This is a genomic window from Brevibacterium sp. UMB1308A, assembly GCF_030230605.1.
Taxonomy (GTDB): Bacteria; Actinomycetota; Actinomycetes; order Actinomycetales; family Brevibacteriaceae; genus Brevibacterium.
The window spans coordinates 1-57671 of record NZ_JASPDO010000010.1 but is presented as its reverse complement, the minus strand read 5'-3'; the positions used below and the strand labels follow the sequence as shown (position 1 = coordinate 57671).

Annotated in this window: 48 protein-coding genes; 24 read left to right on the top strand and 24 right to left on the bottom strand. The window is 58.7% G+C overall.

Annotation, left to right across the window (positions count from 1 at the left end; genetic code table 11):
* The first annotated feature begins 167 nt into the window (after positions 1-167).
* A complete protein-coding gene (locus QP868_RS06170) occupies positions 168-1928 on the top strand; it encodes a glycosyltransferase family protein (protein WP_284925729.1) in 1761 nt (586 codons plus the stop codon).
* Between the two features lie 28 nt (positions 1929-1956).
* The gene (wecC, locus tag QP868_RS06165) at positions 1957-3222 is read left to right on the top strand and encodes a UDP-N-acetyl-D-mannosamine dehydrogenase (RefSeq protein WP_284925728.1); all 1266 of its coding nucleotides are present in this window, start codon (positions 1957-1959) and stop codon (positions 3220-3222) included.
* A 60-nt stretch (positions 3223-3282) separates the two neighbouring features.
* Here wecC and QP868_RS06160 read toward each other — a convergent pair whose 3' ends face one another.
* On the bottom strand, positions 3283-4341 hold the full coding sequence (locus tag QP868_RS06160; protein WP_284925727.1) for an LCP family protein: 1059 nt from the start codon (positions 4339-4341) through the stop codon (positions 3283-3285).
* A 113-nt stretch (positions 4342-4454) separates the two neighbouring features.
* Between QP868_RS06160 and QP868_RS06155 the strand changes: the two genes are divergently transcribed.
* The 4 genes from QP868_RS06155 (at position 4455) to QP868_RS06140 (ending at position 8124) form a co-directional block, all read left to right on the top strand.
* Positions 4455-5690: an acetyl-CoA C-acetyltransferase gene (locus tag QP868_RS06155; RefSeq protein ID WP_284925726.1), complete on the top strand. Its 1236-nt coding sequence runs from the start codon at positions 4455-4457 to the stop codon at positions 5688-5690.
* 130 nt (positions 5691-5820) lie between these two features.
* The gene (locus tag QP868_RS06150) at positions 5821-6615 is read left to right on the top strand and encodes an electron transfer flavoprotein subunit beta/FixA family protein (RefSeq protein WP_284925744.1); all 795 of its coding nucleotides are present in this window, start codon (positions 5821-5823) and stop codon (positions 6613-6615) included.
* Between the two features lie 35 nt (positions 6616-6650).
* The gene (locus tag QP868_RS06145; RefSeq protein ID WP_284925725.1) at positions 6651-7601 is read left to right on the top strand and encodes an electron transfer flavoprotein subunit alpha/FixB family protein; all 951 of its coding nucleotides are present in this window, start codon (positions 6651-6653) and stop codon (positions 7599-7601) included.
* Positions 7602-7743: 142 nt separating this feature from the next.
* Entirely contained in the window at positions 7744-8124 is a 381-nt protein-coding gene (locus QP868_RS06140) for a hypothetical protein (RefSeq protein WP_284925724.1), read from the top strand.
* A gap of 49 nt (positions 8125-8173) precedes the next feature.
* Here the strand turns inward: QP868_RS06140 and QP868_RS06135 are convergent, their stop codons facing one another.
* The 3 genes from QP868_RS06135 to QP868_RS06125 form a co-directional block, all read right to left on the bottom strand.
* Complete coding sequence (locus QP868_RS06135) at positions 8174-8980, bottom strand: phospholipase D-like domain-containing protein (protein WP_284925723.1); 807 nt, start codon at positions 8978-8980, stop codon at positions 8174-8176.
* 109 nt (positions 8981-9089) lie between these two features.
* Positions 9090-10580, bottom strand: coding sequence for a cardiolipin synthase (cls, locus tag QP868_RS06130; protein ID WP_350309982.1), 1491 nt, complete (start codon positions 10578-10580; stop codon positions 9090-9092).
* Positions 10581-10642: 62 nt separating this feature from the next.
* On the bottom strand, positions 10643-11107 hold the full coding sequence (locus tag QP868_RS06125) for a MaoC family dehydratase (protein ID WP_284925722.1): 465 nt from the start codon (positions 11105-11107) through the stop codon (positions 10643-10645).
* Positions 11108-11235: 128 nt separating this feature from the next.
* On the opposite strand from QP868_RS06125, the gene QP868_RS06120 reads away from it, so the two are divergent.
* Positions 11236-11895 carry an NUDIX hydrolase gene (locus QP868_RS06120; protein ID WP_284925721.1) on the top strand — a complete coding sequence of 220 codons (660 nt, stop codon included), beginning with the start codon at positions 11236-11238 and terminating at the stop codon, positions 11893-11895.
* 42 nt (positions 11896-11937) lie between these two features.
* On the opposite strand, the gene QP868_RS06115 is transcribed toward QP868_RS06120, so the two are convergent.
* Positions 11938-13278: a molybdopterin molybdotransferase MoeA gene (locus tag QP868_RS06115; RefSeq protein ID WP_284925720.1), complete on the bottom strand. Its 1341-nt coding sequence runs from the start codon at positions 13276-13278 to the stop codon at positions 11938-11940.
* Positions 13279-13311: 33 nt separating this feature from the next.
* Between QP868_RS06115 and QP868_RS06110 the strand changes: the two genes are divergently transcribed.
* The 3 genes from QP868_RS06110 (at position 13312) to QP868_RS06100 (ending at position 18096) form a co-directional block, all read left to right on the top strand.
* The gene (locus QP868_RS06110; protein WP_284925719.1) at positions 13312-14241 is read left to right on the top strand and encodes a formate dehydrogenase accessory sulfurtransferase FdhD; all 930 of its coding nucleotides are present in this window, start codon (positions 13312-13314) and stop codon (positions 14239-14241) included.
* Between the two features lie 300 nt (positions 14242-14541).
* Complete coding sequence (locus QP868_RS06105) at positions 14542-15531, top strand: AAA family ATPase (RefSeq protein ID WP_284925718.1); 990 nt, start codon at positions 14542-14544, stop codon at positions 15529-15531.
* Between the two features lie 9 nt (positions 15532-15540).
* Positions 15541-18096 carry a S8 family peptidase gene (locus QP868_RS06100; protein WP_284925717.1) on the top strand — a complete coding sequence of 852 codons (2556 nt, stop codon included), beginning with the start codon at positions 15541-15543 and terminating at the stop codon, positions 18094-18096.
* 73 nt (positions 18097-18169) lie between these two features.
* Here the strand turns inward: QP868_RS06100 and QP868_RS06095 are convergent, their stop codons facing one another.
* The 6 genes from QP868_RS06095 to QP868_RS06070 form a co-directional block, all read right to left on the bottom strand.
* Positions 18170-18973 carry a crotonase/enoyl-CoA hydratase family protein gene (locus QP868_RS06095; protein ID WP_284925716.1) on the bottom strand — a complete coding sequence of 268 codons (804 nt, stop codon included), beginning with the start codon at positions 18971-18973 and terminating at the stop codon, positions 18170-18172.
* A gap of 66 nt (positions 18974-19039) precedes the next feature.
* Positions 19040-20269, bottom strand: coding sequence for an alpha-hydroxy acid oxidase (locus QP868_RS06090; protein ID WP_284925715.1), 1230 nt, complete (start codon positions 20267-20269; stop codon positions 19040-19042).
* Positions 20256-21104, bottom strand: a complete 849-nt coding sequence (locus QP868_RS06085) for a ribonuclease FAU-1 family protein (RefSeq protein WP_284925714.1) — start codon at positions 21102-21104, stop codon at positions 20256-20258. Before QP868_RS06085 ends, QP868_RS06090 begins: the two co-directional genes overlap by 14 nt.
* Positions 21088-22002: a DUF4097 family beta strand repeat-containing protein gene (locus QP868_RS06080; protein WP_284925713.1), complete on the bottom strand. Its 915-nt coding sequence runs from the start codon at positions 22000-22002 to the stop codon at positions 21088-21090. The genes QP868_RS06085 and QP868_RS06080 overlap by 17 nt, the downstream gene beginning before the upstream one ends.
* 1 nt (position 22003) lies before the next feature.
* Complete coding sequence (locus tag QP868_RS06075) at positions 22004-22648, bottom strand: response regulator transcription factor (protein WP_005883494.1); 645 nt, start codon at positions 22646-22648, stop codon at positions 22004-22006.
* Positions 22639-23880: a sensor histidine kinase gene (locus tag QP868_RS06070; RefSeq protein ID WP_284925712.1), complete on the bottom strand. Its 1242-nt coding sequence runs from the start codon at positions 23878-23880 to the stop codon at positions 22639-22641. The genes QP868_RS06075 and QP868_RS06070 overlap by 10 nt, the downstream gene beginning before the upstream one ends.
* Positions 23881-24033: 153 nt before the next feature.
* Here QP868_RS06070 and QP868_RS06065 point away from each other — a divergent pair, with 153 nt between their 5' ends.
* Complete coding sequence (locus QP868_RS06065; RefSeq protein ID WP_284925711.1) at positions 24034-24639, top strand: hypothetical protein; 606 nt, start codon at positions 24034-24036, stop codon at positions 24637-24639.
* A gap of 190 nt (positions 24640-24829) precedes the next feature.
* Here QP868_RS06065 and QP868_RS06060 read toward each other — a convergent pair whose 3' ends face one another.
* Positions 24830-25591, bottom strand: coding sequence for an SDR family NAD(P)-dependent oxidoreductase (locus tag QP868_RS06060; RefSeq protein ID WP_284925710.1), 762 nt, complete (start codon positions 25589-25591; stop codon positions 24830-24832).
* Between the two features lie 191 nt (positions 25592-25782).
* On the opposite strand from QP868_RS06060, the gene QP868_RS06055 reads away from it, so the two are divergent.
* The 4 genes from QP868_RS06055 to pgm all read left to right on the top strand — a co-directional run bounded on the left by QP868_RS06055 (position 25783) and on the right by pgm (position 30121).
* Positions 25783-26490, top strand: a complete 708-nt coding sequence (locus QP868_RS06055) for a TetR/AcrR family transcriptional regulator (RefSeq protein ID WP_284925709.1) — start codon at positions 25783-25785, stop codon at positions 26488-26490.
* A 22-nt stretch (positions 26491-26512) separates the two neighbouring features.
* On the top strand, positions 26513-28021 hold the full coding sequence (locus QP868_RS06050) for an acetyl-CoA hydrolase/transferase family protein (protein WP_284925708.1): 1509 nt from the start codon (positions 26513-26515) through the stop codon (positions 28019-28021).
* A 42-nt stretch (positions 28022-28063) separates the two neighbouring features.
* Positions 28064-28390 carry a rhodanese-like domain-containing protein gene (locus QP868_RS06045; protein ID WP_005883506.1) on the top strand — a complete coding sequence of 109 codons (327 nt, stop codon included), beginning with the start codon at positions 28064-28066 and terminating at the stop codon, positions 28388-28390.
* A 90-nt stretch (positions 28391-28480) separates the two neighbouring features.
* The gene (pgm, locus tag QP868_RS06040) at positions 28481-30121 is read left to right on the top strand and encodes a phosphoglucomutase (alpha-D-glucose-1,6-bisphosphate-dependent) (RefSeq protein ID WP_284925707.1); all 1641 of its coding nucleotides are present in this window, start codon (positions 28481-28483) and stop codon (positions 30119-30121) included.
* 70 nt (positions 30122-30191) lie between these two features.
* Here pgm and QP868_RS06035 read toward each other — a convergent pair whose 3' ends face one another.
* Complete coding sequence (locus QP868_RS06035; protein WP_284925706.1) at positions 30192-32933, bottom strand: cation-translocating P-type ATPase; 2742 nt, start codon at positions 32931-32933, stop codon at positions 30192-30194.
* 160 nt (positions 32934-33093) lie between these two features.
* Between QP868_RS06035 and QP868_RS06030 the strand changes: the two genes are divergently transcribed.
* Positions 33094-34314, top strand: a complete 1221-nt coding sequence (locus QP868_RS06030) for an MFS transporter (protein WP_284925705.1) — start codon at positions 33094-33096, stop codon at positions 34312-34314.
* Positions 34315-34884: 570 nt separating this feature from the next.
* Positions 34885-35529: a copper resistance CopC family protein gene (locus QP868_RS06025; RefSeq protein WP_284925704.1), complete on the top strand. Its 645-nt coding sequence runs from the start codon at positions 34885-34887 to the stop codon at positions 35527-35529.
* Here the strand turns inward: QP868_RS06025 and QP868_RS06020 are convergent.
* Positions 35486-36625 (bottom strand): glycerate kinase, encoded by a 1140-nt coding sequence (locus QP868_RS06020; RefSeq protein ID WP_284925703.1) that lies wholly within the window; start codon positions 36623-36625, stop codon positions 35486-35488. The two genes, QP868_RS06025 and QP868_RS06020, sit on opposite strands and share 44 nt — an antisense overlap.
* Before the next feature lie 43 nt (positions 36626-36668).
* Here QP868_RS06020 and QP868_RS06015 point away from each other — a divergent pair, with 43 nt between their 5' ends.
* From QP868_RS06015 to QP868_RS06005, 3 genes are all read left to right on the top strand, one after another.
* Entirely contained in the window at positions 36669-38621 is a 1953-nt protein-coding gene (locus tag QP868_RS06015) for a M13 family metallopeptidase (RefSeq protein ID WP_284925702.1), read from the top strand.
* Positions 38622-38628: 7 nt separating this feature from the next.
* A complete protein-coding gene (locus QP868_RS06010; protein ID WP_284925701.1) occupies positions 38629-39324 on the top strand; it encodes a class I SAM-dependent methyltransferase in 696 nt (231 codons plus the stop codon).
* Positions 39325-39427: 103 nt separating this feature from the next.
* Positions 39428-40054 carry a PepSY domain-containing protein gene (locus QP868_RS06005; protein WP_284925700.1) on the top strand — a complete coding sequence of 209 codons (627 nt, stop codon included), beginning with the start codon at positions 39428-39430 and terminating at the stop codon, positions 40052-40054.
* A 21-nt stretch (positions 40055-40075) separates the two neighbouring features.
* Here the strand turns inward: QP868_RS06005 and QP868_RS06000 are convergent, their stop codons facing one another.
* A complete protein-coding gene (locus QP868_RS06000; protein WP_284925699.1) occupies positions 40076-41626 on the bottom strand; it encodes a DUF1684 domain-containing protein in 1551 nt (516 codons plus the stop codon).
* Between the two features lie 65 nt (positions 41627-41691).
* The gene (locus QP868_RS05995) at positions 41692-42939 is read right to left on the bottom strand and encodes an MFS transporter (protein ID WP_284925698.1); all 1248 of its coding nucleotides are present in this window, start codon (positions 42937-42939) and stop codon (positions 41692-41694) included.
* 19 nt (positions 42940-42958) lie between these two features.
* On the opposite strand from QP868_RS05995, the gene QP868_RS05990 reads away from it, so the two are divergent.
* Complete coding sequence (locus tag QP868_RS05990) at positions 42959-44284, top strand: M18 family aminopeptidase (protein ID WP_284925697.1); 1326 nt, start codon at positions 42959-42961, stop codon at positions 44282-44284.
* Here the strand turns inward: QP868_RS05990 and QP868_RS05985 are convergent.
* Positions 44281-46416: a thioredoxin domain-containing protein gene (locus tag QP868_RS05985; protein ID WP_284925696.1), complete on the bottom strand. Its 2136-nt coding sequence runs from the start codon at positions 46414-46416 to the stop codon at positions 44281-44283. The two genes, QP868_RS05990 and QP868_RS05985, sit on opposite strands and share 4 nt — an antisense overlap.
* 46 nt (positions 46417-46462) lie before the next feature.
* Positions 46463-47815, bottom strand: coding sequence for an MFS transporter (locus QP868_RS05980; protein WP_284925695.1), 1353 nt, complete (start codon positions 47813-47815; stop codon positions 46463-46465).
* 75 nt (positions 47816-47890) lie between these two features.
* On the opposite strand from QP868_RS05980, the gene QP868_RS05975 reads away from it, so the two are divergent.
* The 3 genes from QP868_RS05975 (at position 47891) to QP868_RS05965 (ending at position 52528) form a co-directional block, all read left to right on the top strand.
* Positions 47891-48478 carry a dienelactone hydrolase family protein gene (locus tag QP868_RS05975; protein WP_284925694.1) on the top strand — a complete coding sequence of 196 codons (588 nt, stop codon included), beginning with the start codon at positions 47891-47893 and terminating at the stop codon, positions 48476-48478.
* A 110-nt stretch (positions 48479-48588) separates the two neighbouring features.
* Positions 48589-49704 (top strand): 3-oxoacyl-ACP synthase III, encoded by a 1116-nt coding sequence (locus tag QP868_RS05970; RefSeq protein WP_284925693.1) that lies wholly within the window; start codon positions 48589-48591, stop codon positions 49702-49704.
* Positions 49705-49741: 37 nt separating this feature from the next.
* Complete coding sequence (locus QP868_RS05965) at positions 49742-52528, top strand: alpha/beta fold hydrolase (protein WP_284925692.1); 2787 nt, start codon at positions 49742-49744, stop codon at positions 52526-52528.
* 3 nt (positions 52529-52531) lie between these two features.
* Here the strand turns inward: QP868_RS05965 and QP868_RS05960 are convergent, their stop codons facing one another.
* From QP868_RS05960 to QP868_RS05935, 6 genes are all read right to left on the bottom strand, one after another.
* Positions 52532-53335 carry a 3-oxoacyl-ACP reductase gene (locus tag QP868_RS05960; protein ID WP_284925691.1) on the bottom strand — a complete coding sequence of 268 codons (804 nt, stop codon included), beginning with the start codon at positions 53333-53335 and terminating at the stop codon, positions 52532-52534.
* 30 nt (positions 53336-53365) lie between these two features.
* On the bottom strand, positions 53366-53929 hold the full coding sequence (locus QP868_RS05955; protein WP_284925690.1) for a hypothetical protein: 564 nt from the start codon (positions 53927-53929) through the stop codon (positions 53366-53368).
* Positions 53926-54777 carry an MbnB/TglH/ChrH family RiPP precursor modification enzyme gene (locus QP868_RS05950; protein ID WP_284925689.1) on the bottom strand — a complete coding sequence of 284 codons (852 nt, stop codon included), beginning with the start codon at positions 54775-54777 and terminating at the stop codon, positions 53926-53928. The genes QP868_RS05955 and QP868_RS05950 overlap by 4 nt, the downstream gene beginning before the upstream one ends.
* Positions 54774-55439, bottom strand: a complete 666-nt coding sequence (locus QP868_RS05945) for a DUF2207 domain-containing protein (RefSeq protein ID WP_284925688.1) — start codon at positions 55437-55439, stop codon at positions 54774-54776. Before QP868_RS05945 ends, QP868_RS05950 begins: the two co-directional genes overlap by 4 nt.
* Positions 55440-55493: 54 nt before the next feature.
* Positions 55494-56366 carry a TIGR04222 domain-containing membrane protein gene (locus QP868_RS05940; RefSeq protein WP_284925687.1) on the bottom strand — a complete coding sequence of 291 codons (873 nt, stop codon included), beginning with the start codon at positions 56364-56366 and terminating at the stop codon, positions 55494-55496.
* Between the two features lie 233 nt (positions 56367-56599).
* Complete coding sequence (locus QP868_RS05935) at positions 56600-57529, bottom strand: Abi family protein (RefSeq protein ID WP_284925742.1); 930 nt, start codon at positions 57527-57529, stop codon at positions 56600-56602.
* Positions 57530-57671: the final 142 nt, after the last annotated feature.

Below are 57671 nucleotides of genomic sequence, written 5' to 3'. Positions count from 1 at the left end.
ACACAATAGCCGCTTATGGCACATCAATGTGTGAAGATAGGGGGAGCTAGGCCATTAGGGGGGAAATCGTGTCCAAAATCCACATGCTCCGAAAAGCACTGTGGCACCTTCGTCAGGGCGGGGTAAGCCAACTACAAGAATGGTCTAGACGGTCTAAGACTGAGAAGTTGAATCGGGTTGGACTCCGTAACAGAGATAGATTTGAGTATTACCCAGCTGAACCGCTTGAGCGACCAAAACGGTTCCCTGACCTCAACGTGGGCGTCATCCTTGACGACTTTTCGTTCCAAGCCTTCGCGCCAGAGTGGAACCAGTTTGAGCTTACGCGAAACTGGAACAGCCAGTTAGACAGCCTCGACCTCGTTTTTATCGAATCTGCGTGGAACGGCAACCATGGGAAGTGGCAATACCAACTCACGGGTGAAAGTGGTGTCAAGGACGACTTCAAGAATCTGCTCGCAGATTGCCGAAACCGCGGTATCCCTACCGTTTTCTGGAACAAAGAAGACCCCCCACACTTTGAGGACTTCATCGAAGCTGCCTCACTATTCGACTACGTATTTACGAGTGACTCCCGCCTTATTCCCGAGTACACGAAACGCCTGGGCCATGAGCGAGTCGGCACTCTCATGTTTGCGGCCCAACCCTCCATCCACAACCCTGTTCGCCCTGCCGGGGAACGGATAGCAGACGGTGTAGCGTTTGCAGGAATGTACTTTGCGCATAAATTTCCTGAGCGACGCAAACAGATGGAATGGCTCCTTCCTGCAGCAAAAAGAGCCGCGGAAAAAACGCGTGAGCGATTCGCAATCTTCTCGCGCCAACTGGGCAAAGACCCCAAGTACCAGTTTCCTTCCCCCATAGATGCTTCGGTAGTGGGTTCACTGCCCTATGACGAAATGCTCACAGCGTATAAAGACTTTAAGGTGTTCCTTAACGTTAACTCTGTTGTGGATTCGCCCAGCATGTGTGCAAGACGAATCTTTGAACTCACCGCTTGTGGAACTTCTGTAGTCACCGCTTCGAGCGAAGCGACAAGACAGACGTTCCCCCCGAACGAGATCTTCCAACCTGCTCATGAAGAAGAGGCTTTTCACACGACTCGGGCTCTTTTGCGATCCCACGAGCTACGTGACCGCTCCGTCCACCTTGCTCAGCGACGCGTGTGGGAGAACCACACATACGCTCGCCGGGCCACAGACATCGTGCGTGCAGCAGGAGTTTCGACATCCGACACACTGCAACACAAGGTATCCGTACTAGCGTCAACGAATCGCCCTGGGCAGCTGTCACATCTTTTCTCACAGGTCGGAAAGCAAACCGTCAACCCCGAGTTGGTCCTGATTACACACGGCTTTACGCCTTCGCCCGAACAAATCGACGAGTTAGCACAGTCCAATGGGATCGCCGAGGTCGTACACAGGGTTGCGGACACAGACCTTACGTTGGGCGAATGCTTGAACGCGGCAATTGACCTGGCCACCGGCACCGTTCTCGCAAAAATGGATGACGACGATCTGTACGGCGAACACTACCTAGAGGATGCCCTTCACGCACTTATGTACTCCGGTGCAGACATAGTTGGAAAATACGCTCACTACCTTCATTTAAGAAAAGAAAAAGTCACTATCCTTCAATCCGCCGAGAAAGAGCACAAATTCACCAATCTTGTAATGGGGGCTACTATGGTTGGCTCACGCGACACTTTTGATACTCTTCGTTTTGCGAAACGTGCGTCCGGCGAAGACACTGACTTCCAGACTCGACTTCTAGCTAAAGGGGGCAAAATTTATTCGGCGGATAGGTTCAACTTCGTTCAAATGCGAAACGAATCTCACGCTCACACTTGGAGCGTATCCTCAGCTGAGCTCCTAGGAAGCGGAGTCGTTCATAGCTACGGTTTACCTAGCGACCATTATTTTTTCTAGAACCAATCACCAGTAGTGAGGAAAAACCATGACAGAAGGCGCGGAAACGTCACAGCCAACCGTAGCCGTTATTGGCCTAGGCTATATTGGCCTACCAACCGCCGCTGCACTTGCCAACGGTGGCGCCAAAGTAACCGGCGTTGATGTCAAACAATCCACCGTTGACGCAGTGAATCGTGCTGAACTTCCGTTTGTAGAAAAAGGCATGCAGGAAGTTTTGACGAAGGCAGTTACGAGCGGCAACCTCACAGCTAGCCTGGAGACACCAGCAGCGCAGAACTACATCGTGGCCGTACCCACCCCATTTAAGGGTGACCACGAACCTAACCTCGCCTACATTGAGGACGCTGCGTCGAAAATTGCTCCTCAGCTCAAGGGCGATGAGCTAGTCATCCTCGAATCCACGTCTCCTCCCGGTGCCACTGAGCGCATGGCTCAAGTCATCCTGGACGCCCGCCCTGACCTGACCATGGAACCTGGCCAGGACAACTCTGTCTACTTCGCGCACTGCCCAGAACGTGTCCTTCCCGGCCGAATCGTAGAAGAACTTCGCACGAACGACCGCATTGTCGGATCTCTCAACGGCGACGCTGGTGAACGCGCCCGCGACCTCTACACACTTTTCTGCGAGGGCGAGTTCCTCATGACTGACGCCAAAACTGCAGAATTGTCCAAACTCGTGGAAAACTCATACCGCGACGTCAACATTGCGTTTGCCAACGAATTGTCGGTCATCGCCTCAGACCTCGGAATCGACGTCTGGGAACTCATTGAGCTGGCAAACCACCACCCCCGCGTCAACATTCTGCAGCCCGGCCCAGGTGTTGGTGGCCACTGTATTGCTGTTGACCCCTGGTTCATCGTGTCGTCTGCGCCAGAAACGGCCCGCATTGTTCGTGCCGCTCGAGAAATCAACGACGCTAAACCAGAGTTCGTTCTCAACCAGGTCATTCCGCAGGCAGAAAAATTCACCGCCCCCAAGGTCGCTGTTCTGGGTCTTGCATTTAAGCCCAACATTGACGACCTGCGCGAAAGCCCGGCAATGCTTATTACTGAGCAGCTTGCCCAGCGCCTGCCACAGGCTCAGATTCTGGCAGTCGAACCGAACATCAAAGAACTGCCCGCCAAGCTTGCAGACTTCGAAAACGTGCAGCTGACCGAGCTCAACGATGCTATCCGTGACGCCGACATTGTGCTTTTGCTTGTTGACCACAATGAGATCAAGGCAGTAGACCCATCAACGGTCAACGCCGGTTTCATCTACGACACCCGCGGGGCGTGGCGCACCAAGTAACCTCTTCAAACAAAATGCCGGGGCTAGTCCAAAGTGAACTAGCCCCGGCTTTTTGCCTAACTACCAGGAACCGTTTTTGGCGGTTTCAGCAAACTGTGCGACCTCACCGTTGGCGTACGCCTCTTGCATGCGCTTCTGTTCTTGTTCATCCACCACAATGATCGAAGCTTTTCCGGCACGCCCCGGCCCCTTGTTAGGTGCTGTAAAGAAGTGCATGTCACTAGCTTTAAGCCTACGCATTCCAAGACCCATCTTCACCATCTTGTCGGATGAAAGACCGTCGTCAACCGTCACGTACGGCGAAAACTCTTTCACAATGTTGGAGATCTTCCCCGGGTCTGAAAGCGTATTGCCTGACAGGGTTTTGCGCATGACACCTTTCAAGAATTCCTGCTGGTGACGCATACGTGTGTAGTCACCGTCGGCGAAGTTCTTACGCGCACGCACAAAGTCAAGTGCCCGCTTTCCTTCAACAGTGTTCATGCCGGCCTCAAAGTCTGACCCGTTTGACGAAAATGCTTCTTCGGATTTCACTTCAACACCGCCCAGCGCTGTGCTCAGACCCTGAAAACCTTCAAAGTCGATGATGGCAACGTGGTGGATTGGCGCGCCGATGAAGTCACTGAACGTTTTTGTTGCCAGCGGCAACCCACCGTATGACATCGCAGCGTTGATCTTTGCCTTTCCGTGGCCCTCAATGTCCACCCACGAGTCACGTGGAACCGACATCACGTAGATACCGGAATTATCAGCGGGGATGTGCGCAATCAGAATCGTGTCAGACCGGAACCCACGAGCACTCGTGTAATCCACATCTGACTTTCTAGCGTCAGATCCCAGAAGCAAAATGTTGGTGCCTTTTCCCTCTTTTTTAGAGTCCGGGGGCGGGGAGTTTCCGAACACCTTGCTCGCCTCGATCTTCTGTGACCCCTTGTCCCACAGCGACCTAACGTACAAGAAGTAGCCACCAATCGCAGCAATTCCAAGAAGAACTAGAACGACAAGGCCAGAAATAACCCACTTTCCAGCGGTCATTTTCTTCTTTTTTGCCCGAGGCCGTCGTTCTTGAGACGCCTCATTAATTTCGGGACTGTCATCGAAAATATCTGAGTGTGACACTGAAGCTCCGCACTGTCGTAAAAAGACCTAACGCATATTGTACGAGGTTCATACGTTCAAACCCGAACGCGAATGCACAGTCTAGGAATCACCCATGTAATTAGACTGGCTCTATGACTAACGACGTTGTTATTTGCTCTCCTCTACGTACACCCGTGGGCGGATTCGGCGGCCAATTCGCTTCACTCACGGCACCACAGTTAGGAACCCAACTACTCGAAGGACTGATTTCTACGAGTGACATCGACCCTGAACGCATTGACGACGTGATTCTTGGGCACGGCTATCCCACCATGGAGGCCCCAGCTATTGGACGCGTTGTTGCACTCGACGCTGGTTTGCCGATTCGCGCAGCCGGAAGACAAGTCGACCGACGATGCGCCTCAGGGCTACAGGCAATCTTGGACGCTGCCGGGCAGATTGCGACAGGAGGCGCTTCGCTGGTGGTTGCTGGTGGCGTCGAGTCGATGTCTGGCGCCGGGTTTTTTGTTGACGGCATTCGGTGGGGCTCGGTCAACGGCACCGTCGAGATGAAAGACTCACTTCAACGCGGCAGGGTAACGGCAGGTGGTAAGAACCATGTCATTCCCGGCGGAATGATTGAAACCGCTGAGAACCTACGCCGAAAGTACGCCATTTCACGTGAAGAACAGGATCTACTTGCGGTCGAGTCACACAATCGTGCCACCCGAGCACAACAGGCAGGCCACTTCAACGACGAAATTGTTCCCGTAACTGTGCCTGGAACCCGCAAAACTCCAGAACACCGCGTGCACACTGATGAGCACATCCGCCCTGACTCCACACTTGAAAAACTCGCCAAGCTCTCCCCCATCCTGCAGCGAACTGATGCGGATGCAACCGTGACGGCGGGCAACGCTTCTGGACAAAGCGACGGCGCTGCCATGTGCATTGTGACAACCATGCGAGAAGCTGAACGCAACGGCCTCACGCCTCTTGTGCGACTGGTGAGCTGGGGCGTCAGTGGGGTCGCACCAGAAACGATGGGAACTGGGCCAGTTCCGGCCACCGAGCTTGCGCTCAATCGCGCGGAGCTCTCACTGTCTGACATGGATCTCATCGAACTCAACGAAGCATTCGCAGCTCAAGTCTTGGCTGTCACACGCGAGTGGGGATTTCCCGCGTTTTCAGAAGCGACCTCGGCGTTTGACCGCCTCAACGTCAACGGTTCCGGGATTTCCTTAGGACACCCCATAGGAGCGACAGGGGCGCGCATCCTGACAACCCTCACCTACGAAATGCACCGAAGGGAAGCCCGCTACGGCTTAGAAACAATGTGCGTAGGCGGAGGACAAGGACTCGCAGCAATCGTCGAGCGCATCGCATAACGTCCGCTCACGTCGCCCATAGTCTGACAGTTCACTCAATAAAACATTCAGTTAGCACTGACTAACTGAACTGTTGTTACAGTGAATGTACGACCACTCGGCCATTGGGCCAGGAAGGATGACTGCTGATATGCGGATTGTCACTTTTGTTAAGTACGTCCCGGACGCAGCTGGCGACCGGACTTTCAACGATGACAACACAGTAGATCGCGAAAGCGACGGAATTCTTTCCGAGCTTGACGAATACGCGGTAGAAGAAGCTCTCAAGATCAAAGAAGCTGTAGGCGATGCTGAAGTTATCGCACTCACAGTTGGACCCGAAGACGCAGAAGACGCTGTGCGCAAAGCACTCCAGATGGGTGCCGATGCAGGCGTTCACGTTGACGACGAAGACATCGAAGGCACATGTGCAGTAGGAACCGCGAAGGTTCTGGCTGCAGCGATCAAGGCATACGAAGAGGAAGAAGAGGAACAGGTTGACCTCATCCTCACTGGCCTTTCCTCCACCGACGGTGGCATGAGCGTTATGCCAACCATGGTTGCTGAACTGCTGGGACGCCCAGCAGCAACTCAGGCCTCGGAAGTCACTGTTGAAGGAAGCACCGTTCGCATTCGTCGCGACGGTGACACATCCAGCCAGTTCATTGAAGTGAGCCTGCCTGCCGTTGTGAGCGTGACCGACCAGATCAACGAACCTCGCTACCCATCCTTCAAGGGCATCATGGCGGCTAAGAAGAAGCCAATTGACTACTACGACCTTGAAGACATTGAACTCGACGAAGCTGAAGTTGGGTTCGACGGTGCGACCACCCAGGTGGTCAACATTGCCGAACGTCCTCCACGCACCGCTGGTGAAATTGTCACCGATGAGGGCGAAGGTGGAAACCAGCTCGTTGAGTGGCTCGCTTCCAAGAAGCTCGTTTAATCAATCCGTCCAACTAACACAAAGGGAATCGAAACATGTCTGAAGTTCTCGTTCTTGTAGACCACGTGGACGGCAACGTACAAAAGTCCACATTTGAACTCCTCGCAATTGCCCAGCAGTCTGGCGAACCTGTAGCTGTGTTCGTTGGGTCTGACGACCAGGCGCAGAACGCTGCAACATCCTTGGGCCAGTACGGTGCAACGAAGGTTCTTGTTGCTAGCGACCCTGCACTTAACGAATACCTTGTTGCTCCTAAGGCTGAACTGCTCGCACAACTCATTTCTGAGCGCCAGCCTGCAGGTGTCCTGGTTTCCTCGACCGCAGAAGGCAAGGAAATTGCTGGCCGCACCGCAATCAAGTCTGGATCCGGTGTCATCACTGACGCTGTAGAAGTTGAAGCTGACTTCACCGCTACCCAGTCGGTATTCGCTGGCGCCTACACCATCACCGGTAAGGTCACCAAGGGCACCCCGATTGTTGCCGTGAAGCCAAACTCGGTATCACCGGTTGAAGCTGGCGCACAGGCAGCTGTTGAAGCTGTTAACTTCACCGCAAGCGACGCGGCAAAGACTGCACGCATTGTCTCGGTTGAAGAAAAGCCGTCTTCAGGTCGCCCAAACCTCACGGAAGCACCGATTGTTGTTTCCGGTGGACGCGGTACCGGTGGAGACTTTGGCCCAGTCGAAGCTCTTGCGGACTCGCTCGGCGCTGCCGTCGGTGCGTCACGTGCCGCAGTTGACGCTGGCTGGTACCCACACTCAAGCCAGGTTGGTCAGACCGGTAAGGTCGTTTCGCCTCAGCTGTATGTTGCTGCTGGTATTTCCGGCGCGATCCAGCACCGTGCTGGCATGCAGACCTCGAAGAACATTGTTGCTGTCAACAAGGATGCAGAAGCTCCTATCTTTGAGCTCGCAGACTACGGTGTTGTTGGCGACTTGTTCAACGTCCTGCCGCAGGCAACTGAAGCGATTAACGCACGTAAGTAACGCCTGAACACTGAAGAGGGGTGTGGTCGCCAACTGGTGGCCACACCCCTCCTTTTATGAGAAGTTCACGCGAAATGTTCACTTACACTCGCCACCTGACATAATGAAACTGGTCGCCAAAGCTAAAATTTAGGAGCTTCACATGAAGAAACGACTTGTCCTTCTTGCCGGAATTGGTATCGGATTTGTCCTGGGTTCGCGCGCCGGACGCCAGAGCTACGAAAACCTCAAGCGCCAGGCAACAAACCTGTGGAACGACCCTAAGGTCCAGGACGGTATCGACACTGCACGCGAGCAGATCGAAGAAAAGGCTCCTGTTGTTGCACAGGCAGTCAAAGACAAAGCACCAGTTGTTGTAGACAAGGTGAAGGAAGCCGCAGACACTGGTGTTGCTAAGGCGAAGGAAGCCACCAACGATGTGAAGGCGAAGGTCGAAAACGACCCCAAGGCCGACGTTCCTGACGACGTCGTTTCCGACCCGGCTACTCCTATGGACGAAGAAGGTCCAGCACCTACGAAGTAAGTGCTTAGTGAAAGGGGCGGGTGATCCACGATCCCCCGCCCTTTCGCCTTCACAACAACGACGACGTTAAGCGACACACGTTCTCTAGATACTTCTGCTTCAGCGAACGCTTACGCCACTGCTCGATGTTGAGCTCTTTCACCACCGGCACGTACGCTTCTTCTTCCAAGTCATACAGCGACGACGTCACACCTTCATCAACAATGAGCAGGCTGATCTCCATATTCATGGCAAACGACCGTTCGTCCATGTTCGATGACCCAATCACCGTGACGTTGTCATCGATCAGGATGAATTCTTCTTCCTGCCTGTTTTTGCGGATGATGGGCTCATGATGAGCGCATCTGTTACGTAAGTGGTAAGCCACATCAACCTCATCTTTAAAGTCGGACAAGGAAGGAACGGAAATACTCGACCGCGAACTCTGTGTGCCAGCGGTGGGCGTGGCTATTAGAGTTTTACGAACTAACGGCCAGATTGTCGATGAATAATTGCTGGTAAAAAGGTACGCCCAGAAATCAAAACTCAATTCCGCAATAACCTGCCCCGAGGATGGCATCTTGTCTTTAGTCGCCCCTACGCGCTTTAGTGCCTTCGCAACAGCGCGCTTAGCCTCCCGGGTAAAAGGGATCGCTGAATTGTTGTACCAATGCTCTCCATATCGTGGAGAAACAGCTTTATCAACGCAGTTACGCAAAAGTACTTCAACGTGTTGGATGTCTTCCAAGAAACACTTGGTTACACGTGTGTTCCACACATAGAGAGCTTCAGGATCTGGGTGGAAGTTGTACGCACTCATCCGCTCTGATGAGAACCATGTTTCAAGGTTACTTGCGCCAGTTGAATCGGGCATCATACGTACTAGTGTTACACTAATTGTGAAAGCCCCGGAGCGATCCCTGCGTTTTAGACGTACATCACCGGGGTTACTGATTTCCCGCGATGTACCTCCCAACCTGCGCCTCTTACAACAACGACGACGTTAAGCGGCACACATTCTCTAGATACTTCTGCTTCAGCGAACGCTTACGCCACTGCTCGATATTGAGCTCTTTCACCACCGGCACGTACGCTTCTTCTTCCAAGTCATACAGCGACGACGTCACACCTTCATCAACAATGAGCAGGCTGATCTCCATGTTCATGGCAAACGACCGCTCGTCCATGTTCGATGACCCAATCACCGTGACGTTGTCATCGATCAGGATGAACTTCGAGTGCAGGATCGTGGGCTTGGGGTAAAGGAAGATCTTCACCCCGTTCTCCATCAGCTCTTCATAAAACGACTCTTGCGCATACTGCAAAACAGCGTGGTTTCCCTGCTCAGACACGTAAATCCGAACATCAACCCCAGAATGCGCTTCCGTCGTCAACGCCTGCTTCAGCGACTCATTCGGCACAAAATACGGAGTCACAATCACAACGCGCCTGTTCGCGTTATACACCAAGTGATTAAACAGCCTCAGGTTGTTTTCTAACGGAAAACCCGGCCCTGAGGGCACCGCTTGCGCCATGATTCCACCCTCGTTCGGGACCTCCATGGTCAGTTGCAACTCGTCAGAAATGATGTCACCGGTTTCTGAGTACCAGTCAGTCGCGAACACGGCGTCTAGCTCGTTAACCACCGGGCCCGTGCACCTAATGGCCAAGTCTTTCCACTCAAAGCCTTTCTTCACATTCGCACGCTTGTTGTACGTCTTATCAATCGCATTGAGCGAACCAGTGAACCCAACCTCACCGTCGATCACCACAATTTTGCGGTGATTCCGCAAATCAGGACGCTGATACTCTAACCGCCACGGCCGCACCGGCAGACTCCGCCGCCAGTCAATAGGTGAGTTATCCATGAGCTTCACGAGCTCTTTGTAGCCTGGGTATCCCACGCAACCAATGTGGTCCACCAGCACACGCACGTGCACCCCACGCTCCGCGGCTTCCTTCAAAGCGTCAAAGAACGGGGCGGTAGTCGAGTCGTAGGCGGCGATATAAAACTCCACGTGCACGAACTTCTTAGCCTGCTCAACCTCTTTAGCCATCAAACGGATAGCTTCGTGGTTATCCGGCAACAAGCTAAAAGAGTTCCCGTGCGTCATGGGAAGTGCACCCAAAGAGTAATTCAATTGCGCCGAGGTGCGAAGTGGTTCCGATAGGTGTTCGGATTTGCCCAAAATGGCTTGGGCGCCAGTCTGAGCTTTGATTAAGTCGTTAATTGTTTGCTGGTCTTTTCGGCGTTTTGCCGGCAACTTTGAACTACCAAAGATCAAAAACGCAATAATCCCCACATACGGGATGAAGAAAATGGCTAACAACCATCCCAGCCCCACAGCTGGTTTGCGCCTGTACGGAACCCACCCCAGGGCAATGAGCCGAATCAGAATATCTGGGATGATCAGCAGCGTGACTAGCCATGCTGGCCAGTCGAGTTCAAACAGTTGAGTTGCCCACAAATCCACCATTCCAATTTAGCGCACGTGCGAAAACTCAAGTCCCCGCACGTGCGCCTGTGAGGAATAGCTGGTTAAGCCTCAACCATGAGTGTGACGGTCTGTGCGATGCAGGCTGGCTTGTCAGAACCTTCGATTTCGACAGTGTGGTTCATGACTACCTGCACGCCGGATGACTTGCGGTTCACCTCGGCCACTTCCACAACGTCACGCACGCGCGAACCCACGGGAACAGGTTGCGGGAAACGCACCTTGTTGAGTCCGTAGTTGATCATCATCTTCATTCCGGTGATGGTGAAAATCTCAGGGCTCAGACCAGCAATCAGGCTCAGGGTCAGATAGCCGTGCGCAATGGTGGAACCGAACGGCCCTTCCTTGGCTCGTTCTTCATCGATGTGAATCCACTGGTGGTCGTTGGTTGCGTCTGCGAACTGAGAAACACGTTCCTGAGTAATTTCAAACCATTCACCGGTCCCTACTTGCTGACCGACCAAAGCTTCGAGTTCTTCAACACCATTGATTACGCGGGGCTCTGCCATTGCTTCTCCTTCGAAACGACTGTTTAACCAAAAATATGGGGTGTGACCACCAAACTTATCGTACGTTCAAGTGCTTCAGATCACAATCACCAGGTACAGTAAGGGGCAGTGCGTCAGAGAGGAGCATCATGGCTGATCACACACCCGCAAACCCGCCAAGCGACTTCGACCCACTACAGGTGCCCATCCGCAAAGCCGTGAGTGTCCTCATGGTCCGCAACAACCCGCACCTCGAACTCTTCATCCAACACCGTGTGACCACCATCGACTTTGCCGCCGGCATGGTCGTCTACCCCGGCGGCCGCGTAGACGAGGCCGACTACCACTCCCCCATCACCGCCTCGGCCTCTCACGCCCAAAAATGGGCCCGCACCTGGGCCACAGACACACCCACCATCAACGCGCTCCTCACCGCCGCCGTACGCGAAACCCGCGAAGAAACCGGCGCCACCCTCGACCCCTCAGCACTGCACCCCTGGGCCAACTGGACCACCCCACCGGGCCCCAAACGCCGCTTCGACACGTACTTCTATGTCGCCGATGCCCACAACCTCGCCGCCCAACACCAAACCACAGAAGCCACCAACTCCGAATGGGCACCCGCCCACACACTGCTAGCCGACTACAACGCCCACCGCCTCGACATGATGCGCCCCACCCTGCACCTGCTCAACGAAATCATCGAACTGGGTACCGTCGACGCGATCCTCGACGCGGCCGCCCAACGCAACATCGACCCCGTACGACCCACCACCGCCGACGCAAAAGACCTAGGCAAGGCCAGGTAGTCGTGGCGCCTTATCAGGGCGTGGCTTAACGGTCAGGGCGCCTCACACGGGCAACGGCAAGCACACCAACGCGTCCCCGGCTCCCGCGCCTTCCGGTGGGATGACCACCAACCCGCGCGCCTGCGCCAGTCCGCGCAACATGTTTGAACCCCGCTTGTCACACAGCTCCCAGCGGTTCGTGTTCGCTCCCGTGCCCGAGGTGTCCCGCGGTTGTGTGCTTTGCTGCCTACCTTCTCCCGCCGAGGTTTCTACCGGCTTGGCGGGCATCACTCGCCACGCGGATCCCGCACCAGAGCGGCCCTGGCCGGGGTCGAAATCGTGGGCCAGAATCACAGTTCCGGGCTGTTCGACGCTACGGCCCAAGGCACCTCGGATTACGTGGGTAAGCACGAGCCGCAACGCCACCATCGCTGCCAATGGGTTACCCGGCAGGCCCACATGCACCACCCCCGAATGTTCCATGAGAAACGTGGGGTGACCGGGGCGCATGTTGAGTTCAGGGAACAGGACGTAGCCATCCCCACCTTCAACCCGCCTCAGCGCAGCACGCCTGACCTCATCGACCCGCGAATGCCCAGTTCCACCCGTGGACACCACAACGTCACACTGGCCCACCAACTGATCCAAGGCCGCTACAGTTTCCGCCTCACCGTCGCCGATCCGCACACTGGCAACAACCTCGGCACCCAACATGCGCACATACGCAGGCAACTGCGGGCCAAACGCATCACGCACGAACCCGGGCTGGGGCAGGCCGGAGGCGACGACCTCGGTGCCGGTCAACAACAACCCCACCCGTGGCCGAGCACGCACCGGCAACGCGTCATGCCCCGCCACCGCTGCGAACGCCACCTGAGCAGGCGTGAGCACTTCCCCGGCACGGGCGACCAAGTCTCCTGCGAGGGCTTCGCGACCGGCTCGGCGGATGTTTCGGCCAGGTTCCAGATCGCGTTGTGGCATCCCTGGCGCTAAGGAAATCCGCTCAGCGCCAGCCCCGCCACCAGCCTCACTAGCCCCACCGACACCAGCATCAACCTGCACCCACTCTTGCCGCACCACCGAGGTGGCTTCCGAAGGTACCAGCGACCCCGTCGCCACCGGCCACGCATTCTCCCCCACGATCCACGGCCCCGGGCCGCGCACCGCAAACCCATCCATGGCCGAGGAATCATAATGCGGCACATCCCTCACCACGTACACGTCCTGGGCAAGCACCTGACCGACGCACTCGGCCAACGGGCGCGTGACCTGCGGGGCGGGCAGGCGAGCGCCACTTTCGTACGCGATCCGCATGGCGTCCAGTGGATTCGGCGCCTGGGCGGGGTCTGCTCCCGGCCCCGAGGCTCCCACCTGCCCGCTTTGTGATGTACCGTTTTCGACCATAGGGCCAGCGTATCCTCCAGCCGAAAGGTCACCATGCGTCGTTCCGTCCGCACCCGCGTCCACGTGTTTGGGCCCAACGGCTGTATCCGCACTAAAACCGACAAAGTCGCAGGCGAAGAACCCCTAGAAATCCGGTTAGGCGACCAGGAGTTCACCGTCATGATGCGCACCCCCGGCATGGACACAGAGCTGGTGCTGGGCCTGCTTCTGGGCGAAGGGATCATCCGCACTGCAAGTGATGTGGTGGAGATCGATTTCTCCACCGGCTTGGACCCTGACGGCACCCGCAACTACAACGTGGCTAGGGTGCGTCTTTCGCCCGAGGTGTCAGCTGCCCTGGCGCAGAACGGCGGGCTTCCAGCGGGGCAGGAACGGAACATCTACACCAGTTCGGCGTGCGGGGTCTGTGGCACGGCTGCGCTGGAAGCAGTGACGAAGGTGTCGAGCTATCCTCTGCCGCCACCTGAACCATTCTTTGACCCTGCAGTTATTTGCGAGCTGCCGAACATCATGCGCGACCAACAACCCCTGTTTGCCACAACCGGCGGGATTCACGCGGCCGGACTGTTTGAGTTCGGGGCGGGGGCTGGGACGACCTGGGGTACTTCTTCAAGCGCGAGGGCTGGAACCGGCGCTGGCTCAGGCTCTCCAGCCACCTCCCCATCCTTACTCACCGTCGCCGAGGACGTGGGCCGTCACAACGCCGTAGACAAGGTCCTGGGGTGGGCGATGCGCGAAGATCTCCTCCCGCTGTGTTCTTGCGTGCTTCAGGTGTCCTCGCGCGCGTCGTTTGAACTGGTGCAGAAGGCGGCGATGGCGGGGGTGCCGGTGCTTTCGGCGGTGAGCGCACCCAGCTCCGCAGCCGTGGAGTTGGGGAACAGCCTGGGTGTGACGGTGATCGGGTTCAACCGAAAGGGGACGTTTAATGTGTATTCGGCCCCGGAGCGGCTATTCGGAAACTGACCAGTCAGGTTCTAGTTCGGACACGTTTTCTCTACACAAGAGAACGGATTTGGATTTGCTGTGGTGAGTAACTCGCCGATTTTGGGCCGAAAACGTGAACAAAACGAACAAAAAGAGCGTTTACTCTACACACTGCTTCGAGGAGTGTAGAGTAAACAGCCGGAATCAGACCCGCACCAGCCCAGCCGTAGCTACACTACTCCCCGCAACCTTTGAAGGTTAAACTGAAGTGAACTATATGAACGACGTGTGTTGAGGCCAGGTTCAACAGACAGAATAAATCGAAAGGAGGGGCGGCCCGTGGCAACAAGCGATCAGCTTAAGGCTTTGGTGCAAAGTCACGCCGACGGCGATGACGCGCAGTTTTACGCTGTTGCCATGCAAGTTGCGGCTAGGGCAGCGAGGTCCGGGCACACTAACCTTGCAAAAGATCTACGCGATCTCGTTGATGATCTCCGTGAGAACAGGACTGCACCTTCTGTAGCACCTGTAATTCCAGTCATCCAGCCCAGGGGCGAGCTCGCTTCCCTGCTCTCTGTCACCTACCCAAATGCTCATTTAGGCGACCTAGTCCTTTCCGAGAAGCTATCTGCAAGTATTGTCCGTGTTCTCACTGAACAGCGGCAACGAGACACGCTTGTCCGCCACGGGCTGCGTCCTGCTCAGCGTTTACTTTTGACTGGCCCACCGGGAACCGGCAAAACAACAACCGCGCAGGTGATCGCCGCGGAACTCAATTTGCCTCTATTCACGGTTCGTCTCGACTCAATGATCACTAAGTACATGGGCGCTACAGCAGCAAAGTTAAGGCTGATATTCGATTCGATCGCTGAAACCCGTGGGGTGTATTTTTTTGACGAAGTGGATGCCCTGGCCGGTGATCGTGCGGCTGAGAATGATGTAGGAGAGATCAGACGCGTTCTCAACTCGTTCCTGCAGTTTCTGGAAGAGGACATTTCTGACAGCCTCATCATCACTGCGACAAACCACCCGCAGTTACTCGATAAAGCCCTGTTTCGCCGGGTCGACACTACCCTCGAGTTCGACCTTCCCGACGATGAGGGAATCAAGTCCGTCATCAAAAACCGGCTCGCCACATTTCAAATAGGCAACCTCGGCTGGAGACGAGTAATCCTAGCGGCTAGAGGGTTAAGCCACGCCGAGATCGCAGTTGCTGCCGAAAATTCGGCGAAGAGCTCAGTTCTCAGTGGGACAACACGAATACTCACAGACGACCTTGTCGCTGCACTGGAAGACCGCCCGCGCGTGAACACTTCAGTTGAGCGATAGTGACAATCGATGAGTAAGCGAAATCGCGAACACATATTCGTGCCGTCCTCACCACAGCACGAGCCATACACACCGTCAAGCAGTGGGCGCAACAAGACCAGTAGAGCCGCTATCAGCAACCGGAGAGCGCACGGAACAAAACTTCTTGAGGAGTACACAGAAGCAAGCGCGCCTCCCCAAGAAGAGTCGGCAAGAAAAGGAACGCACATCTCTTTCTTGTCATTTGCAGGTTTCGAACTCGCATTGCAAAGTCTCGACGTACAACGACAAGGTGAGCAGCCAGAACTGGTTTCAGTAACTACACGAGAAACACCAGACGGCAACGTTCAGATCGCCACCGTGTATATCCCGGACGGCAAAAAACAGTACTTCCTTGAAAGACTTGAGGACTACATCAAGACTTGCGAACAGGAAAAAGCTAAACACGAGAACCTCATTGAAGGTATCCAGGAGATCCGCAGAGCTACCATTAAAGAACTATGGACCGACCCTGTTGGTTTGTTTCCCACTGACGTGACGGAAGTTCGCTGGTGGGAAGTTTGGCTTCGTAAAAGAGATGACCACGAACTGGCCCGATTTACCGCTTATGCCAGCGAACACGGGCTACGCGTGAGTGATCATTTCCTCGGATTCAGTGGTCGCACAGTGATTCTTGTGAAAGCCTCTGCTGAAAAGCTTGCTGAGACCATGAGTTCACTCGACGACATTGCCGAGCTGAGGCACCCACATGATGTTTCTAGCGTCCTTGTGGAAAGTTCAGCATCCGAACAAACTGAATGGGTAGAAGACCTACGCAAGAGACTTAGTGAAGCTCCTGACGACGCTCCAGCGGTCTGTATTCTTGACACAGGGGTACAAAACTCGCATCCCCTTCTTTCTGGCTCACTTCATGGCTCTGACATACACGTGGCCGATGCACGGTGGAAACCTGCGCCTGTGCATCCACACGGAACTGAAATGGCAGGTCTAGCGCTTTATGGCAACTTGGAATCCGCCGTACTGTCTTCACGTCCAGTTCGTCTTTACCATCGACTGGAATCAGTGAAATTCCTGCCCGATGTTGGGCACAACGCCCCTGCTATTTATGGTGCAATTACTGCTAGTTCAGTTGCTCGACCAGAAGTTCAAGCCCCAATGCGTTCACGGGTTTTTATGATGGCAGTCACTGCGTCCGACCCGGGCGAAGATACGGAAGCTAGCACTGACGGGTCTTCCACTAAAGCTGGGCAGCCTACGTCCTGGTCTGCGACTATCGACGCACTAAGTTTCGGGCGATCCGTCGTCAACGTTGGTTCTAGAATCACGTATCTGGATCCTAGTGAAGAACCTCATCCACGGCTCTTTTTAATTTCCGCTGGCAATATTCGGGGTATCGATGCAAGGGACAACCATTTAGACCGGAGTGACTTAGAACCAGTCGAGGACCCTGCGCAAGCGTGGAATGCACTGACGGTTGGGGCCTATTCGGAGCGGGACGATATGTCTGGGGCGCCTCACTTGTTTGCGGGTTACACCCCAATCGCTTCGCGAGGAGAGTTGTCGCCTGTAAGCAGGACATCAGTGATGTTCGAACCTAAAAAATGGCCCTTCAAACCAGATGTTGTGGCTGATGGAGGAAACTTCGCTGCGATCCCGGGCAATGCTTCAGCGGATACGCCAGAAAACTTGTCTTTACTCACCACCAGACTTCAGAAGCTCGGACAAGGTTTTTTCACAACAACTAGGGATACCTCGGCAGCGACTGCGCAAGTTGCTGCGCTAGCAGCAGATATCTATGCGACGTATCCGACGCTTCACCCAGAAACAGTCAGAGCTCTCGTAGTGCACTCTGCTCAGTGGACAAACACTATGCGGTCACATTTCACGGCTGCGAAGAACAAAAGCGAAAGGGTCTCCCTGTTGCGCCGTTACGGCATGGGAGTACCGGATGCCGAACGCGCGTTGCGAAGTGCTTCAGATGCTCTCACCTTAATTGCAGAGGCCACGATTCGTCCCTTTGAACGGAGGGATGACAGCAACGACGGAAAACTTCGTGAAATGAATCTGCACCGGTTACCGTGGCCAGAAGAGGAGTTGGAAAATCTAGGAGATACCCCCGTCGAGCTGCGAGTGACTCTCTCCTATTTCGTGGAGCCTAACCCTTCACGTCGCGGATGGACAGGACGGTACGTCTACCCGTCTCACGGCCTTAGATTCGCTACACGAAGACCAGAAGAAAGCGTTGATTCCTTCCGCCACCGAATCAACAAACATGCACGCCCCGAGGGGAAACGCCCTCCAACTCTAAACACTGAGACAGGATGGCTATTTGGAAGTAACCAGCAACAGTCTCCAGGGTCTTTGCACACGGATATTTGGAAAGGAACTGCGGCCGAACTTGCACAAAAAGGGGTCATTGCTGTTTACCCTGTCAGCGGATGGTGGAAGAACCGTGGCAACAATGATCAAAGTGACAAGGGCGTCAAATACTCACTAGTGGTAAGCATTGAGGCACCCGGAGTTGACATTGACCTTTGGGCAGCAGTCGCCCAACAGGTTCGCACACCAGTTGAGGTAAGTAACTGATTATCACCAGACCCCGGCGACCCTCACCAGCCCGGCGTCCGCTCCAGGCCACCACCCCAGAGCCAACCCAGCCTTAACCTTTCCCCAGTTCCTGCATCCGCTTGCGGACCGCCTCGGCCTGCTCTTCGCCACCAATAAGGCTGCGGATCGCACGCTGCTCAGCCGCGAACGCATCACTCAACGACGCGCGGCCACTCAAATCCACCAGCATCTTCGCCTGCGTCAACGCCGACCGAGACTTCCCCGCCAACTCACGCCCCAACTCCAAGGCACGTGCGTTCGCGTCCTGGGCCAGCTCCTCAACCAAGCCCATCTCGTAGGCCCGCTGCCCAGTGACCACCTCACCGGTGAAAATCATGCGCTTGGCGTTCCCGGCCCCCACCACACGTGGCAGAAGCTGGGTACCGCACATATCTGGCACGATCCCCCAGTTGATCTCCATCATCGACAGCTTGGTATCCGGCTGAGCAATCCGCAGATCCGCACCCAACGCAATCTGCAAACCACCGCCAAACGCCACCTTCTGCACCGCAGCAATCACCGGCGCTTCCACCTGCTGCCACACAAAAACAGCCTGCTGCGCCAACGCCTTCGCCGGGCCCACACCCTCACGAGCCTCCGGCAACTCCGCCTGCCCACCAGCCATTTTCTTGAACTCGCTCATGTCCAGGCCAGAGCAGAACCCAGCACCCTTACCGGTCAACACCACGGCGGCCACGTCGTCACGCGCCTCCACGAACCGCCCCGCATCCACCAAATCCGCAAACATCTCATGCGTCAGCGAATTCAAGGTCTCCGGCCGATTGAACTCCACATGCGCCAACCGGTCCTCAATCGTCAGCGTGACCGTTCCGTATTCGGCTTCGAAAGCGTCCATGGTTCCCTCCGTTGTGGTTGCCCCGGCAACAGCCCGAGGTGTCACTTACCTATGTTGTTCTGTCACCTATGACTTCAAGTTACGCGAGTACGTGCGCACCATGTCCGGGTTGAGGTCGGCAATTGACCCAGCGCCCATGAGTTGCATGGTGACGGTCATTTCGTTTTCCAGAATCTCAAACACCTTGCGCACCCCAGCTTCACCGGCAGCCATCAGACCGTACAAGTAAGCCCGGCCAATCAACGTGAAATCAGCACCCAACGCCAGCGCACCAATAATGTCCTGACCACGCATGATGCCCGAATCCAAGATGATCGGCACATCCTCACCCACCGCTTCACGGACCACCGGAAGCGCCTCCAAGGTAATAGGCGCGCGGTCAAGCTGACGACCACCGTGGTTGGACACCACCAACCCGTCAGCCCCGGCGTCCAAAGACTTCGACGCATCCACCTCGGTCAGAACACCCTTCACAAACAACTTGCCGGGCCACACCGACCGAATCCACTTCAAATCCTCAAAACTCAACGTGGGGTCAAACATGGATGAGGTGAGGCTCGCCAGATCCGACACCTCGTTCGACAGCGACGCGTACGTCAGCGGATCAGTAGTCAAGAAGTTAAACCACCACTCTGGCCTGTACGACGCATCCAACACCGTTCCGGCAGAAAGCTTAGGCGGGATGGTGAGCCCGTGGCGCACATCGCGCAAGCGACGCCCCGCAACCGTAGTGTCTACAGTGACTAACAGAGTTTCAAAGCCGTTCTTCCACGCCCGTTCCAACAGATCCCGGGACGCGTCACGATCACGCCACAAGTACAGCTGGAACCACTTGGTTGCGTTGGGCGCACACGCCGCCACGTCCTCAATGCTGCGTGTACCCATGGTGGACAGGGTGAACGGCACCCCAAAACGGTCAGCCGTACGCACACCAGCCACTTCGCCTTCTGTGTGCATCATGCGGGTGAACCCAGTAGGAGCAATCCCCACCGGCAAACGCGATTCCACGCCTGCGATCGTAATGGACAAATCCACATCGGCCGAGCCCGCCAAAATCGCCGGGTCAAACTCTAAGTTCCTAAACGCTTCACGGTTACCACGGTACGTGTACTCGTCCTGCGCGCCACCGTCCACGTAGTTGAACGGCCCCGCAGGTGTGCGTCGCTTAGCGATCCTGCGCAAGTCATCAATGTCACCCACACGCGCCAACCGGGACTTTCGACCCCCAAGGTTGAGGTCAAACTGCATGAGCGGCAAAAAGTTCTTGAGCTGCGGAACGCGTCTAATGGTCACCATGATGCCACTCTACCGAGCCGTGCGGGTCCACACATTCCCGCCCCGGGGTTTCCCAACTTCTGGGCGCCTGCCAGCCCGACCAGTCCTCGGTAAACGCCCACGCACCTTGCTCCCACTGGTCTAACGCCACAGAGGCATTGGCGCGAATTGCAGCCGCGACGGCAGCGTCCCACTGGCCGTACTTCACGGCCGCGGCAAGTTCGTCTTCGTCTTTGAGCTGTGGCACCTGGCCCGGGCGAATCACCAGATCAAGCACATGGTCCGAGGTGTATAACTCTCCCACCGCGTGCCGGTCCCTTGCGGGTCCCAACCGGTGATGTCCCTCTAGGTTGACGTAGTGCGCGTTCACTGTGCCTGACGCTTCACGGAACACCCACACCGAAAAGGGCATGCCCACCGGAATCAGCCGTAGCACCCCGCTCCCGTACCACTGGCCACCCACTGCCACACGATCCACCATGCGTGGGTTAAACCGCACATGATCAGGCACGTTGTGAGGGTTCACACTCTCAAACCCCGCCAACCGGGCGTGCACCACCGGCGTACCCCCGGCCAGCCACACCACTAGTCCGCGCTCGTCATGACGCACCACCCTCACCGGTTGCACAACGTCCACACCGTGTGCCGCATAGTCGTGCCGGCGAAACCGCCACCGCACCACATCACCCGGTTGCAGCCGTGTGGCCTGGGCGAGCGGAACGGAGCTGGCCGGGGCTGGCGACGGGAACGGCTCCGTTCCGTACAGGGCAGGTGCCGTTTCGCACTGACCAGAACCGCTCTGGTCCGGCTCCTGCACAGAACCGCCCTGCACAGAATCGTCAGTTGGTGTAGTCAATCGAGATTGCTCCAGTTTTGGTCGACGCTGTGACCGGGATCGCGTAGGGGTCGGAATCTGTTGAGTCTACATTGACGGTCTTCGAACCAGTCTGGGTTTGAGCTTCCACTGCGTACGGGCGACCGTCCGGCACGTTTTTTGGATCCTGAACCTCGATGTCTACCGCGCCAGTCTTGGCCTCTGCCCGAATGCTTGAAGGCTGCGTGTCTTCGTGCATTTCGTACGTCACCGCCCCGCTTGTCGCTTCTAAAGCAACCGCGCCGGTGACCTTCAGTTCATCCACCGTGACACTTCCCGTGCGAGCGCGCCCCATGAAGTTCTTCACCTCCCCAGAGGCCGAGACCATACCTGACTTGGTACTCAACTCCACATTCTTTGCTTTCGCATCGAAGTGAACCACACCCCGATCGCTCGTCACTTTCACGTCCTGGTAGGTGCCTTCGTCGATGCTCACATCACCGGATTTCCACTCAGCCTGGATGTTGCGTGCCTTACCTTCAGGCACACCGATCGTAACCGTGGTATTTCTGGTTGCCGTCCAGTTGCCTGGCTCGTGCGTCACGTTGACCTGGTCGGCAGAGTCAGATGTTCGTGTTTCCACCTTTGGCGGCTCCCCCGACCCAACGGCCTTGTACTTAATGAAGCCTTCACCTTTAGTGGTCACGACGTGAAGTCGAGTATTCTCTCCGGTCAGCTCCAAGGTATCTGCCGCCGGGTTGAACGACATGTTCTTTTCTACCACCTCGACCTTCAGAAGCTGCACGGCCGCCGCCGCGCCAAAACTGGCAGGCACGGCAATCGCCAGGCACACCACCGCGGCCACGGCAACGCGCCACAGGATTCGGCCCGTTGAACTTAGCGGTGGGGCAGGTTTCGTGTATTTCTTTGGCATCGTCATGTCAGACTCCTAGAAACTTCAGAACAGCGAGGACGCGGCGGTTTTCGTCGCTATCGGCCAGCAGCCCAAGCTTGGTAAACATCGAACTAATGTGCTTTTCAACAGCACCGCTACTTAAGAACAGCGTGCTCGCAATCGCTGAGTTGGACTTCCCTTCCGCCATCAACTGCAACACTTGGCGTTCACGTTCACTCAGAACCGCCAGCCCGTCCTTCTTCCGGGAACGGACCATGATCTGGGCAACCACCTCGGGATCCAAAACCGTGCCCCCACCCGCCACGTCTTCAACCGCGGCCAGGAAGTCATCCACATCAGCCACACGGTCCTTGAGCAGATACCCAAAGTTGCCCGTGTTCTCAGCGATCAGATCAGACGCGTACCGTTCCTCCACGTACTGGCTGAGCACCAGCACGCTCACCTCCGGGTTCTGGCTGCGGATCAACACCGCGGCACGAATACCCTCATCCGTAAATGTGGGAGGCATCCGCACGTCCACAATCACCAAATCAGGGTTGAGGTCAGTCACCGACGACAGCAGATCAGTAGCGTCAGACAGGGTGGCGACCACCTCGTGCCCCGCATCCGTAAGCAGACGGACAAGACCTTCACGCAACAAAACCGAATCTTCAGCAATCACTATTCGCATGGCAACTCCACCGTGATAACCGTGGGACCACCCACGGGAGAATGAACATTGAACGTACCCCTGGCCGCCGTCACGCGCTGGGCCAACCCAGCCAACCCGGTAGTTGAGCCGACGGTCGAAAGCTGGGCACCACCTCGGCCGTTGTCACGCACCTCAATCCGTATGCGACCACCCATGTACGTGATACTCACGTGGCCTTCCGTGGCTTGAGCGTGCTTGCCCATGTTGGAAAGCGCCTCGGCGACCACGAAGTACGCGACCGACTCGATGTTTGGCGCCACCCGCGGCACATCGACGTTGACCGTCACAGGCACGGCCGAACGGGCCGCCAAAGCCGAAACCGCCGCATCCAAACCGCGGTCGGTAAGCACCGCCGGGTGGATTCCCCGGACCAGTTCGCGTAGCTGAGTGATTGCGGCCTTCGAATCACTGTGCGCTTCCTCCAACAGGGCGTGCGCGCCCTCCGGGTCACGAGCCACCTTCGCCTTAGCCATGCCCACCTTCATGGACAGGGCCACCAGGGTGGGTTGGACGCCGTCGTGCAGGTCGCGTTCGATACGTAGGCGCTCCGTGGTGGCCGCATCTACCGCGCCCATGCGAGCGCGGTCAACCTCGGTGAGTTCCCGCTTCAAGGTTTCTGCCTGGGGCACCGCTAGGAGCCAGCGGTCAAGAGCGCGGTCGGCGATCGCGGCCACCCACAGACTCACAAACCCCACGATGAACGCCAGGCACCCGAACACCACGAACATTCCGCGGGTTGAGCCCCGAGGCTCAGGGGTCGCGAGGATCGCAGGCGCGTCCGGGTTAATGGCGCCGATGAAGAAGACAGCGGTGAACACCGCGCACACGGCGCACAGGATGAGCGTGAAGAGCCCCAGCACCTGCTTGGAGAAGTGCAGGGCGGTTTCGCGCCAGAAGTACGCTTCACCGGCGGCGCGAATGTTGGTTTCTACCCAGCCTCTGAAGCCTGTGCTGTTGGCTCGGCGTCGAGGCGGGAACGAGAATTCAGTGTTGTAGATCGCTTCAGAGCGGCGACGCTCCAGGACATTGATACCGCGCTGCACAAAAACCCAAAAGAACAGGACGATGAGCCCTAACCCAGCGGCCAACGCGGTGCTGATACCAGTTGTGATGACGACGAGCTGAACCCACAGCAACACGGTCGCGATGATCCCCGAAAATAAGACATTGAGCATGCCCCACGGGTTCGGGATGAGCAGTTCTTTCTTCATGCTTCCAATCTAGGTTTCGCCTACCGTTCAAGAATATGGTGCTGACCGCCAACCGGGGTAGGGAAAACCCCCGAGGTGGAAGTGGGTGAGCGTGTCACGTTCGTCCGGGGGTTTCTAAGCTTGCACAAAACCTACGCCACTACAGTGAACGCTATGGATGAGTCACACACACCTCTGCGATCCCGCAACCGCACGTTCATCCTGTTTTGGATTTCGGCAATCACAGGCGTAGCCATGTACGTGACCCAACTCATCCTGGTGGAACGCGGCGACTTGCCACGCCCTCTACCCACAGGTGACTCCGTTGGGCTTGTCACCATGGGAGTCGAGATCGCGCTGGGCGTACTCGCACTCGCGCTGCTCCCCGCAGCGATCCGCCACGACCCCATGGAACGCGAAAAATCCTACGTGGGACCACCCGAAGCACTCGTCGCCTCACTGGTCATCCTGTGCCTGTGGTTCGTCACGCTGCTCGCCGCACCAGCTGGAGCAGTTGTGCTCATTTCCTTGTCAGCACGGCTCTCACCCTCATGGACACTTCCCGCAATCGCCGCCTCGATCCTGTCGATTGTCGTACGCGAACTCACCTACAGCCCGCTCGCGCATGACTTCGACTACCGAATTGCGCTCGGCGCCTTCTGCCTCACCATGATCCTGATATGCATGGGCACCGCCCGAGGTGTCGTACTACGCCGCCAACTCGTCCACAGTTTCCGCACCCGCCACGACACAGACGAAACACAGCATGCCCACAAGTAACCACCTCGGCGGGGGTGGTGCAGGGCTCCCACGCCCGAGGTGGTAGCTGGGTTGGCGTTGAAGTGACGGCAACCCAGCTCACAGTGAGCAAAACAAAACCGGCGCGCACCCTAGGAAGGGCACGCGCCGGTTTTACGCAGAGGCGCCAGAAATCACCGACACCGCACAAGCGCTGGAAGAACCAGAAATCTTATTTCGGAGCCATGCGGATAGCGCCGTCCAGGCGGATGGTCTCACCGTTGATGTATTCGTGGGTGACCAGCATGTCAGCCAGCTGCGCGTATTCTTCCGGCGTACCCAGACGTGCAGGGTGCGGAATCGAAGCAGCCAAAGAGTCCTGCGCGGCCTGTGGCAGACCAGCCATCATCGGGGTCTGGAAGATACCGGGCGCAATCGTGTTCACGCGGATCTTGCTTGCAGCCAATTCACGCGCCATCGGCAGAGTCACAGCGTGGACACCACCCTTAGACGCGGAGTACGCGATCTGACCAATCTGACCGTCGAACGCAGCAACCGAAGCGGTGTTGATGATGACACCACGGTCACCGTCGAGCTCTTCGTTCTGCTGCATCGCAACGGTAGCCAAACGGCACACGTTGATGGTTCCGATCAGGTTCACGCCAATAACCAGCTTGAGCTGGTCCAGCGGAAGCGCACCCTTCTTACCAACCAACTTGCCAGGCGTTGCAACACCTGCACAGTTCACAACAACACGCAGGTCACCCAGGCTGGTGGCCTTGTCAACAGCAGCCTGAACCTGCTCTTCGTTCTGCACGTCAGCAGCCACAAAGTGAGCGTTGTCGCCCAGGCTCGCTGCTGCTTCATTTCCGACTTCTTCATTCAAGTCGACCATGACAACTTTCGCGCCGGCTTCCAAGAAGCGCTTGGTCGTTGCAAGTCCAAGACCTGAAGCACCACCGGTCACCAGTGCTACTGCACCGTCGAGTTTCATACCTTTACCTCCGGTTGTTCGGAGCACACCACCCCACATAGGGCGAGCGCCACTTAACACGTAAAACCAAAACCCTGGTTATGTCACCAGGCTAAGGCCCAGTCTAGGACGCACAGTTAACAGGGCATAACTTGCGTCACATTTTTGGCGTTGGTTAGCTATACGAGAAGCTCACGAAAAAGGAGCCCAACATGACAAAGCCCAACGGCAAGGATCAAATCCTTCAAGCCGCGCTGGTGACGTTCGCGCAGAACGGATTCGACGGAGCATCCATTCGCGACATCGCCCAGCGAGCCAACCTCAGCCTTTCCGCGCTGTATTACTACTTCTCGTCAAAGAAGGAAGCACTGTTTGCACTGGTGGAGAAGGCCTACTCCACGTACAACGAACGCACGGCTGAAATCCTCGCGCAAGCCCCAGGTGACGTTAACGCCCAAGTCGCCTACGGCGTTCAGCACCTGGTGAGCTACCGGTGCATCAACGTGATGTACTCCCGGGTCATTCTGCTAGAAACCGGCCGATTGGAGGGTCCGCGCTACGCACAAGCCCACGAAATGCAGCGCGAATCCAGTTCCATATTTGAAAAGATTATTGCCCGAGGTCGTTCCCAGGGGATCTTCCATGTTGACGACCCAGCGTTGATGACCCGATCGGTGAACGCGATGTGCAATGCAATCCCGCAGTGGTTCGTACCCGGCGGCACGTACACTCCTGAGACGCTTGCCTACCAGTACGTGCAGGCAACATTACGTATGCTTGGTTCTGAACAAGCGCGCAACATCGAACTGTATTTCAACGGACGAGTTGACGCCTCGGCCACACGCATCGACCCTGATCCTGAGCAGCCAAACGGGGACGAAAATGTGGCCGTAGACGGAGTCCGGTTACCTCCCCTATGAACCATTTGAAAGAATGAGGACCATGTCCCGCATTTTGAGTCCTGAACTCACCCACAAGGTGATGTCTGCCACCGACGCCGCCACGTTCATCAACCACGGCGACAACGTCGGTATGAGTGGTTTTACTGGCGCCGGTTTCCCTAAAGCAGTCCCCCAAGCACTCGCCAACCGGATTCGTGACGCGCACAGCGCTGGCGACGAATTCTCGATTGGTATGTTTACTGGTGCTTCCACCTCGGCCGAGGTGGATGGCGCCCTGGCTGAAGTCGATGGGGTGCATCTGCGCACGCCTTTCAACACCGACCCGGACATGCGGAAAGCCATTAACGACGGACGCGTCGAATACATGGACCAGCACCTGAGCCACCTGGCACAGCAAATGTGGTTCGGTTTCTACGGCAACCTCGACGTTGCCGTCATTGAAGTCGCGGCCATCCTGCCTAACGGACTTTTGGTGCCGGGCACCTCGGTCGGAAACAACAAAACCTGGCTTGACCTTGCCGACAAAGTCATTCTAGAAGTCAACGAATGGTTGCCCACCCAGTTCGAAGGCATGCACGACGTGTACTACGGAACGCGCATTCCTCCGCACCGCAACCCCATCCAGATCCTTTCGCCAGACCAGCGTATTGGCGACCCATACCTGCGGGTAGACCCGGACAAGATCGTGGCGATCGTGAAAACCGACGCGCCTGACCGCGACAACACGTTCAGCCCGGTTGACGACGCTTCAGAGGCGATGGCCGGATACCTCATCGACTTCTTGCGCCACGAAGTCAAAGCCGGTCGCATGCCAAGGAACCTTCTGCCGTTGCAATCCGGTGTGGGCAATGTGGCTAACGCGGTGCTGGCAGGCCTGGCTGATTCAGAGTTCGAACACATGACTTCCTACACCGAGGTCATCCAAGACAACTTGCTCGCTCTGTTAGACACGGGCAAGCTGGACAGCATTTCCGCTACCTCGTTTAGCCTGTCGCGGGATGTTGCTGAAAAGTTCAACCAGAACATCGACAACTACAAGGGCCGTATCTTGTTGCGGCCACAAGAAATGTCGAACCACCCAGAAATTGTGCGCCGCCTAGGTGTCATTGCGATCAACGGCATGGTCGAAACCGACATTTACGGGCACGTGAACTCCACACACGTCATGGGTTCGAAGATGATCAACGGGATCGGCGGTTCAGGTGACTTCGCCCGCAACGCGTTCCTCAACTTCTTCGTGTCACCGTCAATCGCTAAGGGTGGCAAGATCTCAACAGTGGTGCCCATGGCCAGCCACGTGGACCACACGGAACACGATGTTCACGTCATTGTGACCGAACAGGGAATCGCAGACCTCCGCGGCCTGTCGCCACACAAACGTGCCGAACGCATCATCGACAACTGTGCCCACCCGGACTTCCGTGACGCGCTGCGCGACTACTACGACCGGGCGTGCAAGAGCGCAACCGGACTCCACACGCCGCACATTCTGGAAGAGGCTTTGAGCTGGCACGTTTCACTGCGTGATACCGGCAGCATGCCGAAGTGAAAATTCAGCCCACCTTCATAAAGGCACGGCTACACTGACGATATGAGCGAACCAACAGTTACCGTTCCAGAAATTCCAGACGACGCTGTTTTCTTAGATGTCCGCGAAGACTTCGAGTTCGAAGCCGGACACATTGAAGGTGCGCACCACATTCCACTCAGTGAACTTGAACCACGCTACGGCGACGTGCCCGTCGACGTTGACGTGTACGTGATGTGCCGTTCAGGCGGTCGCGCTTTGCGTGCCGCCGCATGGCTCAACCTCAACGGATTTGACGCCATCGTTGTCGAAGGCGGAATGGGCGCGTGGAACCTTGATCACGGACGTCCAATCGTGTCTGAAAACGGTCAAGAACCCACCGTAGTTTGATCCCAAGTTTGATCCCCGCGACCTGACCCCACCCCCACTGACAGCCCGCGCACCCGCCCACACCTTGTAGCACGACCGGAGTGAGTGAACATGACCAACCGAGCAGGACAACCAGCCCAGGAAACAGACCTCGTCGACATTTCTAAACTGCTCGATGCGTACCACGACACGGTACCCACGCCCAGCGAGCCTACCCAGCGGGTGTCCTTTGGCACCTCGGGACACAGGGGCAGCAGCCTCACCGGGTCATTCAACGAAGCTCACATCGTAGCCATCACCCAGGCCATCATCGAATACCGGGCGAGCCAAAACTACACCGGCCCCATCTATGTAGGGCGCGACACGCACGCCCTGTCAGAACCGGCGTTGCTCACAGTGCTAGAAGTGCTCGCAGGAGCGAACGTGCCTGCCATGATCGACGACCGTGACGGCTACACCCCAACCCCGGTGCTCAGCCACGCGATCATCACTCACAACACGCGTGTGGGCACCGCGCAGGGGCTGGCCGACGGCATCATCATCACCCCGTCCCACAACCCACCCGGAGACGGCGGAATCAAATACAACCCACCCCACGGCGGCCCAGCTGGCGCCGACATCACCGCGTGGATCGAAAACCGGGCCAACGAACTGCTGGACGGTGGCTGGCGAGACATCCCACGCACCCCGTTCCAGCGGGCCTTCCACCTGGAGAACACCACCAACTTCAACTACGTCGACAACTACATTGACGACCTCGGCGCGGTCATTGACATGGAGGCGATCGCCCAGTCCGGTCTGCGCTTGGCCGCTGACCCGCTAGGTGGTGCAAGCGTTGACTTCTGGTCCTCGATCAGCGAAATCCACGACCTCAACCTGGACGTGGTGAACTCGCAGGTGGATCCGGCATGGGCGTTCATGACCCTGGACTGGGACGAAAAGATCCGCATGGACTGTTCCTCGCCGTATGCCATGGCGTCGCTGATTGAGTCGGCCGGGGATTACGACCTGGGCTTTGGGAACGACCCAGATGCTGACCGGCACGGGATCGTTACCCCTGATGGCGGACTCATGAACCCCAATCACTACCTGGCCGTGGCAATTGACTACCTGTTCCAGAACCGTCCCGGTTGGGGCGCCGAGGTGGCAATTGGGAAGACGCTGGTGTCCTCCAGTCTCATTGACCGGGTGGCAGCGCGCTTGGGTCGGAAGCTGGTCGAGGTGCCCGTTGGGTTTAAGTGGTTCGTAGACGGGCTGGCTGACGGTTCCTTGGGATTCGGCGGCGAAGAGTCCGCGGGCGCGTCGTTCTTGCGGATGGACGGCTCTGCGTGGTCCACGGATAAGGACGGGATTCTGCTGTGCCTGCTAGCTGCCGAGATCACGGCGAAGACTGGCGAGACTCCTTCACAGCGTCACGCCAAGCTGGTCGCAGAACTGGGCGCGAGTTCGTATGCCCGCGTGGATGCGCCTGCCACACCTGAGCAGAAGGCTGTTTTGAAGAAACTCAGCGCATCGGATGTCACGGCCACCACGTTGGCGGGTGACCCCATCACGGGCACGTTCACGGAGGCACCCGGAAATGGTGCCGCTATTGGCGGGCTGAAAGTGACCACGGATAACGCGTGGTTTGCCGCGCGGCCGTCTGGCACGGAAGACGTGTACAAGATTTACGCTGAGTCGTTCAAGGGTGACGAGCACCTGGCGCAGGTTCAGGAACAAGCCCGCGAGGTCGTGGGGGCCGTTCTTAAGTAGTGGGCATTGTGGTGGGTAGCCCGGCAGGTGGCCCGCCGAGGTGTGCGACCCCGTCCGAGGTGGGGCTACCTTAACCCCGCCGGACCATCGTCACGACTGCCCGGCGCAGTTCTTCAAGGATGACGAAGACCACCGCGCAACCAATCACCAGCAACCAGTGTTGCCCGTCAAGTGGCACCGTTGAGAATGCTGCGTTGAGAATAGGCACGTAAACGACAAGGACTTGCAGTAGCAGCCCGACTGCGAGCGCCAGCCAGAGCCAGTGGTTGCTAAACACACCAATGAACATCGATCTGTGTGCGTGCCGGACCGACAGTGTGTTCACCAGTTGCAAAATAACGAGCACGGTGAAGGCGACCGTCCGGCCTGTGGCCACGTCGTCGTTGCCTTCGATGAGCCCGCCGGGCAGGCACACGTCAAGTGCAAGGAGCGAAAGCGCTGCCATGACGAATCCCGTACCCAGGATGCGTGCCCATTCGGGACCGTCGAGTGCGCGCTGATCGGGACGGCGTGGGGGTTTTGTCATCACGTGGTCATCAACAGGGTCCACGCCCAGTGCGAGTGCGGGGGCAGAGTCGGTGACAAGGTTCACCCACAAGATCTGGGTGGCCACCAGCGGAAGGATCACCGTACCGTCGGCTTGGATCAGGCCCAGCATGCCTGCGAGCACAACCCCACCGAACACGGTGAGGACTTCACCCATGTTCGATGACAGCAGGTAGCGCAGCACTTTCTTGAGGTTGGAGTAGATGCCGCGCCCCAGTTTGACTGCCTTAATGATCGAGGCGAAGTTGTCATCGGCAAGAATCATTGTCGCCGCATCATGTGAGACTCGTGTGCCGGTGATGCCCATCGCCACACCGATGTCGGCGCGCTTGAGGGCTGGTGCGTCGTTGACGCCGTCGCCGGTCATCGACACGACGTGACCGTGGGCTTGCAAGCTTGTGACGATTCGGAGCTTGTGGCTGGGGTCGACGCGAGCAAAAACAGAGGTCGTTTCGACGGCCTCGGCGAACTGCGCATCATCGAGTTCGTTCAGCTGCGCTCCGGTGAGAATTTTCGGTTCGTTGATGCCCAGGTCGGTGGCGATCTTTTGGGCTGTCAGCGGGTGGTCGCCGGTGATCATGATGACGCGGATCCCGGCCTGTTGCGCTTGAACGATCGCCTCTTTGGCCTCTGGCCTGGGCGGGTCGATCATCGCAACCAGGCCAACGAAAGTCAGTCCCTGTTCCGCTTCCGCGTCCAGGTTAGGTGCGGGGGTGTCGTCCCCGCCTGAGGTGGCAGACACCTCCCGCACAGCTACCGCCAGTGTCCGGTAGGCCTCCCCAGCCAAAGAGGTGACTTCTTCTTGCAGGCGGGAGAGCACCTCGGGAGTGGCCTCAATGTCCCCGTGTGCAGTGTGCACGTGGGTACAGCGGGCGAGCACCACATCTGGGGCGCCTTTCATGACGAGTTGCGCGGTGTCAGGGTCAGCAGTGTTCGTGTCTTTTACGATGAGGACGGACATGCGTTTGCGTTCAGAGGAGAACGGAAGTTCGTCCAATCGGTGTGGTTTGGGGACGGCGAGTCCAGCGTCGGAACACCCGATGAGAAAGGCCACTTCGGTCGGGTCACCGATTGGGCCGTCGGCGGCGAGCCGGGCATTCGAGGCGATCGACCCAAGTGTGAGAGTCTCGGCAGCTTGGGCATCAGTGATGTGGAAGCGGCCGTCTGCGGTGATGACACGGTCGATGGTCATCTGATTCAGGGTGAGCGTTCCGGTTTTATCCGTGCACACAACACCTGCTGACCCAAGGGATTCGACCGCGTCGAGCTTCTTGACGATCGCTTGGTGAGCGGCCATCCGCCGCACACCCATTGCAAGGATCACGGAGACGATCGCGGTGAGGCCTTCTGGCACAGCAGCAACGGCTAAGGACACGCCCAGTAGCAGGATGCTGACCAGTGAAGCCACCGAGTGATCAGCGGTGACGAGGTAGAGAGTGGCCATGACGGCCAGGGCGATCGCGGTGACGACGATCGTGAGTGTCTTACCCACTGCTGCCATCTCTTTTTGCAGGGGCGTGCTGGTGGTTTCAGCCGTCGAGATCATGCCCGCGATCTGGCCGATTTCGCTGGTGGCTCCAGTACCAGTGACAACAGCACGGGCACTGCCCTGAGTGATGGCGGTGCCGGAGTAGACCATCGTGAGCCTGTCTGCCAGAGGTGTATCAGGGGCGACTGCCTCGACGGTCTTGTGGACGGGCACGGACTCTCCGGTCAGCGCACTTTCAGCGACCATGAGGCCGTTGCAAGAAAGGAGGCGAGCGTCTGCCGGCACTGCATCGCCTTCGGCAAGTTGCAGGATGTCGCCGGGAACCAGGTCGGTGGCGTCGATGACCTGGGTGTGGCCGTCACGGGTAACAGTTGCGCTCAGGCTGGTCATTTCTTTGAGGGAAGCGACCGCATCAGCGGCTTTGAGTTCTTGGACCAGCCCGATAACCGTGTTCACAATGATGACTGCAGCGATGACGATCGCGTCGATGGGGGCGCCCTGTCTGCCTTCCGCGACCCAGGCGAAGCTCGAAACGATGATCGCGACGAACAGTAGGTAGGTCAGTGGTTCGTTCAGCAACCGCAGTACTCGACGCCAGAGCGGAGTGGTTTTTGCGTGGGCAAGTTCGTTACGGCCGTGGGACTTCAGACGATCGGCTGCCTGGGTCTCGGTGAGTCCCTTGTGTGCCGAGGTGCCAAGAACGGAGACGACGTCATCCGGCTGCTGTGCGTGTGGGTTGGGGATTGCGAGCGTGTCGGTGGGTGGCGAGGAGCTCATGGTTCGAGTCTAGACCCGTTTGTTTCAAACGCAGCCGGCAGAGAAGATAGCAACCGGCGGAGAAAGTACCTGACCAGGTTTTACTTTTCCTGGCGTGCGGTGGGTGAGATCACCTCCGCGGAATGCTAAGAAACTGGTAACTGAGGCCTAGAATTATCTGGTGCTATCGACCTACCGTGACATTCTGAGCCTGCCTGGGGCCTGGCGTTTTTCATTCGCTGGGCTCATTGCGCGGTTCCCTATGGCCATTTTGGGCTTGGGAATCGTGCTTTTTGTGCAGGGTGTCACGGGGTCGTACGCGTTGGCTGGAGTTTTATCCGCCGTGTACATGGTGGCGGTCGCGATCGCGACCCCATTTCTGGCCAAACTTGTCGACAAACACGGTCAGTCAAGAGTCATGGTGCCGGTGACCTACGTTCACCTTGTGGCCACGGTCGCTCTGATCGTTACTGTGTACGCGGACCTGTGGTGGCTTGTCTACCCGGTCACGGTAATGACCGGGGCCACTGTGGGTAGCGTGGGGTCGCTGGTACGTGCCAGGTGGTCGCACGTCGCTCCTACACCTCGGCAGTTTTCAACGGCACTGTCATGGGAGTCTGTCGCTGACGAGTTCCTGTTCATTGTGGGCCCAGTGTTGGTGACAGTGTTGGCCACTGCGGTGCAGCCGGCGTTGGGGATTATTGGGTCGTCGGTGGCGTTGGCCGTTGGCGCGGCGTTGTACTACAGCCAAAAAGACACCGAACCGCCGGTCGCCAAGCATGACCCAACAGCGCCTAAAGGCAAAGTGATGTCGAACCCCGCAATTTTTGTTGTGGTGCTGTCGCAGCTGTTCGTAGGAATCAACTTTGGTGCGCTGGACGTTGGGGCGGTCGCATTTGCAGAAGAGCAGGGCTTGAAATCCTTTGCCGGTGTTGCTCTTGGCGTGCATGCGATTGGTTCACTGTCGGCTGGGATCGTGTACGGAGCGATCACGTGGAAGAGCAAGGCGCGGATTCGGTTTGCGATTGCACTGAGCGCGTTGGCGCTAGGCGGTTGGGCGCTCCAGCTTGCGACTTCGCAGTTGCTCTTGTGCATCATCATTTTCTTTGTAGGGCTGACCGTTGCACCTTCGATCATTGCGGCGTCGACCATCATTGAGCAGTTTGCTCCCCTGTCCCGGCTCACTGAAGCGTTTGCGTGGATCGGGACACTCATGAGCGTGGGGGTCGCAGCCGGGTCAGTGCTAGCTGGAATTGCTGCTGATTCATACGGCGCAAAGACTGCGCTACTGATCCCAGCGTTGGGCTCATCGGTGGCTGCGCTGGTCGTGATTGTGTGTAACCGGATGCTTGATCCGGGGTATAGGCGTCACCAGCGAGAAGTAGTTGAAACTGGTGAGTAACTTCACGTGACGTTTTGTGACTTTTGGGTTTATATTGGAAGAACCGCGGCGGTCAGGCTGAAAATATGCATGGCTGTCGTGGTTTTTAATTTGCGTGGACTTTAGTTTCTGCCGTGGCTTTGCATGTATTGCCTAGCTGGTAGGCGTCTACCCAAACGCCTGATCAGTAGCGCGCACCAATGGTGCTTTCCTGCCTATCCCTGTGGAACTCCGACTCGTTACTCACCACAATTCGGCTGTTCGTCGATTGCAGTGTTGGGTAACTGGTCGAAATCTGGCCGAAAATGTGAACAAAACGAACAAAAAGGGCGTGTAGTCAACACACTGGATTGAGCTGTGTTGGGTAAACGGTTCTTCGCATCTGCGGGGCGGGCAGTCCGTGTGAGCATTAACCCGCATGTGAAGCGCTCCGGGTTATTAGGCCCCGATCAAACAGCGCAAAGCGAGCGAAACTGCGCAATATAACGCGCCGTCTCGCTCACTTTGCGCCACTCCGCTGGGGTCGTAAGGAGTTTCCCAACTGCATCCCTCATACTGGACATACACTGTCTATCTGATTGGAGACTCGACATGACACACAGGTCAGCACTTTCCCTACTGCTCAGTGCAGTTCTGACCTTGGTGATCGGTTCGTTCGGCCTGATGTCCGCTTCGCCAGCCCTCGCCCACGACCAGCTGATCGGCTCCAACCCTAAGAACGGCGCCAAGCTGGACAAACAACCCGAATGGCTCGAACTCGAGTTTTCCGGAAACATCCAGGACATCGGCACCGAAATCCAGGTCATGCACGAAGGCAAAGACGTATCTGCCGGTGAAATCACAATCGAAGGCCGCAAAGTCACCTCGGCACTCCCCGACGACCTGGGCCCAGGCGACTACAAGGTCGTGTGGCGCGTGGTCAGCTCGGACGGCCACCCCATCAGCGGAGACCTCACATTCACCATCAAAGACAGCAACGCGGCAGGTGGAACCACCTCGGAAAACGAAGGCGACGACGCCACTAACGAACAACCCGCCGAAGGCACCGGCGACAACAACGCAGACAGCGAAAACGCAGCCGACACCTCGGCAGACACCGACGCTTCCGCTACCGCAAACGAAGACAACGGTGGCATCTCACCAATCGCCTACGTGGTAATCGCCCTGGGGGCGGTAGGCGTTGTCGCACTCGTCATTGTGATGTTCCGCCGCAAAAGCCGCGGTCTCGAACAGTAGCCGCTAACGCGTAACCCACTTCTATAAGCACTCGCCCCGGTTCGGCAACACACTGCTGGACCGGGGCGAAGTCTGTGAGTGCGAAAACCTCAGCCACCTCGGCGCCGACAGGCCCAGCCTGCCCCGCGCTCCCAGCACCAGAAAGCCCAGCACCCACGTCACCGGCACGCAACTTCGCCTGCCCGCACACCACAATCACAGGAACCCCCGCAGCCCCGGCGCGCGCAATCACCGTGCCCGGCCCCTTGCCGCCCAGCGTCTGCTCGTCGAACTGGCCCTCACCCGTGACCACAACGCTGGCGCGCGCCAGCTGTTCGTCGAACCCCACCGCTGAGAGCACAAACTCGGCCCCGGACACCCGGTCCGCGCCCAAACCCGCCATGAGCGCGAACCCAAGCCCGCCCGCGGCTCCCGCACCCGGCAGGTCCCGCACGCGCCCGGTGGGGTCCAGCTGGTCTGCCCACCGCGCCAAGCGTTCCTCCAACCTGGCCACGGTCGCTCGGTCGGCGCCCTTTTGGGGCCCAAACACCTCGGCGGCCCCACGCGGTCCGGTCAAAGGATTGTCCACGTCGCACGCCACCGTGAAGGCCACGCCCGAGGTGTCCACCCCGGCCTCTTTCACCGCCCTGAGTGCGCCCCGGCCGCCATCACTCGTGGCCGACCCACCCACGCCAACCACGACCCGCGTACACCCGTTCTCAATCGCGTACGCAATCAGCTCGCCTGTGCCGTACGTGTGCGCGTCCCACGCAGTCTGTGGCGACGGGTCCACCAGGTGCAGGCCGGACGCCTGGGCCATTTCGATGACGGCCGTGCCTCCTTGGGTGCCACTGGCCGCGCTACTTGCCGCGACCTCGGCCGTATCACGCAGCGACGCCCACCGCGCGGTCACCGGCTGGCCCAACGGCCCGGTGACTTCCACCTGGTGCGCCTCGTATCCGCAGGTCACCAACGCGTCCACGGTACCCTCACCCCCGTCGGCAAGAGGCAAAACCGTCACCGGGAAACCGGCCTTTTCGCACGGTCCGCGCAGGCTCTGCGCCACCTCGAGCGAGCCGATCGTCCCCTTAAATGCATCACTAGCAATGAGGATCATGTGTTCATTATGGTGCATGCCTGCAAGGCGCTAACGTAGAATCATGACTGTTCTTCCAACTGATGATTTCTTCCGTCACGTCAACGGCCAGTGGCTCGACACATTTGAAATTCCGCAGGATCGGGCCGGGGACGGTCAGATGCGTCAGTTGCATGACGCCGCCGAGGTCGCAGTCCGTGACATTATTACCGGGCTTGGCACTGGGGCCGGGGATGGGGCTGATGCACAGGCAGGTTCGGCTGGACCAGCGGGTTCGGCGGCACAAATGGTTTCCGACCTCTACGCCAGCTTCATGGACACCCAGACCATTGAAGATCGGGGCCTAGAACCACTCCAGCCTTTGTTTGACCTGGTGAAGAACGCTAAGAACCACCAGGAACTCGCTCGCGTTTCCGGTGAACTGTACCGCCACGGGGTGAGCGGCGTGATCGCCGCGTACGTGTCCCCGGACGCCATGAAGTCTGACACGTACGCCATGTACATGATGCAAGACGGCATCACACTGCCCGATGAGTCGTACTACTCGGACGACCAGTACAGCGAGATCCGCACCAAGTTCGTGGAGCACATCGAGCGTCTGGCCCAGCTCACCGACTTAGAAAAGCACACCGGATTCACCAGCTCTGACCTTGCCACTCACGTGCTCGCACTCGAAACCGACATGGCCTCCCACCACTGGGACCGGGTGGCTGTCCGTGACGCCCAAAAAACCTACAACCCGGTCACGCGTGCTGAACTCGTTGAGCTCACGGAAGGCTTCGACATCAACGCCTGGCTCGACGCCTTGGGAGTTGACGACAGCGTGGACCACTTCATTGTGGGCCAGCCTTCCGCAATCACCGGTGACACTGACGTGTGGGCACAGTCCGATCTGGAAGGGCTCAAGGCCTGGACGATCTACCAAATCCTCAACAGCCGAACAGGGGCGTTGCCCGAAGCCGTTGTGGATGAGAACTTTGACTTCTTCTCCCGCACCCTGTCTGGAACTCCGCAGATCCGGGAACGCTGGAAACGTGGCGTCAGCCTGGTCGAAGGTTACCTGGGTGAGGTCGTAGGCAAGCTCTACGTTGAAAAATACTTCCCACCAGAATCCAAAGACGCGATTCGTGAACTCGTCGACGCTCTCATCGAGGCATACCGCCAGTCGATCACCAACCTCGACTGGATGGGTGAAGAAACCAAACAAAAAGCACTCACCAAACTCAGCCAGTTCACCCCCAAGGTGGGCTACCCCGACGTGTGGCGGGAGTACAACTTCGAGGTGAAGGCAGACGACCTCGCCGGCAACGTTGACCGCGCAACCGTCGCTGAAACCAAACGCCACATCGACCGAATCAACCAGCCTATTGACCCGCACGAATGGCTCATGAACCCGCAGACGGTCAACGCGTACTACCACCCCGTGCTCAACGAAATCGTGTTCCCGGCCGCCATTCTGCAACCCCCGTTCTTCGACGCAGATGGCCTGCCCGCCTCGAACTTCGGAGCGATCGGTGCGGTCATTGGCCACGAAATTGGCCACGGTTTTGACGACCAAGGCTCCCGCTATGACGGCACCGGAAACTTGGTCAACTGGTGGACCGATGAAGACCGCGAGCGCTTCACTGAGCGCGTTCAGGGCCTCATCGACCAGTACGACGTTTTGGTCCCTGAAGGCCTGGAGCCATCCGATACCGTCAACGGGTCCCTCACGGTAGGCGAAAACATTGGCGACCTGGGCGGTCTGGGAATCGCGTGGAAGGCGCTCAACATCGCTTCCGACGGCAAAGTGTCCCAAGACGACGCTCGCGCGTTCTTCACCGCGTGGGCGGTCGCGTGGAAGTCTAAGTTCCGCGCGGAAGAACGCCGTCGCCGGCTCGCAGTTGACCCGCACTCCCCTGAAGAGTTCAGGTGCAACCAGGTGCTGAAGAACATGGACGCGTTCCACGAAACCTTTGGCACCAAACCGGGTGACGGCATGTGGCTGGACCCAGCCGAACGCGTCTCCATCTGGTAGGGCGACCGTGAACGACCTCGGCGGAAACACCCCAGCCACCCCGGACCGCCTGCAGGAAACCCGCGAACACTGGGATGCGCGCTACCGGGAGTCTGACTCAATGTGGTCGGGCAAGGTCAACCACGCACTCGAACAGGCACTCACCCGGGTGGGCATGAACCCCGCCCCGCGCCCCAACCTCCGGGCACTCGACCTGGGGTGCGGCGAAGGCGGCGACGCGTTGTGGCTAGCCAGCCAAGGCTACGCAGTCACCGGCGTTGATATCGCTCCCACGGCCATCGAACGCGCCCAGTCGCACGCACTCAGGCAGGGTGTCACGGCGACTTTTGCCGCCTCGGACGCCGAATCCTGGCTTGCCCACCAGCACGCCACCGGCACCACATTTGACCTGATCACCGTGTCATTCCTCCACACCAACGTGGTGGAAGAACGCGAAGAACTCCTTCGCGCCGCCCGCACCCTGTTACACCCTGGTGGCGTGTTCCTCACCGTGTCCCACGCGCACATGCCACCCTGGGCGCGGAAGAACTTCACGGACGAGCAGTGGGAGGCCCGCACCCGCGCACTGCCAACGCTGGAATCTGAACCGGCCCTGCTTTCCGGTGAGGTTTTGCTGGCCGAGGTGTGGGACCGCACCGTCGAAGACCCCAGTGGGCAGCCGGCAGTGTTGGAAGACCTCGTGGTAGCCGTGCGGCGCCTGTGAGAAGGCTCTACGCGGGTTGCAGGGGAGCAATTACTCCCCGCCCGTAACCGGCATCACAGGGGTCAGACGGGCGTCACTCGCCGTAATTCGTTACGGTTGCAATATGAAGAAAATGAACCTACGCAAAGCGTTCCTGGCCGTTCCCATCGCTACTGCACTGGCTCTTGCCGGTTGCGGTGGTGGCGATGACCAGGGCGCAAAGCAGACCACCGGTGACGAACAGGCTCCAGCCGAACAAGCAACAGAAGAGTCGAACGAATCTGTTGACGACAACGGCGTGACGTCTCTTGACGACGATGACGACGATGACGACAACGAAAAGGGCGGACCGGTTGAGGCAGCCAACGCAGCAATCGACACTGCTGAGGCTGAAGTGAAGGACTCGAAAGCCATTGGCATCGAGCACGAAGATGACGGCACCTGGCAAGTCGACGTGCTGGCCGGTAACAAAAAGGTCGAAGTAAAGGTTTCCGCCGACGGCTCCTCCGTTGAAAAGAAGGACGATGAGGACGACGCCGACTCCGACGACAAGAACGCCGCATCCCAGGTCCGCCAGACCCTCAAGGAAGCGATCGCGTCCGCAACCCGCCACACCCCAGGAACCGTTGACGAAGCAGAGCTTTCATCCGACGGAGAGGTGCACTGGGAAGTAAGCGTTTACCCCAAGGGCAAGACCGAATCCGTGGAGCTTAAGATCCACCACCGCTCCGGCGACGTCATCAAAGACTAAAGCGGCTAAAGACTAGAGCGGTTAAATCTGCGAATGCACTAGTCGCGCAAAACGCTCAACGAGGTCCTGCCACGTGGCATGCGTTGACCACTGAGGTTCAGGGTTCTGACTCTCAGTGCTCTGGTTCGTAGCCACCTGGCCCTCAAGCGTTGCCGAGGTCGAAGGTTCAGTTGATCCTGGGCCTTCGGCTTCGGCATTTTTTCGTGTCTGCTGTTTACGCAAAACGGGTTCGATTTCACGAACAGGAATGTAGGACGTGCCACCCTCGTCATAGCGAACCACCTGGGAGAACAGGCGATCACGTGCAACCACATCGTTCACGGTCACGTCATACACCGGCCCGGCTGAAACCTGCTGTTCGCTATCAAATCTGGCAACGGAGAAGTCCGTCGATTCCAAAGATGCCTGCCACGGGTGCTCTGCGACCTTTTCTTGAGAACTGAGCAGGGTTGAAACGTTACCGATGGCCACCACGGGAACAGACGCCCCCGTAGCGTCACTGAGCAGTTCCATCACCTGTTCGTTAACACCGGTGACCTCAGGGGTGTCATAACCGACCACAACGAGCCCGGCATACCCCGTCAAGGGTGGAAGGAGCTCGTCGCTGGTCGAATCAGCAACCGTGACATCCACACCCAAGTGACGAAGAAGCTCCAGCGACTTTTCATAAAAAATATCGCCACCAGTGCGCACCAACAACACAGGAGTGTTGACACCCGATTCGCCCAACGTTTGAGCAGGTTTCCGCTCACCTGCTTCCACGTTCAGAGGCAACACATTCTGGGGAACTGGAGCCGGGCACGCCACGTACGGGGTAAACGCCATGGGCCACACAACGGTCCGGTTGAAGTCCAGAATCACACCACCAGACTGATCTGGAACTCCCAAGTCCAACCGGCGCCAGTCCGGTGTTGTAGTTCCATTGGTGTAGTCATAAAAGTTAATGTACAGGCCACCGCTCACAGAGCCGGATGCCAAAAACGTGTGTTGTTGACCGTCCAACTCAAACGTGACCGTTCCAGGGAACGTTTCTGTGCGGTCCAAACCAGGGGTCGCGGTCCCAATCCGGTGCGGCTGGGGCTGGTCGAACGCCTCAAAGGTTCCCTGCACCGTCCACGACTTGTCCAGCGGGAACGTGGGAACATCGATAAACCGCGAAAGAAGAGGGGCTTTCGAGTCACGCTTACGCAACGCCACGTACCCTTCGCGGTTGAGAAGCTCAACCACCACGTCACCGCTCAACAACCAGTTAAAACCAGTGTTCAGGGACACGCGCGCACTGAACGTGCCTTCTTTAGAGTGCCTTGCTGCCATGAGTGACGAACTCGGAGCATCCGTAACTTCCAAGGACGCGGCCGTTGGGCCAACTGTGTGCCCCGGGTCGACCTTGAAGTGCATCCAGGTGCCGTCAAAACTGAACTCCCCGGGAAGGTCGAACCATCGACCTGACTGCCCCGGTGGCACCCATTGGATATCGGTAATGCTCAAAGGACCAAAACGGGTAGCCAGATCCGCCACGCGCGCGTCATGCCACGCGTGCCATTCAGTCGTTAGCTGAGCGGATAAAACCATGGCACCTCACTCGTGTTGGAGCAACTCATTTCTAGCCTACCTGCCGTACACCCGCGAACCCACCGCTATTGAGTGCGACCACGTTGCACAACCACGTACGCAAACGATAGCGCCAACAAACACCCGGTAGCCACCGCAACCGCAACGTACCCCACACGGTATCCCGAACCGTCAACCAGATTGCCCACCACCGCACTCGCGGTAGCCTGCCCCACCGTGACCGCGGTCGCCATCATCGACATCACTGCAGTGGTGCGGCCAGTTGGTGCCACCTCGGCGGCAATGGAATACAACGTCACCAACGCCGGCCCAATTCCAGTGCCCAGCACCAACAACGCGACCACCAAACCGGGCATGCCGGGAGCCAGGTTCAGAATCACAGCACCGGCCACCGCAACCGCGCCTGCGACCATCCACCGCGAAACCAAGGTGACACGGTCAGGCAGCGCCACAACCGAAAACGCGAACAGTGCCGAGGTCACGCCCATCACTCCGTACAGCAGCCCCGTGGCATCGGCCCGCCCCAGGGTCTCCATGAAACTGGTGAGGCTGGTGAGCATGGACCCAAAGAACAGCCCAATCGACAGCATTCCCGCCACGGGCACCATCACGCGCGGCGCCAGGAGCGCTCCCATAGGGGCTGTCGTGGGCTGGGTGGGGGTACCATCGCCGAGGTCGTCCACCCTGGCTTTGGCCCGTCCCGTTGAGTACACCGACGACGGGTGGAAAGCGATGCCCAGCACGCCCAACGCGGTCAAGATCGCGGCGGCATCAAGGGGCACCACCACGCCCGCAAGAGTTGCAATAACCCCCACGACCACGGGGCCCAGGACGAACACGAGTTCGTCGGTCATGGATTCGTAGGACAGGACCGCGTTGGTCACGCGGGTGGGAACGTCGTCGTTGAAGTTGTGGCGCAGGGCTTGCAGCCAGCGCGAGCGCACCATCGACGTGGCTTGGGGTTGCGTGCACCCAATGCACAGGGCGGCTGCGCAGATGAGCAGCACATTGGGCTGGGAGTCGCTTGCGCGTAACGCCCATCCCAGGCCCAACAGACTGGCCGCATTAGTTACGGCGGTGAAAACCAGGACCGGACGTTGGCCGTATTTGTCAGCCAGGATGCCGTAAATGGGCCCAGACACGGCGGTTCCCAGCCCCACCAGGGCGGCGGCAAAGCCAGCGGTCCCGTAACTGTGGGTCACCACTGACACGGACGTCATCACCGCCACCACCGACATGGCGAATGGCAGTTTCGCTAAAAGAGCGAGGGGGAAGAAGGTCCACCCCACGATGCGAACAAGCTGAGCAATCACGGTTCACTAGGCTATACGTATGACTCAAACAACTGAAACACTCGCACAGGATTACGCACGCGACCTCATGAGCGTGGTGAAAGCGTCACCGTCGTCGTATCACGCAGCCGCTCATGTCCGGGATCGCTTGGCTGGCCAGGGCTTTGAGGTACTTGACGAAGCGCAGGCCTGGGATTTGGTTCCGGGAGGACGCTACGTGGTTGTCCGCGACGGTGCGGTCATGGCGTTTGTTCTACCGAAAACCGCTGCTGGGAATGGTGACACTGCTGGCAGTGCCAGCGATGCGCCCGTTTTTCGCGTCATCGGCGCACACACGGACTCACCGGCGTTCAAACTGGCTCCAAAGTCCGACTTCACCAACGCTGGTGCAGCACAGGTGGGCGTGGAAATCTACGGTGGACCTCTGCTCAATTCCTGGTTGGACCGTGAACTGGTATTCGCGGGACGTCTCGCTTTGCGTGACGGCTCTACTGTTTTGGCATCGACTGGGCCGGTTGGGCGTATTCCCCAGCTGGCAATCCACTTAGACCGTGGGGTGAACGACGGTCTCAAACTGGACAAACAGCGCCACACCCAACCCGTGGTGGGCTTGGAACCGGTAGAGCTAGAGAAGCTGTTGGCCCAGTCCGCTGGGGTCGACCCGGAAGACGTTTTGGGCCACGACATTTACACGTGTGCCGCCCAGGAGCCCGCCTTATTTGGCGCGCACGACGAATTCCTGGCCTCTCCACGTCTGGACAACCTGGTCAGTGTTCACGCAGGAATGTGCGCGATTGAACAACTCACCGACCCCACCGACATCGCTGTTCTTGCAGCCTTTGACCACGAGGAAGTGGGGTCCGGAACACGATCCGGTGCGTGCGGCCCCATGCTTGCCCAAGTCACCGAACGCATTGTGTACGGCATGGCTTCTGCCTGGGGCTATGAAGGACACGAACGCGACACGTACATGCGCAGTCTCGCTGGCTCAGTGTGCGTCAGCTCTGACACTGGCCACGCTGTGCACCCAAACTATCCAGAGCACCACGACCCACGCATCACCCCGCTTCTGGGGCGCGGTCCACTCTTGAAGCTCAATGCCCAACAGCGCTACGCCTCGGACGCGGTGGGAACCGCAGTGTGGGCACAGGCGTGCGAAGACGCAGGGGTTGCCTACCAGGACTTCGTGTCAAACAACAACATGCCGTGTGGTTCCACGATTGGGCCACTCACTGCCACTCGTTTGGGTATGACCACAGTGGATGTGGGAGCACCACTGTGGAGTATGCACTCGGCCCGCGAAATGATCGCAGTCAGCGACGTGGCCGACATCGTTGCGGTGCTGTCTGCGTTTGTGCGAGCTTAGTTACCGTTCTGGACTCCCAGTTCGTCCAACTGAACCCGTAGCGTGCGGGCATCCGTAGCCGGTTGCAGGCAACGGGTGCCCACGCACACCACGGCCTGGTCTGCCCCCGCATCATCACTGGTGTCCACAACAGGCTGAGACGGATGCGCATACGCAATACGCGCCAACTCCGGGTCCCGGGTGCTCACCCGGGGCACGTTTATCCGCATCGCCACATACGCCTGCCACCCGGCAGCCGTAGGCGTGCTCTGCATGAACGGACGACCCACCGTCAGCAACTCCCGCGCCAACTGGGCTGCCCCTCCCCCAGACTCCGGCGACAGGACAGACACAAGGAGGGCCACCTCGGCGAACGCGGTACGGCCGCACGGAACCACCGAATCAGCTGGGTTCGCACCCGAGGCGGGCACCAGCGAGTCAGGTGCGTGATCGTGAACGTGCCTGTCACGCACGAACAACCCCCGCGCAGTGTCGAACAACTCCTCGATCAGAGGCATCAAGTTGTTGCGCGTCAGGGCGTGCGTACCCACACCCACCACTTGATGCAGCTCCAGCAGCGCGCGGATCAAGGCCGCATAGTCGGCGAGTCCAGCAGCACTGGGGCCCGGTTTCCCGTCTGTGGTGGACCGCAACAGCTGTTCCCCAGTCCGGTTGTTGTCCAGCACGCTCTGCACCGTGGCGGCACCGGCGTCCACCAGCTCCGACTCACCCAAAACCAGCCCGGCACGCACCAGCGCAACGGCGGCCCGGCACGCGTCCTCCGTGATCAGTTTGGTGTCACGCTTAGGTGGCGTGCGTGTTTCCTGCAACGCTCGCAGATGCTCAATCACGGGCTGAACATCGCGGTCGGCGACCATCCCGGCCCCGCTCCCGGACCCGGCCCCAGCCCCGTCCTCTCCGGCATTCACGTCGCTCACACCTCGGCCGGGTGCTATCAACGCACACCGCGGCTCTCCACCTTCAAAACCACTGTCCGGAAATTCCACCAGGGCGAAGTAGTCGCTCACGACCCCGGACTCCGCCAACGCCTGCTCCACTTCCGAATGCGTGAACGTGTAGTACGCACCCTCCACGCTCACCGACCCCAGTGGCGAATCCGCGTCCAACGCCGTCGCCAACCCGCCCCCAGGCAGGCGCATATCAGCCAGGAGGAAACGGGCGGTGGCAACGACCTCGGCGCGGGCCACGTGCGCGTGCGCACTGTGCGGGTCACGCGCATGCTCCCACGCCCACCACGCGGTCGTCGCCGAAAGGTACGTGGCATTGTCGTTGAGCATCTTTTCGAAGTGGGGCACGTGCCACTTCGCGTCCGTGCTGTACCGGGCAATCCCACCGCGCAACTGATCACGCATGCCACCAGCGGCGATGTTGTGCAGCGTGGTGCGCACTATGGTCAATGCGTTGTCATCGAAGTCCGCTCGTTGCATGAGCGCTTGCAGGACCATGGATGGCGGGAACTTGGGCGCCCCGCCGAATCCGCCGTACACCGGGTCGAAGCGGTCGGCCAGTTGTTCGCTCCACGCGGTGAGTTCCTCCGCTGGGACGGGTGGGGTGGCTGACCGGTCAGCGGTGAGGTCAGCGGTGAGGTTGGCAAGTTCCCCTTCCGGGACCGAGGCGGTCGTCGACTCCGCGACCGCCTCCAGCTGGGTGCGTAGCCGGTGGGTGATGGCGCTGATCTGTTCTTGCTGGTCACGCCACGTGTTTGTGACCGCTTGGAGGACTTGCATGAAGGTGGGGAGACCTCGGCCGGTGTGGGATGGGAAGTAGGTGCCTGCGAAAAACGGGACGCCCTGGTGGTCGGTGAACGCGTTGAGCGGCCACCCGCCCTGACCGCGCAATGCTTGGAGCGCGTTCATGTAGAACTCGTCCACATGGGGCAGTTCTTCGCGGTCGATTTTGATGGCCACAAAGTTGTCGTTGAGCACTTTCGCCACGGCCGGGTCAGAAAAGGATTCGCGCGCCATGACGTGACACCAGTGGCACGTGGAGTAGCCGATCGACACCAGCACCGGCACGTTGCGAGCGCGGGCGAGCTCAAAAGCCTCCGGCCCCCACATGTGCCAGTTCACTGGTTGGTGGGCGTGGGACTGCAGGTATGGGCTGGTCGACGTGTGCAAGGCGTTCGCGTCCATACCAGTAGCCTACTGTCCAGGCTGGCAGGTCACACCCCTTACGCTTTTACGCCCAGTTGGTCACGCGCGCGTTGTCGTTGTTGCCGGCCCCACGTGACAGCACGATCGCAATGACCGCCACGGATGAACAGACCGCCAAAAACAGGGCAGCCGCCCACACGTCCCCGTCGAGTGCGTTGATGAGCGCCAACACGATCATGGGCGAGAAACCGGCCACGATCGCGCCGTTGGCCTCGCGAGCCAACGCCATTCCGGAAAATCGGTGCTCCGGCGGGAACAGGTTAGCCATGAACGCGCCCTGCGAACCGGACGTTCCGGCGATGATCACGCCGAACCCGACTCCCACCGCCAGCGTTGCGCTTGCCACCGCACCCATCTGCAGGAGTTTGAGGAATGGGTAGGCGTAGATAATTCCCAGGGCCGAGGCGGTCGCCAGTACCGTACCCGCCCCGAACTTATCCGAGGCCCACCCTGCAAAGGGCGTGGTCACAACGGCGACCACGGTACCCACGGTCACCGCGACAAGAGCGTCTGAACGGCTCATGCCCACGTACGGGCTGGTCAGGTAGAACACGCTGAAGGACGCAATCAAGTAGACCAGGGCGCTGTGGCCGAACATGCCAAAGAAACCAAGTAGCACGCCTTTGAAGTCCGAACGCAGAAGCTCCTTAATGGGCACTTTGCTTTCCGCTTGCTGTTTCGCAGCGTTTTCTTGGGACGCTACGTACTCAGGCGTTTCTTCCAGTTGCGTGCGAATGTAGAGCGCCACAAAGAACAGAAGCGCTGATGCGAGGAACGGCAAGCGCCAACCCCAGGACAGGAACGCTTCTTCAGGTAGATGAGACGCCCACAGGAACGCACCAGTCGCTAGCACAATGCCCAGCGGAGGCATGGACAGAATGAAACCAGTGAACCAACCCCGGCGCTTGGGCGAAGTGTATTCGGCGACCACGGTGATGGCGCCGGTGAGTTCGGCCCCGGCGCCAAATCCCTGAATGAACCGGAACAGCACCAGAAGAATAGGAGCAAACACCCCAATCGCGTGAGCGGTAGGCAAGAGTCCCATACCTACGGTTGCCACTGCCATCAGGATGATGGTGAGCAGCATGGCGGGTTTACGGCCATAACGGTCACCGATATGCCCAATAACAATGCCACCCAACGGACGGGCCAAGAACCCAACCGCAAACGTCGCAAACGTGCTCAGACCCGCTGCCGCGCTCAAATGCCCGGGGAAAAACAGAGGTGCGATCACCACACCAGCAGCCGCACCGTACAACGCGTAGTCATACCATTCGATCAACGTTCCCACGATCGACGCGACCAACGCTTTGACCGCTCCCGGTGACATTCCACCTTTTCTGTCTGCCACCTCGGCGGGCGCTGCAGGCTGATTCATTCCACCCTCTTCACACATAGAAATAGTTCTGCAGAATCCTATACGCCCGGTTTTCAGTCCAGTTAAGCTGGTCACATGGCGACCATTATTCTGTTCCACTCAGCCCTGGGGCTCGACCAGGGAATGCACCGAATGGCAGACGTCCTCAAGGACGCCGGGCACACCGTCCACCTTCCGGATTTCTACGACAGCAACGTGTTCACAGAAACGGCAGACGGGCTTGCCTACCGCGACGACGTCACGTTCCCTGAGCTGGCCAAACGCGCCTCAGCGGCAGTGGACGAGATCGTTGCCGGTTCACCTGCTGAGCAGGGGCTCATCTTTGGTGGCTTCTCGCTTGGGGCCGCGATGGCGCAGAGCTTTGGGAAGCGTCACCCGCAAGCGGCTGGTGCGCTGTTGTTCCACGCTGGCGGAACCCCCAAACCAACCAGCTGGCAAGCGTCAGCAACCCTGCAGATCCACCACACGGTAGGCGACCCGTTCTACGACGAAGGCCAACCCGAACTGTTAGCGCGGTGCGCGGCAGAAGCCGGTGCTCAGGCCAGCCATTTCATGTACCCCGGCAAAGCGCACTTATTCGCTGATCCCACAAAAGGCGACTACGACGAAGAACTCGCCACCCTCATGTGGGAGCGGGTCCTCGCGTTCGTCAACCAGGCGTGAGTTGGGGCGCTAAACGATCACCAAATGTGGGATTGCCCACCCCCGCTTAGCCATTTTGGCGTTGAGCATTAGGATTGACTGGATAGGGAAAACAGGGCACGCGCAGTGACATGCTCAGGTGTGCGCACTGGCACGCACCAGCCCTGTTAACCGCCAACCTACTCGACGCACGAATTGAACGGACGCTTTTGAACGGCAGAACACCCGGCAATACGACTTTCCGGCACAACAACGCAGCGCTTCTGGGGATAGCGGAAACAACTGCCCCCAACCCGGTTTCCTCCGACTCATTCGACGAACAGCTGGCTTCAACTCTTAAGCGTTTACACCTTCCACAAGGGCTAATTCGGCGGGTCGCCGGAGTGGACTACCGCCGCAACTGGGACAACCCGCACGACTTCATCGCCGGAGCCGTCAACGCCGGTAAACAAGCACTCGAACAAGCCCAGGTGGACGCAGACCAGATCGGCGTCATGATCAACACCTCCGTGACCCGCGAAACCCTCGAACCGTCCGTCGCCGTGTCCATTCACCACGGAATCGGATTACCCACCTCGGCCATGAACTTCGACATTGCCAACGCGTGCCTAGGGTTCGTCAACGGTATGACCGTGGTGTCCACCATGATTGACTCGGGCCAGATCGACTACGGCCTGGTCGTGGCCGGTGAAGACGCCACCCGCGTCCAACAAGCAACCCTGAACCGCCTGTCCCAAGACGACATCACACGCGCGGAATACCTCAACGAATTCGCCTCACTCACCCTGGGATGTGGCGCCGCTGCCGCCGTGCTAGGACCAGCCGACCGCCACCCAGAAGGCCACAAAATCCTGGGCGGAGTCACCCGGGCGGGCACGTGGAACCACGAACTGTGCGTAGGCGACCACAACGGCATGTTCACCGACGCCACCGGCCTGCTCACCAACGGTATGGAACTGGTCATCAACGCGTGGAACGAGGCCCACGAAGACGGCTGGGACTGGAACGACATGACCATGTACGTCACCCACCAGGTGTCCAAGATCCACACCAACGAAATGGCCAAAACCGCCAGCCTGGACCTTGACCGCATGCCCGTCACATTCCCGGAACTGGGCAATGTGGGGCCCGCCTCACTGCCCATCACGCTGGCCCGCAACGCCGACTCGCTCAAATCCGGTGACCGGATCCTGGCCATGGGCGTTGGCTCTGGCCTCAACACCGCAATGACTGAAATCGTCTGGTAAACACCACCGTCTAAGCACAACCGTCGAAAGGCAGAACGTGTCCCATCCTTCACAGGCGGCGTTCGGAGCCGCACCGGCAACCACCCCACCTGACCTCGCGGAATGGGACCCACAGTGGTCGCGCATCGTCACGATTCCCACCTTCGACGGCGAGCGTTCCTTCCACGTCCTCGACACCCTGCCCGCGTTGCGCGAACGTGGCCTCGAGCCCACCGGCACGATCGTCGCTCTGCACGGAAACCCCACGTGGTCGTACCTGTGGCGGCGCCTGGCCCAGGCCACTGTGGACGCAGCGGGCGAACCCGGAACCCGCACCTGGAGGGTCATCGCGCCTGACCAGCTGGAAATGGGGTACTCGGAACGGGTTGAACATTCCAACTTGCCCACACCCCTGGGTGACGACCCCACGCAGCGCCGCATCGCGCAGCGTGTCACAGACTTTGACGCTGTCATCTCAGAGTTGACCGCCGAGGTGTCCGCCACCTCAGGCGCGGACCACCCCCTAGTCACGCTGGGACACGACTGGGGCGGGGTGCTGTCGCTGACCTGGGCGGCCCGCAACCAGGACCGCGTCGCCGCCGTCATGACGCTCAACACCGCGGTGTGGCACGACGACAACGAAAACATTCCCGCGGCCCTGCGCGCGGCACTCACCGGCCCGGTTTTGCCGTACTCCACCGTGCGCACGGATGCCTTCCTGCGCGCCACCTTGGCGTTGTCGAATTCCATGCCGGCCGAGGTCGCAAACGCCTACCGCTCGCCGTATCAGACGGCCGCCCAGCGACACGGAATTGGGCAGTTCGTCGCGGATATTCCGGCTACCTCGGACCACCCGTCGCACGATGAACTGCAGCAGCTGGCCCGCGACATCGCAACGATTGAAACGCCGGCGTTGATCCTGTGGGGCCCAAAGGACCCGGTCTTCCAGGAGCGGTACTTGCGCGATTTGCGTAAGCGACTCCCTCAGGCTGATATTCACCGGTTCGAGCGCACCAGCCACTTGTTCGCTGAGGACGTGGACTACGCTTCGACGATTCTGCAGTGGCTGGCGGCCTCACTTCCGGTTGATGGGGCGCAGGTGGCTGCGGCCGGTGGGACGGCTGATTCAGCCAGGACGGTTGCTGGTGAGACTGGCCCCGATGCCGCCACCGGCGCCAACGACGACCTCCCCATGATCTTCGACGCCCTGGACGCCCGCCACACCGACCCGTCCGTGGCCAGCGTGGACATGAGCAAGGACCAGGCGATCAGCTGGGCGCAGCTGAGCCACGTGGTTGACGCGATTGCGTTGAGCCTGCAGGAAAAGGGACTCAAGCGCGGTGACCGTGTGAGCCTTCTGGTGCCTCCCGGCAACAACCTCACCGCCGCCGCGTACGCGGTGCTCAAGGCCGGAGGTGTCGTGGTTGTTGCCGACGCCGGTCTTGGGGCTGCGGGCATGACGCGGGCGATTAAAGCCTCGGACCCGCAGTGGATTATTGGTGAGGTGCCCGGTCTGACCCTAGCCCGAGGTGCCGGCTGGCCTGGGCGCCGAATTTCAGTGACCCCGCTCAACGCACTCACGCGCCGCCTGTTGGGGGTTGAGACGTCGATGACTGAAATGTCGCGTCGCTGGGTCAAATCGCACGAAAAGATCGACACCCCGCAGCTGGACGACGACGCAGCCGTGCTGTTTACCTCCGGCTCCACCGGCCCGGCCAAGGGTGTGCGCTACACGCACCGAGCACTGGGTGCCTTGGCCACGGTCCTCCAACGTCATTTCGACGTCAAACCTGGTACCGGCCTGGTGGCTGGGTTCCCGCCGTTTGCCCTGTTGGGACCGGGAATTGGTGCCAGCTCCGTAACTCCGAATATGTCGGTGACAAAGCCGCGCACGCTCACGGCGCGCGCCCTGGCCGAGGCGGTCGCCGCCGGATCCTGCACCATGGTTTTCGCTTCCCCGGCTGCCTACACCAACGTTGCGGCTACCGCTGATGAGCTCACTGACGAACAGCGGGCAGCGTGCGCCGGTGTCGAGATGGCACTGTCTGCCGGTGCGCCGGTTCCGCTTGAGCTTATGCGGAAGATTAAGTCCGTCTTCCCCAACGCTTCTGTTCACTCGCCGTACGGCATGACGGAAGGACTGTTGCTTGCCGACATCACTGCCGAGGGTGTTGCAGAAGCGATGGAAGCGGCTAGTGATCATGGCGTGTGCGTGGGCCGCCCGATCGAAGGCGTGCGTTTTGCGATCGCACCGATCCTTCCTGACGGTTCCTCGTCTGAGGAACTCATCGAGCTGTCTTCGTCTGGCGGTTCTGACGTTGTGAGCTCTGACGCCGTGGGGGTCTTGGGTGAGTTCGTGGTGTCAGCCGATCACATCAAGTCTGGTTACGACCGTCTGTGGCTCACCGATGTCGAATCAAAACGCGACACCGCAGGTGGCCACACGTGGCACCGCACCAACGACATTGGTCACGTGGACGCGCAGGGGCGCATCTGGGTTGAAGGGCGCACGCAACACATTGTGACCACGCCTTATGGCCCCGTGGCGCCCGGCGGCGTCGAAGCCGTTGTGGACACAGTGCCTGGGGTTTCGCGCAGTGCCGTAGTGGGTGTTGGGCCTCACGGTAACCAAGCACTCGTTGTTGTCTTGGAGCGTACAGATGAGATGAAACCCGGCCTGGCTGGCCTCGACATCACCGCGCAGATCCGGGAAACCGTGCTTGAAAAGTGCGACCTGGACGTGGCGGCTGTTCTTGTGGCCAAGGACTTCCTCACCGACATCCGCCACAACTCCAAGATCAACCGCGAACAGCTACGCGAATGGGCTGAAGACCAGCTGGGGTGAAACTCAGTCGAACACCAGACCGTTGTCGACCACCAAGTTCTGACCCGTCACAGCACGCGAAGCCGGGGACGCGAAAAACGTGGCTGCCGCCGCGAACTCTTCGGGGGTCGTCACGTGCCCCAAAGGGGTGGTGGAAGCGATAGCGTCAAACACCTCGGGCGGGGTAGCCGAAGACGCATCCGTGGTACGCAACAGACCGCCGGACACCATGTTCACCCGGACCCCCAGAGGCCCCAGGTCCTTAGCAAAAGTCCTGGTCACAGAGAGAAGCGCGGCCTTGGAAGCGGTGTAGTCGTGGTACGGAACCACCGGGTTCTGGAATAAGTTCGTGCCGATGTTGATCACGCGCCCGGACCCCAGTTCGCGGAATCCTGGCAGGGCCGACTGAATGGTGTTTACCGCGCCACCCACGGAGCCGCGGAACTGTGCGTCGAAGTGTTCGTAGTCGATTTCATCGGCGTGAGGGCGTTCGTCGCCGTTGAAGGAAAAGTCCACCAGCGCGTTGTTCACCACGGTAGACACTGGAGCGTTCCATTCCTCCTGCACGTACTTGAACATGGCAAGAACAGCGCGGAAGTCGGTGACATCGGCCTGCACGGCGAGCGCCCGGCCGCCTTGTCCCTGGATCGACTTAACAAGTTCGCCTGCAGCGTCTTCGCTGGTGCGGTAGTTGATGACGACGCTGGCGCCTTCAGCCACAAAGGTTTTGGTCAGAGCAGCACCCAGGCCCCGGGCGCCTCCAGTGATGAGGACAATCTGATCGCTGATGGGCAAAGCGCTTGTCGAATGGGCGTGTGCGTTAGCCATAGTGACTCCTCCAAAGCGTAGTTGGCACCATCATCGCATTCCGCGGCGAAAAATCCACGCCCACCGGCCCCAGCCGAACGCCACGAGTCCGTCTTCTGACACGACAAACGGGCCAACTCGCGGTTTGACGTCAGGCAGGCCTTTCGCCCTGGTGCCGGTCCGGGTGCCGCCTGTGTCACCAGCGCGGTTCCCAGCCCTGGGGCCGGTCGCGTCTTTCACTCGTCGATAGCGGATGCGCGCGCTCACGAAATCCGCTCGCGCCTCGGGCGGTAACTGGTGCGCCTCAGCCAGGCAGAACAGGAGGCTGGCCCCGTCTGTATCGTGATCAGCAGGTGGGTGCGTTGTGTGCCACTCCTGTGCCGTTTCCCACGCTGGTTCGCCTTGTAAACGCGCACGTTTCAGGCCCACGGCAAGGCCCCGGTAGTGCCCGCCTAAAGTGCTCAAGCGTTTGGAAAACAGGCTGCTTCGAGCCGCGTCAAGTTTTTTCTGGTCCAAGCCCATGGTGTTCTCGGCACCACCCACCATGATGGCCACAAACTGGGCTTGGTCCTGCGCCAACTGTGCGCGAATCGCGCCGAGGTCGCGGTCCGTCACGGGGTAATCCTGTCCACGCCTGCGATATCGGCCAGTGCGTTGAGTTCGGCGAACATCTCGTCTTCAGGTGGGAACGCTGAGTCACGTTCCAGCATGAGTGGAACTGGGCCGGTTCGCTCCACCACCTCATGGGCTAGCACCATGACTTCTTGCACCACGGGACTCGCGTGGGTGTCGTGGTACATGTCGCCTCGCCACGAACCGCCCGCAATGTGGCAATACGCGATCCGGTCTAACGGCATGGCCAGCACATCGGTGAGCGGGTCACGCCCATGGTTGGTAGCGTTCGCCCACACGTTCGCAATGTCCAGAACAAGCCCAGCTCCGGTTTCCTCTAAAAGTGCAGTGACGAATTCGCCTTCTGGCATCTGTGGGTCCGGCCATTCCACCAAGGTGGCAATCGGCTCGAGGGCGAGGGGACGCTGCAACACGTCTTGCGTGCGGTTCACGTTGTCCACCATGACGGCCAGCTGGTCGCGTGTGAGTGGGACGGGTAATAAGTGCCCAGCTTCCAACACCTGGGCGTGAGGGGAATCGTAACCGTCTAGCTCCTGGGCTCGCACAAGCGCTATGTGCTCACTGATCAGCGGGGAACGACACGCCTCTGCAACCGCATTAAGCATGTTCAACGTGTCCGCATCCGGTGGTTCAGCAGACCCCAGCGACAGCGACACCCCGTGAGTGACCACCGGGACATCCGAATCCACCAACACCTGCAGGTGTTCGTCCAGGTCGCGCGGGTTGTGGTTCTCAGCCAGCACCTCAACAAATGCAGGCGTCAACTTGGCCTGCGACTGGCGCATTTCCCAACGCCACCCCACGCCTAAGCCCGCGGGGAGACTACTCACGAACGACCTCGGGACGATACATCCAAAGACCGGATCTCATTGGTCAGCTGCTTGTAGTTACGCGAACGGAACTTCTTGGTGGGGTTGGAGACCTTTTCGCGGAAAGCCCAGGCCAGAATCCCAACAACCACCAGTACTTCGATCAGCAGGCCCCACACCGGTTCGTGGGCGAAAATCAGCACGCCCAGGCGCGCAACCCCCAGCATAAACAGCGCCAACCCTGCAGCCTGCGCGACCAACAAAGCCGGATGCTTAGGGCTAATGAGCATGCCAGTTTCGCGCATGCCACGGCGAAGATCCTCCACCAAGGCACGCGAGTAGTCGTCATGTGCGAGCTTTTCGTACACGTGCTCAGGGACTTCCTGCTTGTCGGTGATCTCCAGGGCGCGTTGAATGAGCGGCTGCTGCATGAGCCCACCAAAAATTTTGACGTCACCGTTGCGCGCGAAGTATTCGGCCCGAGCGGGAGGACACACCAGAGTGGACACGGTAGTGAACACGCCTGCACGACGGTCCTTGGAATACGCCAGCTCCAAAATGTTGGGGGTACGTGCATACTCGCGACTCACCATCACGCGAGCGCCCCACACAATGAAGAACAGAAGCACCACCAAGGCGCCGTAGAACCACAGGAAAGCGTTTCCCGCAATGTGGCTGAACATCAGTCTCCTCCTCTGTGGCTACCCCGTTCGTGCACACGGTAGCCACACACCAGACTAGTCGCCACCTCCGCAACCACCGCATCCGCCACCGCCGCCGCACGAACTGCAGGAGGATCCTGAACTGCATGAGGAGCCCCCGCCCCCGCCAGAAGGACTTGGCACTGTTGGCAAAGCCCAGACCGAGGCGAACGTTGGGTCCAGTTGCCAGGCCGCCGTGACTCCGCCCACTGCCAATGCCAGCGGGAGTCCAAGGGAAAACGCTTGTGACTGTGGCTCGAGTTCCTTCATCTGCTTCATGGTGTCCACGTACGCCGCCCCCTGCGTACGCTTCATTGGGCGCGTTGGGCCGGAGTACACAAGAAACCCGATCAAGAAAATGAGGCTGCAGGTCATGGCCACAAGGAAGCCCACGGGCCTGTCGTTGATCAGGCCCACTACGATGCGGTAAAGCCCGAATAGAAACACTGCCAGCGTGAACCAGCCGGCCAGTCTACGCAGGAACGTCTTGTTGTCTGACAGTAACCGGTTGTGGCGCATGTCTGCGGCAAGGTCTTTTTCCAGCTCCTTGAGCTGGTGGTCTTCTTCCGCGCGCTTGGAAATGGGCAAGTGCTGAAGGTCAGACGCTTCCATGAGTTGGCGGATTCGCCCAACAATGGGGTGCGCGCTGATGTTGCGGTACAGGTCTGGATTGCCGTGACGCTCCAGGTACTCCAAGCGTTGTGGAGGGTCGAGCAGAGCAACGACTGTGGCCACCAGACTCACGCGGCCACCTGACGCGTAAGCCAGTTCAAGCACGTTAGGGGTTTTGCGCAACGGCCCGCCTGATGTCACCCGTCCCACAATGAGCAAGACAATGCATATCACTATGAGCACCGCATAAAAGGCCAGAAACAGCGGCCCCGGCACATTGGTCATCAACAGGTTCATGTCTTAAATGTACGGGCTGAACTCGCTCTGTGTGTGGCGAGCAGGTTACATCTGTACGTAGATTTGCAATAGATGTGGGACCACCTCCGTGCATCGACACACCACTTACCCACCACAGCTCAATCCAGTGTGTTGACTACACCCCCTTTTTGTTCGTTTTGTTCACGTTTTTGGCCCAAAATCGGCACGTTACCCAACACAGCAAGCCCAAACAGCTGACGTGTGGTGGGTAACTATCGCCAAAGGTCAAGCTTGTTCCAGTCCGGCGGCGCTCCGACCGATTCAATGGAGAGTGCATGCGAAGTAGGGAAGGAGCGGAGTAGTTCGACTAGCCGCGGCGCCCAGGAGCGCTCTAGCTCGATGGAACGTAGCATATATGCGATCACTGCCAAGGCATTGTATGTGCCGAAGTCCTTCTTGGGCACAGAAGGATCGCGCAGATGGTCAAGAAGTGGCACTTGGCCGACTTTAGGTCGCTTGGGGGCGTTCTGGAGTTTACGGTTGAAAAGTCGCGCGTGATGAGCGGCAACGTTGCGTACATAGTTCAGACTAGCCAGCCAACTTGCCATCAGTTTTTTGTGTGGGACACCAAAGCTCACTGCCACTTCCTCAGCGTCCCCCTGACGCATACCCCGATAAAGGCTCGACAAGTGCCCAAGCTCCAACAGCTCAGTCAGCGCCCAAATCGGCATTCGATCGTCATACTTACTACGAAAATGGGCGGCGAACTGTTCATCCGAGGAGTCTCTGCGTTCTTTAACCTGCGCAAGCCATGTCACCTGCTTGCTCGGGCTCGGATAACGACTGTCGGTGCCCGGCGTTGTAAACGAGTTGTCGAAACAAAGTGGGTTCTCGTGCGCGAACGGCGAGACCTGACCCAGAACATATGCGATACGCATACGTACAGCTATTTCAACGCGCTCAACACCTTCCATGACCAGCGTGCGCAGTCGCCGGTCAAAGCCGATGATCGATTCAGCATGATGCAACGTTGTACCCAGCCGGTATGTATTCAGTACTCGAATGGTCTTGCGGCCCTTGTCATCCACGTGCTCCTCGGATTCAAGAAAGGGATATAGGTAGCCGGTCAATCGGTAGTAGCCCACGGACTCAATCACCCGGATTGCCCTCGTCGGGTCCTCGACCTCTAGGCCACGCTTCACTAGCCGTTCCACCTGCTCATCAAGGGGTAGCCACTTCGGGTTAATGCTCAAAATGTGTGTACGGCAGGGGCTTCTTGCCCAGTGTTCCGTAGGGCTTCAGGCGGTTATACATGCTTTGTAAGCATGTATCATGCATGGTGCT

Excerpts from the sequence above, each read along its gene's own strand:
- QP868_RS06090 (WP_284925715.1), bottom strand. The coding sequence starts at position 20,269 with ATGGTGACCATTAGACGCGTTCCGCAGCTCAAGAACTTTTTGCCGCTC.
- QP868_RS06125 (WP_284925722.1), bottom strand. The coding sequence starts at position 11,107 with ATGGCAGAGCCCCGCGTAATCAATGGTGTTGAAGAACTCGAAGCTTTG.
- QP868_RS06035 (WP_284925706.1), bottom strand. The coding sequence starts at position 32,933 with ATGAGCTCCTCGCCACCCACCGACACGCTCGCAATCCCCAACCCACAC.
- cls (WP_350309982.1), bottom strand. The coding sequence starts at position 10,580 with ATGGTGGATTTGTGGGCAACTCAACTGTTTGAACTCGACTGGCCAGCA.
- QP868_RS06120 (WP_284925721.1), top strand. The coding sequence starts at position 11,236 with ATGGCTGATCACACACCCGCAAACCCGCCAAGCGACTTCGACCCACTA.
- QP868_RS06075 (WP_005883494.1), bottom strand. The coding sequence starts at position 22,648 with ATGCGAATAGTGATTGCTGAAGATTCGGTTTTGTTGCGTGAAGGTCTT.
- QP868_RS05990 (WP_284925697.1), top strand. The coding sequence starts at position 42,959 with ATGACTCAAACAACTGAAACACTCGCACAGGATTACGCACGCGACCTC.
- QP868_RS06150 (WP_284925744.1), top strand. The coding sequence starts at position 5,821 with ATGCGGATTGTCACTTTTGTTAAGTACGTCCCGGACGCAGCTGGCGAC.
- QP868_RS06060 (WP_284925710.1), bottom strand. The coding sequence starts at position 25,591 with ATGAAACTCGACGGTGCAGTAGCACTGGTGACCGGTGGTGCTTCAGGT.
- QP868_RS06145 (WP_284925725.1), top strand. The coding sequence starts at position 6,651 with ATGTCTGAAGTTCTCGTTCTTGTAGACCACGTGGACGGCAACGTACAA.
- QP868_RS05970 (WP_284925693.1), top strand. The coding sequence starts at position 48,589 with ATGCTCAGGTGTGCGCACTGGCACGCACCAGCCCTGTTAACCGCCAAC.
- QP868_RS05940 (WP_284925687.1), bottom strand. The coding sequence starts at position 56,366 with ATGAACCTGTTGATGACCAATGTGCCGGGGCCGCTGTTTCTGGCCTTT.
- QP868_RS05975 (WP_284925694.1), top strand. The coding sequence starts at position 47,891 with ATGGCGACCATTATTCTGTTCCACTCAGCCCTGGGGCTCGACCAGGGA.
- QP868_RS06020 (WP_284925703.1), bottom strand. The coding sequence starts at position 36,625 with ATGATCCTCATTGCTAGTGATGCATTTAAGGGGACGATCGGCTCGCTC.
- QP868_RS06005 (WP_284925700.1), top strand. The coding sequence starts at position 39,428 with ATGAAGAAAATGAACCTACGCAAAGCGTTCCTGGCCGTTCCCATCGCT.
- QP868_RS05960 (WP_284925691.1), bottom strand. The coding sequence starts at position 53,335 with ATGGCTAACGCACACGCCCATTCGACAAGCGCTTTGCCCATCAGCGAT.
- QP868_RS06015 (WP_284925702.1), top strand. The coding sequence starts at position 36,669 with ATGACTGTTCTTCCAACTGATGATTTCTTCCGTCACGTCAACGGCCAG.
- QP868_RS06025 (WP_284925704.1), top strand. The coding sequence starts at position 34,885 with ATGACACACAGGTCAGCACTTTCCCTACTGCTCAGTGCAGTTCTGACC.
- QP868_RS06000 (WP_284925699.1), bottom strand. The coding sequence starts at position 41,626 with ATGGTTTTATCCGCTCAGCTAACGACTGAATGGCACGCGTGGCATGAC.
- QP868_RS06115 (WP_284925720.1), bottom strand. The coding sequence starts at position 13,278 with ATGGTCGAAAACGGTACATCACAAAGCGGGCAGGTGGGAGCCTCGGGG.
- pgm (WP_284925707.1), top strand. The coding sequence starts at position 28,481 with ATGACCAACCGAGCAGGACAACCAGCCCAGGAAACAGACCTCGTCGAC.
- QP868_RS06100 (WP_284925717.1), top strand. The coding sequence starts at position 15,541 with ATGAGTAAGCGAAATCGCGAACACATATTCGTGCCGTCCTCACCACAG.
- QP868_RS05980 (WP_284925695.1), bottom strand. The coding sequence starts at position 47,815 with ATGAATCAGCCTGCAGCGCCCGCCGAGGTGGCAGACAGAAAAGGTGGA.
- QP868_RS06080 (WP_284925713.1), bottom strand. The coding sequence starts at position 22,002 with ATGACGATGCCAAAGAAATACACGAAACCTGCCCCACCGCTAAGTTCA.
- QP868_RS05945 (WP_284925688.1), bottom strand. The coding sequence starts at position 55,439 with ATGTTCAGCCACATTGCGGGAAACGCTTTCCTGTGGTTCTACGGCGCC.
- QP868_RS05985 (WP_284925696.1), bottom strand. The coding sequence starts at position 46,416 with ATGGACGCGAACGCCTTGCACACGTCGACCAGCCCATACCTGCAGTCC.
- QP868_RS06135 (WP_284925723.1), bottom strand. The coding sequence starts at position 8,980 with ATGATGCCCGATTCAACTGGCGCAAGTAACCTTGAAACATGGTTCTCA.
- QP868_RS06155 (WP_284925726.1), top strand. The coding sequence starts at position 4,455 with ATGACTAACGACGTTGTTATTTGCTCTCCTCTACGTACACCCGTGGGC.
- QP868_RS06140 (WP_284925724.1), top strand. The coding sequence starts at position 7,744 with ATGAAGAAACGACTTGTCCTTCTTGCCGGAATTGGTATCGGATTTGTC.
- QP868_RS06095 (WP_284925716.1), bottom strand. The coding sequence starts at position 18,973 with ATGGACGCTTTCGAAGCCGAATACGGAACGGTCACGCTGACGATTGAG.
- wecC (WP_284925728.1), top strand. The coding sequence starts at position 1,957 with ATGACAGAAGGCGCGGAAACGTCACAGCCAACCGTAGCCGTTATTGGC.
- QP868_RS06070 (WP_284925712.1), bottom strand. The coding sequence starts at position 23,880 with ATGAAGAAAGAACTGCTCATCCCGAACCCGTGGGGCATGCTCAATGTC.
- QP868_RS06050 (WP_284925708.1), top strand. The coding sequence starts at position 26,513 with ATGTCCCGCATTTTGAGTCCTGAACTCACCCACAAGGTGATGTCTGCC.
- QP868_RS06045 (WP_005883506.1), top strand. The coding sequence starts at position 28,064 with ATGAGCGAACCAACAGTTACCGTTCCAGAAATTCCAGACGACGCTGTT.
- QP868_RS06065 (WP_284925711.1), top strand. The coding sequence starts at position 24,034 with ATGGATGAGTCACACACACCTCTGCGATCCCGCAACCGCACGTTCATC.
- QP868_RS06110 (WP_284925719.1), top strand. The coding sequence starts at position 13,312 with ATGCGTCGTTCCGTCCGCACCCGCGTCCACGTGTTTGGGCCCAACGGC.
- QP868_RS06055 (WP_284925709.1), top strand. The coding sequence starts at position 25,783 with ATGACAAAGCCCAACGGCAAGGATCAAATCCTTCAAGCCGCGCTGGTG.